We start from the raw sequence: 52,955 nt of genomic DNA on the forward strand, positions 1-52,955 counted from the left end.
AGCACCTATATCGGCCAGGGCGCGGTGCGTTTCTACCTTCCGCTCGACCAGCAGCTGCAGAACCCGTACTACGCGCAACTGGTCATCGTCAGCAAGGGGCTGGAGCAGCGCAACACGTTGATTCCCAAGCTGCAGGAGCGGCTGCGCAATGATTTCGTCGGCATCGGCACCAATGTGCAATCGCTGGAGATGGGCCCGCCAGTGGGGCGTCCGATCCAGTACCGGGTCAGCGGCAAGGATATCGACCAGGTGCGCAAGCACGCCATCGACCTTGCGACCTTGCTCGACCAGAACCCCAACATTGGCGAGATGATGTACGACTGGAACGAGCCCGGCAAAGTCCTGCGGGTCGAGATCGCCCAGGACAAGGCGCGCCAACTGGGCCTGTCGTCCGAAGACGTCGCCAACGTGATGAACAGCATCGTCACCGGTGCACCGGTGACCCAGGTCAACGACCAGATCTACCTGGTGGACGTGGTCGCGCGCGCCAAGGACAGTGAGCGCGGCTCGCCCGATACCCTGCAGAACCTGCAGATCGTCAGCCCCAGCGGCACCTCGATCCCCTTGCTGTCGTTCGCCACGGTGCGCTACGAGCTCGAACAGCCATTGGTTTGGCGGCGTGACCGCAAGCCGACGATCACCATAAAGGCATCGGTCAACGGCGAGATCCAGCCCACCGACCTTGTGGCCCAGCTCAAGCCGAAGATCGAAGAGTTCGCCGCTTCGCTGCCGGCCGGTTACGAAGTAGCCACCGGCGGCACCGTGGAGGAGAGCGGCAAGGCGCAGGGGCCGATTGCTCAGGTGATTCCGCTGATGCTGTTCCTGATGGCGACCTTCCTGATGATCCAGTTGCACAGCGTGCAGAAGCTGTTCCTGGTGGTCAGCGTCGCGCCGCTGGGGCTGATCGGCGTGGTGCTGGCGCTGGTGCCGACGGGAACGCCCATGGGCTTTGTTGCGATCCTCGGGATTCTTGCGCTGATCGGCATCATCATCCGCAACTCGGTGATCCTGGTGACCCAGATCGACGAATTCGAGGCCCAGGGCTACTCACCTTGGGACGCGGTGGTCGAGGCTACCAACCATCGGCGTCGGCCGATCCTGCTCACGGCCGCAGCGGCCAGCCTGGGGATGATCCCCATCGCCCGCGAGGTGTTCTGGGGCCCGATGGCCTACGCCATGATCGGCGGGATCATCAGCGCAACGCTGCTGACCTTGCTGTTCCTGCCGGCGCTGTACGTGGCCTGGTACAAGATCCGCGAGCCGCAGGCGCATAACTGAAGCTTCAACTTCCTGTAGGAGCGGGCTTGCCCGCGAATGCAACAGTGGCCGCACCACAGCATTCGCGGGCAAGCCCGCTCCCACAGTCACCCGCTTACCTGCTCAGCAATTCAGTTATATAAACATTCTTAAACAGTATTTTTAAGAATATCCCGCCCTCACTAAGATTGCCCTCAAGCCAGGCGCAATCCCCTTCTTCTGCCCGGCACCCTTACTCAATGGAGAACGAGCATGAGTGCATCTCTGCGTAGCATCGACGGTCAGGACGAAGCCACCATTCTGCGTGAAATCCAGAGCGCGCTGCGCGACCTGCGCTTCGGTGCAGTGGAGATCACCGTGCACAACGCTCAGGTCGTGCAGATCGAGCGCAAGGAGAAATTCCGCCTGCAGCAGCCCGGCAACAAGTCCGGCTGATCCGACACATCCAACTAGAAAAAATGCCAATCGGGAGCTTCACCATGTCCATCCGCCGTTATGCGCTCGCCGCTCTGGCCAGTGCCGTTTTTGCCGGTTCCGCCATCGCCAAGGATTACGAACTGCTCAACGTGTCCTATGACCCGACCCGTGAGCTGTACCAGCAGTACAACGCCGAATTCATCAAGCACTGGCAGCAGGCGCACCCGGACGACAAGGTGAAGATCCAGCAATCCCACGGTGGCTCGGGCAAGCAGGGCCGCGCGGTGATCGACGGCCTGCGCGCCGACGTGGTGACCCTGGCCCTGGCTGGCGACATCGACGAGATCGCCAAGCTCGGCAAGACCCTGCCGGACAACTGGCAGACCCGTCTGCCGGACGCCAGCACCCCCTACACCTCGACCATCGTGTTCCTGGTGCGCAAGGGCAACCCGAAAGGCATCAAGGACTGGGGTGACCTGGTCAAGAAAGACGTCTCGGTCATCACCCCCAACCCGAAAACCTCCGGCGGCGCCCGCTGGAACTTCCTCGCCGCCTGGGCCTATGGCCTGAAATCCGGTGGCAGCGAAGCCAAGGCCAAAGAGTACGTGCAGGAGCTGTTCAAGCACGTACCGGTGCTGGACACCGGCGCTCGCGGCTCGACCATCACCTTCGTCAACAACGGCCAGGGCGACGTCCTGCTGGCCTGGGAAAACGAAGCCTTCCTGGCGCTGAAGGAAGACGGCGGCAGCGACAAGTTCGAGATCGTCGTGCCTTCGCTGTCGATCCTCGCCGAGCCGCCAGTGGCGGTGGTCGACAAGAACGCCGAGAAGAAGGGCAACACCGAGATCGCCACCGAATACCTGAAATACCTGTACAGCCCTGCTGGCCAGAAGATCGCTGCAGAAAACTTCTACCGTCCGCGTGACGAGAAAGTCGCCGCCGAATTCGCCAAGCAGTTCCCGAAACTTGACCTGGTGACTATCGACAAGGACTTCGGTGGCTGGAAAACTGCGCAGCCGAAGTTCTTCAACGACGGCGGTGTGTTCGACCAGATCTACCAGGCGCAGTAAAGGCCAAGGAAAAAGCGGGGCCGCAAATCAGCCCCAGGATTTCAGAAGTTTGCACCGGCCCGGAATCTGTTCCGGGCCAAGTGCGTTCAACCAGGGATATTTATGTCACGTCGCATCTCCCCCGTCATACCCGGCTTCGGGCTGACGCTGGGCTACACCTTGGTGTATCTCAGCCTGATCGTGCTGATACCGCTGGCGGCCATGTTCATTCATGCCTCGCAGCTGACCTGGGAGCAGTTCTGGAACATCATCAGTGCACCGCGGGTCATCGCGGCGCTCAAGCTGAGTTTCGGTACCGCCCTGTTCGCCGCCATCATCAATGGCGTGATCGGCACCCTGCTGGCCTGGGTCCTGGTGCGTTACACCTTCCCCGGGCGCAAGATCATCGATGCGATGATCGACCTGCCGTTCGCCCTGCCCACCGCCGTCGCCGGTATCGCCCTGACTGCCCTGTACGCACCTGCGGGCTGGGTCGGCCAGTTCGCCACCGACCTGGGCTTCAAGATCGCCTACACCCCGCTGGGCATCACCCTGGCCCTGACCTTCGTCACGCTGCCGTTCGTGGTGCGCACGGTGCAGCCAGTGCTGGCGGACATCCCGCGTGAGGTCGAGGAGGCCGCCGCCTGCCTGGGTGCCAAGCCGTTGCAGGTGTTCCGCCATGTGCTGGCGCCGGCACTGCTGCCGGCCTGGCTGACCGGCTTCGCCCTGGCATTCGCCCGGGGTGTTGGCGAGTACGGTTCGGTGATCTTCATCGCCGGCAACATGCCGATGAAGACCGAGATCCTGCCGCTGCTGATCATGGTCAAGCTCGACCAGTACGACTACACCGGCGCCACCGCCATCGGCGTGCTGATGCTGGTGGTTTCCTTCATTCTGCTGCTGCTGATCAACCTGCTTCAGCGGCGCATCGAAACCCCTTGAAGGAGGCCCGGTCATGTCTTCGTCATCCATAACTGCAAGCTCCGCCGCCAATGCCGCTCGCCGCGGCAGCGCCACCTCGCGCCGCGTACTGATCGGCCTTGGCTGGCTGGTGTTCGCGCTGTTCCTGCTGCTGCCGCTGGTGATCGTGGTGTCCCAGGCGCTGAAGAATGGCTTCGGCACCTTCTTCGAGGCGATCTTCGAGCCTGACGCGCTTTCGGCGCTCAAGTTGACGCTGCTCGCGGTGGTCATCTCGGTGCCGCTGAACCTGGTGTTCGGCGTCAGCGCTGCTTGGTGCGTGAGCAAGTACAGCTTCCGTGGCAAGAGCGTGCTGGTCACCCTGATCGACCTGCCGTTCTCGGTCTCGCCGGTGATTGCCGGTTTGGTCTACGTGCTGATGTTCGGCGCCCAGGGCCTGCTCGGCCCCTGGCTGCAGGACCACGATATCCAGATCGTCTTCGCCCTGCCGGGCATCGTGCTGGCGACCATTTTCGTCACCGTGCCCTTCGTCGCCCGTGAGCTGATCCCGCTGATGCAGGAGCAGGGCACGCAAGAGGAAGAGGCCGCGCGCCTGCTGGGCGCCAACGGCTGGCAGATGTTCTGGCATGTCACCCTGCCGAACATCAAGTGGGGCCTGATCTACGGCGTGGTGCTCTGTACCGCGCGGGCCATGGGCGAGTTCGGTGCGGTGTCGGTGGTCTCCGGCCATATCCGCGGCGTCACCAACACCTTGCCGCTGCACGTGGAGATCCTCTACAACGAGTACAACCATGTCGCGGCCTTCAGCGTGGCCAGCCTGTTGCTGATCCTGGCGCTCTTCATCCTGCTGCTCAAGCAGTGGAGCGAGAACCGTATTAACCGCCTGCGCCATAGCGCAGCGGAGGAATGAGTCATGTCGATCGAAGTTCGTAACGTCAGCAAGCGCTTCAACAGTTTCCAGGCCCTGAACAACATCAACCTGGATATCCACAGCGGTGAGCTGGTCGCGCTGCTCGGCCCCTCCGGCTGCGGCAAGACCACCCTGCTGCGCATCATCGCCGGCCTCGAGACGCCGGATGACGGCAGCATCGTGTTCCACGGCGAGGATGTCTCGGGCCACGATGTGCGTGATCGCAACGTCGGGTTCGTGTTCCAGCACTATGCGCTGTTCCGCCACATGAGCGTGTTCGACAACGTCGCCTTCGGCTTGCGCATGAAGCCCAAGGGCGAACGCCCGAGCGAGAGCAAGATCGCCGAGAAGGTCCATGAGCTGCTGAACATGGTTCAGCTCGACTGGCTCGCCGACCGCTATCCCGAGCAGTTGTCGGGGGGCCAGCGCCAGCGTATCGCCCTGGCCCGTGCCCTGGCGGTGGAGCCGAAGGTGCTGCTGCTCGACGAGCCGTTCGGCGCCCTCGATGCCAAGGTGCGCAAGGAGCTGCGCCGCTGGCTGGCGCGGTTGCACGAGGATATCAACCTGACCTCGGTGTTCGTCACCCACGATCAGGAAGAGGCGATGGAAGTGGCCGACCGCATCGTGGTGATGAACAAGGGCGTGATCGAACAGATCGGCTCGCCGGGCGAGGTGTACGAGAAACCGGCCAACGACTTCGTCTACCACTTCCTCGGCGACTCCAACCGCCTGGCCTTGAGCGAGGGCAACCATGTGCTGTTCCGCCCTCACGAGGTGTCGCTGTCGCGCCACGAGACCGAGGGCCACCACGCTGCCGAAGTCCGCGACATTCGCCCGCTGGGCGCGACCACCCGAGTGACGCTGAAGGTTGAGGGGCAGAGCGAGCTGATCGAGGCCGAAGTGGTCAAGGATCATGACAGCCTGACCGGCCTTGCGCGCGGCGAGACCCTGTTCTTCCGGCCGAAGGTCTGGCAGAAGGTCGCCGATATCTGACGCTTGTGCAGATGTTGAAAAACCCGGGTTCGTAGCCCGGGTTTTTTTATGCCTGGACGAAGGGTGGGGTGGCGATGTGGCCCTTAGCCCGCCGTTTTCCATACCTTGCACGAATATTTTGCATGCCGACCGTGCATTAATTTCCGCCCTCACCGCTACAGCCCTTGCGCCACGCGGCTTTGCGGGAACCCTGAAAATCTTATATTCGATAACGATATAGCTTTAATTTTAAACATTACTTTCAGAGATAAGCCTCTAAAACGGATGATTCAGCCACGAGGACCGGCCAAGGTCCGAAGACCTGCATCACGTTTCCAGGAGTCGATTCAATGGGTAATGTCCAGACGGCCGCGAGGCCCTACGACCAGCCATGGCGCCCGGCCCCGGGCGACCTGGTCGAGCTTGGACGCACGCTTCGCCTGCCGCTGGCGCAGCTGCGCCTGCAGCGCACGCCGGTCAGTGGTCTCAAGCGTCGCGACAAGCTGGCGCTGGGGTTGCTGGTGCTGGTGCTGCATGGCGCTGCGGCCTACTGGGTCAGCCAACGACCAACCCCCGAGCTGCCGGTGATTGCGCCAGAGATTCCGCCGATGACCATCGAGTTCGCCGCTCCGGCGCCGCCGGTCGTCGAGCCGCCACCGCCTGTGCCTGTGGTCGAGCCACCACCGCCACCACCACCGGTGGTCGATGAGCTGGCCGCCAAGCCTGCGCCGAAACCTGTGCCCAAACCAAAACCTGTGCCCAAGCCCGTACCCAAGCCGCAGCCCAAGCCGGTCGAGGCGCCGCCACCGGTGCCGACGCCCGCGCCTGCACCGCCTGCTCCGGCACCTGCACCACCAGCACCAGCACCGGTCACGCCCGCTTCGGCCAATGCCGCGTACCTGAAGAACCCGGCGCCGGAATATCCGCAACTGGCCCAGCGCCGTGGATGGGAAGGCACCGTGCTGTTGCGGGTCGAGGTACTGCCCAGCGGCAAGCCGGGGCAGATCCAGATCCAGAAGACCAGCGGCCGCGATGCCCTGGACGCCGCCGCGCTGGCTGCGGTTAAGCGCTGGAGCTTCGTGCCGGCCAAGCAGGGAGACGTGGCCCAGGTGGGCTGGGTCAGTGTCCCGATCGATTTCAAGCTTCGTTAACTCGCGCCATCGAACCGAACATAGGAAGACTTCATCATGAGCCTGTTGGCATCCCCTCTCGAATCCGTTGAAAGCGCCGTCATCTGGCTGCTGGTTGGTTTTTCCGTGGTCACCTGGGCGTTGGCCCTGGTCAAGGTCGTGCAGTTCGTGCGGCTGAAGAACCATGACAAGCGCTTCCATGCCCAGTTCTGGGCCGCTTCTAGCCTCGACTCGGCAGCCGGGATCAGCCACGAGCAGCCAGGCCCTGCGGCCCGCGTCGCCCAGGCCGGTTATGCCGCCATCGCCGTGGGCGAGCCGGGCCAGGCAGCCGACCTGAGCCATGCGATCAACCATCAGGATCGCCTCGAGCGCGCCTTGCGCCAGCAGATCGTGCGTGAGCGCCGTTCGCTGGAAACCGGCCTGGCGGTTGTCGCCAGTATTGGCAGCACCTCGCCGTTCATCGGTCTGTTCGGCACCGTGTGGGGCATCATGGAAGCGCTCAAGGGCATCAGCGCTGCCGGCTCCGCCAGCCTGGAAACCGTGGCCGGCCCGATCGGTGCGGCACTGGTCGCCACGGGCGTCGGTATCGCCGTCGCGGTCCCGGCGGTGCTGGTCTACAACTACTTCCTGCGCCGCCTCAAGCTGACCGCGGCCGACCTCGACGACTTCGCCCACGACTTCTACAGCCTGGCGCAGAAGAGTGCCTTCCGCGTCCTGGTTCACCCGACCCTGCAAAAAGCCCAGGCCGGTTTCGGCCAGCCGGTGAAGGAGGCTTCCTGACATGGCGTTCTCGACCCAGGACAGCGACGAAGTCCTCAGTGAAATCAACGTCACACCGCTGGTGGACGTCATGCTGGTGCTGCTGGTGGTGTTCATCGTCACCGCGCCCTTGCTGACCAACGCCATCCCGATCAACTTGCCCAAGACCGAAGCCGTGGCCCCAGTGGAGCAGAAAGACCCGCTGGTGGTGAGCATCGATGGCGGCGGCAAGCTGTTCATCAACAAGGACGAGATCCAGCCGGACCTGCTGGAAACCAACCTCAAGGCGGCCAAGGAAAAGGATACGTATGTGCGTGTACAGCTGCAGGCTGACGATGGCGTCAACTACGGCGAAGTGGCGCGGGCGATGGCTGCCATCGAACGTGCCGGGATCAGCAAGCTGGCGGTGATCACCGCGCGTTGATCGGCAATACCCTCTTCAGGCAAGTGCTTCAGGGCCATTTCTCTTGGCAGGGGATGGCCCTTTTTTTATGCCCGCCCCGGGGCGCACAAACCCTGTAGGAGCGGGCTTGCCCGCGAAAAGGCCAGCCCAGACAACCAATAATTATGGTTATTAATAAATAGCTTCTTATTCCTTTACGAATATAACTGCCTCCCTATACTTGGTTCCCAAGCACGCAAACTTCCAAGGAGGCGTCCCCATGCGCAATGAGTCGATTCGTTACCTGATTGTGCCGGGCTGGCAAGGATCGCCAGACAATCATTGGCAAAGCCACTGGCAGCGCAGCCTGCCCAACAGCGCCCGGGTCGAGCAGCACGATTGGCTCACCCCGCAGCGGCGCGACTGGATACAGGCACTCGAGCAGGCGATTGCCGCCGAACGCTCGCCGGTGATCCTCATCGCCCACAGCCTGGGTTGCATCACCATCGCCCACTGGGCCGCGCAGGCCAGCCCTGCGCTGCTGCGCCAGGTGCGAGGGGCGCTGCTGGTGGCGCCAGCGGATGTCGAACGGCCGACCTGCGCGCCGGCCTTGCGCAATTTCGCGCCCATTCCCCTGCACGCGCTGCCGTTTCCCACCCAGGTGGTCAGCTCGGACAACGATCCGGCCGTCAGCGTGCCGCGTGCACTGTACCTGGCCAAGGCCTGGGGGGCGGAAGCGGGGCTGTTGAGCAATGCCGGGCACATCAACGTCAAGTCCGGTCACGAGCGCTGGGAACAGGGCTTCGCCTACCTGTACCGCCTGCAAGGCCGGATCGAGCAGCGCTCCCTGCGCCGCGCCTGACCTGGCCTTTCAACCGATTTCGCTGAACCCCTGGTCGCCTGCGTCTGGGGCGGGAGTTTTCCATGAGTTTCAACAATCCCTTCGGCCAGCCACTGCTGACGTTTCCCGAGCTGGACAAGAGCCCGCTGAGCATCCGTGCCAAGGCGCTGGTATTCGTCGATGCACGTTCGCAGCAACTGCGCGAAGCGCTCGAACGCCTGGCGCCGCAACCGCTGCCGGTGCTGATCCGTGGTGAGACCGGCACCGGCAAGGAGCTGCTGGCAAGGCAGATCCACCGTGCCAGCGATCGCGCGGGGTTGTTCGTCTCGGTCAACTGCGCGGGCATCAGCCACACCTACGCCGATGCCGAGCTGTTTGGCTACAGCGCCGGTACCCATGGCGGCACGGCCAGCAGTCGCGCAGGCTGGTTCGGTTCGGCCAATGGCGGCACCTTGTACCTGGACGAGATCGCCGACCTGCCGCTGGCCATCCAGGGCAAGCTGCTGGCGGCCCTGGAGAACCGTGAGGTCACTCGGGTCGGCGCCCAGCAGGCGCAGGCCGTGGATGTGCGTCTGGTGGCCGCCTCCAGCATCGACCTGGCCCAGGCGGTGCGTGCCGGGCGCTTCAATGAACGGCTGTACCTCTATCTGCACGAGGGCGAACTGGAATTGCCGGCACTGCGCCAGAGGGTGGGGGACATCCTGCCGCTGGCCGAATACTTCGTCGGCATCTACAGCGTGCGCCTGGAGCGCAGCGTGCCGCTGATCAGCGAAGCGGCGCAGCAAGCGCTGGAAGCCCATGCCTGGCCCGGCAACACCCGCGAGCTGGAGAACGTCATCCACTTTGCCTTGCTGGTGGCCGAGGGGGATGAAATTCTCCCGCAGCACCTGGACTTGCCTGAGCGTGCACCCCTTGCCAGCCTGGCCAGCCAGCTTGCGCAACTGGGGCGCAGCCGCGAGCCAGGCACGCTTGCCGCCTTGCGTGAGCTGCTGGAGCAAAGCCTGGCCGAGCTCAATGCATCCGTGAGCTAGAGCGGTTGTCGGTCGCTCATAAGCAAAACAGCTGATGGCTTTTTGTTTTTGGAATAAGCAGCGAATCAAAAGATATTGTTAGGGCATAAAAAATCCCGGTATTGTCCGCTCCACGCCCACTGTCGAGACGGTGTGGCACCTGACTTCGCCATCGTCGATGGCCCCAGCTTGATAACAAGGATCACCATGAAAAAGACCCTGCTGACGACTGCCCTCGCCGCTGCCCTGTCGCTGTCCGGCCTGGCTCACGCCGCCGAAAAACTGGTGGTAGCCGCCACGCCGGTGCCGCACGCCGAAATCCTCGAGCTGATCAAGCCGACCCTGGCCAAGGAAGGTGTGGACCTGCAGATCAAGGTCTTCACTGACTACGTGCAGCCGAACGTGCAGGTCGACCAGAAGCGCCTGGACGCCAACTACTTCCAGACCCTGCCGTACCTGAAGAACTTCAACGAAGGCAAGGGCACCCACCTGGAAACCGTGATCGGCGTTCACGTCGAGCCGTTCGGTGGCTACTCCAAGAAGGTCAAGAGCCTGTCGGAGCTCAAGGAAGGCGCCACCGTGGCTATCCCGAACGAGGGCAGCAACAGTGGTCGCGCCCTGCTGCTGTTGCAGAAGGCCGGCCTGATCACCCTGAAGGATCCGAAGAACGCCCTGGCGACGCCGAAAGACATCGCCGAGAACCCGAAGAAACTGAAATTCCGCGAGCTCGAGTCGGCCATGCTGCCGCGCGTGCTGGACCAGGTCGACCTGGACATGATCAACACCAATTACGCGCTGGAGGCTGGCCTGAACCCGGCCAAGGATGCGCTGGTGATCGAAGGCAGCGACTCGCCATACGTGAACTTCCTGGTCGCGCGTCCTGACAACAAGAACAGCGACGCCATCCAGAAGCTGGCCAAGGCCCTGACCAGCCCTGAAGTGAAAGCCTTCATCGAGCAGAAGTACCAGGGCGCGGTACTGCCGGCGTTCTGATTTGCCAGGTTAGCGCTTCACATGAAAACGCCGACACTGTTGTGTCGGCGTTTTTGTTTTGGCGCTGCGGTGTTCTTTTCGCGGCCCCAATCCCGAGACCGTCACCGGCTCTTGTAGGAGCGGGCTTGCCCGCGAAGAAAGCACCGCAATCCCGAGCCCCGTCAACGCTGCTCGGCAAGCGCCTTGCGCAAGGCCAGCAACCACTGAAGTTGTTCGTTCGAAACAGGTGTGCTTGGGCTGTTCATCGTTGTCGTCCCTGTGGGCCTGGCAGGCCGATCAGTCTGAAGTCCTTTTGAGAGGTATTTCGAGGGAAAGATCCCAGGCGGATGTATGAAATTTCCGGTTAGCCCGTCGGGTGATATCAATATGCAATAAGGGTATTTAGAGAAAGCTTTTTATGCCTTTATAGTCTACCCATCGTGCTTACCGGCACATCCCTTTCATCGTCCACGACGCCGAGCCATCCTCGCGTCGGGCCCGGAACCTTGCCCATGTCGTACCTCCGTGACCTTGTGTCGAGGCGTTATCCATGACCTTCGACACTGCCTTCATGCTTAGCACACTCCCGGCATTCCTCAAGGCCGTCGGCGTCACCCTGCAGGTCGGGCTGATCGCCATCGCCACCTCGCTGCTGGTCGCCGTGTCCAATGCCGCCGTCCTGGTGTTTCGCACCCCCTACCTGTGGCGGCTGGTCAAAGGCTATGTGGAGCTGGCACGCAACACGCCGTTGCTGATCCAGTTGTTCTTCGTCTATTTCGCACTGCCGACCCTGGGTTTGAAAGTATCCGGCTTCGCTGCCGCGATCATCACCATGACCTTCATGGGCGGCGCCTACCTCACCGAGGTGCTGCGAGCGGGTGTCGAAGCGGTGCCGCGCGCGCAGCTTGAGTCGGGGCGTTCCATCGGCTTGTCCGAGGGCCAGTTGCTGCGCCACGTGATCCTGCCCCAGGCCGGCATCCTCAGCCTGCCGGCGCTGTTCGCCAACTTCATCTTCCTGCTCAAGGAAACCACCGTGGTCTCGGCGGTAGCCGTGCCGGAAATCCTCTACACCACCAAGAACTACATCGCCCTGTACTACAAGACCTACGAGATGCTCGCGGTGCTGACGTTGCTCTGCGTGCTGCTGTTCCTGCCTTTGTCGCTGCTGCTGCGCCACCTCGAAAGGAGGCTGCAACATGGCCAGTTCGGCAATTGAGCTGCTGCTGGTGTCCTTGCCGCAACTGGCCAAGGGCGCCGGACAGACCCTGGCGATCTCGGCCTTGGGCATCGTCTTCGCCACCCTGGGTGGTGTGCTCTATGGCGTGCTGGCCACGCTGGGCAAGCGTGCGGTGAACATCGCCTTGCAGATCTATCTGGAGCTGTTTCGGGCGATACCGGTGCTGGTCTGGCTGTACCTGGTGTTCTTCGGGTTGCCGATCTTCTTTTCGCTGAGTATCCCCAGCTTCTGGTGCGCGGTGCTGGTGCTGGGGCTGTGGGGTGCCAGCGAGGTTGGCGAGGTGGTGCGCGGGGCCTTGGCTTCGCTGCCGCGCGGCCAGCGTGAGGCGGGGTTGTCGATCGGCCTGTCGGGCCTGCAGTTGTATGGGCACGTGCTGTTGCCGCAGGCCCTCAAGCGCATGACGCCGCCCACCATCAACATCTACACGCGCATCGTCAAGACCAGCTCGCTAGCCGTGCTGATCGGCGTCGTCGATGTGATCAAGGCCGGCCAGCAGATCATCGAGCGTACCTACGAGTCGGTGCTGATCTACGGCGTACTGTTCCTGTTCTTCTTCTTCATCTGCTACCCGCTTTCCGCCGCTTCGCGCGCGCTGGAACGCCGCTGGGCCCACTCATGAGCGCATTGATCGAATTCCAGGGTTTCAACAAGTTCTTCGGCGAGCACCAGGTGCTCAAGGGGGTCGACCTGCAAGTACAGGCCGGCGAAGTGGTGGTGATCCTCGGCCCCAGCGGTTGCGGCAAGAGCACCCTGCTGCGTTGCCTGAACGGCCTGGAGGAGGCCCATGGCGGTAGCCTGCGCCTCGATGGCCAGGACTTGCTCGGCACCGGCACCGACTGGCGCCAGGTACGCCAGCGGGTGGGCATGGTGTTCCAGAGCTATCACCTGTTCGGCCACATGAGCGTGATCGACAACCTGCTGCTCGGCCCACTCAAGGTGCAGAAGCGCGAGCGCGCCGAAGCCCAGGCGCAGGCCGAGGCGTTGCTGGCGCGGGTGGGGTTGCTGGACAAGCGGGACGCCTTCCCCCGGCAGTTGTCAGGCGGCCAGCAGCAGCGCATCGCCATTGTTCGTTCGCTGTGCATGAACCCGCAGGTGATGCTGTTCGACGAGGTCACCGCAGCCCTGGATCCCGAGATGGTCAAGGAGGTGCTGCAGGTGATCCAGGGCCTGGCCCGGGACGGCATGACCCTGCTCATCGTCACCCACGAAATGGCCTTCGCCCGGGCGGTGGCCGACCGTATCGTGTTCATGGAGGCCGGCAGGATCCTTGAACAGAGCGACCCCGAGAGCTTCTTCAGCCAACCGCGGACCGCACGCGCGCAGCAGTTCCTGGACAAATTCTCCTTCGTCGAAAGCCTGCCGAAGACACTACACAAGGAACTGTCATGAAAACTGCCCACTTCACCAAACTGCTGGCGCCGCTGTTCGGCCTGGCCTTGCTGGCCGGTTGCGACCAACCCGCGGAGCCGGGCAAGTCGGCTGCGGCGACGTCCGCGCCGTCCACCAGCTACCTGGAAACCATCAAGGCCCGCGATAAGTTGATCGTCGGCGTGTTCACCGACAAGCCGCCGTTCGGCTTCGTCGACGAGAGCGGTCGCTATGTGGGCTTCGACACCGATATCGGTCGTCGCTTCGCCAAGGACCTGCTCGGCGACGAGAACAAGGTCGAGTTCGTGGCCGTGGAGCCGGCCAGCCGCATCCCGTTCCTGCAGAGCGACAAGGTCGACCTGATCCTCGCCAACATGACCGTCACCCCGGAGCGCAAGGAAGCGGTCGACTTCACCAACCCCAACCTGCGTGTGGCGGTGCAAGCCATCGTGGCCGATGGCAGCCCGGTGAAAGCCCTCGATGACCTGGCCGACAAGACCATCATCGTCACCACCGGCACCACCGCCGATATCTGGCTGACCAAGAACCACCCGGACTGGAAGCTGCTCAAGTTCGAGAAGAACAGCGAATCGCTGCAGGCCCTGGCCAATGGTCGTGGCGATGCCTATGCCCAGGACAACCTGATCCTGTTCAGCTGGGCCAAGCAGAACCCGGGTTACCGCGTGTTGCCAGAGTTGCTGGGTGACGAGGCGCCGATTGCCCCGGCGGTGAAGAAGGGCAATACCGAGCTGCGCGACTGGGTCAATGCCGAGCTGGCCAAGCTGGGCGAGGAGAAGTTCCTGCTCAAACTGTATGACCAGTACGTGCGCAAGGAGCTGAGCGACGACACCAAGCCTGAGAGCGTGATCGTCGAAGGCGGCAAGTGGCAGGGGTGAGTCAGGGTCCAATCGCGGGGGGGGGGGGGCGCCCTCCCCCCCCGGCGATATCAGTGGTTACGCGGCAACCAGTTCAACAGGAACTCATTCACCACCTTCGGGTTCTCCAGGCTGGAGATATGCCCTGCGAACGGAATCTGCGCCGCCAGGCAGCCGATGATCCGTGCCATTTCGTTGCTTTCGGCAGGCGGACGCGGAATATCCTGGTCGCCGCAGACCACGATGGTCCGCTCTGCCGGCAACTCGCCCAGTCGGCCCAGCAGGTCAGGGCGTCCGAAAATCACCCGCCCCATCGGGTCGAGGCTCTGGCGAATGGTCTCGGCGCTGCTGGCCTTGAGGTCGGCGCGGAACTGCTCGCGCACGTCTGGCACCGTCTGGCCGCCGGCATGGAAGAAGATCGGCACCACGATGTCGAGCAGTGGGTCAGGGAAGAACCCTGCGCCGCTGGCGGCATCCAGCAGGCCGAAGTACTTCAGGCGCGTGGCTTCAGGTTCGGCGCCGAGGTAGGTGTCCATCAGCACGATGCGGTCAACCCGTTCCGGGTGTTCGATCGCCAGCTCAGCACCCCACATGCCACCGACCGACAGGCCGACCAGATGGCATTTGTCGATGCCCAGCGCGTCGAGAAACGCCAGGTGCTGGCGTGCCAGCGCGCTCATGTCGGTGGTGGTGGCTGGTGGTGCCTCGGAGTCGCCATGGCCCCAGAGCTCGGGCACCAGCACGCGGAAGTGTTTCGACAGCGCATCGATCTGCGGTTGCCACATTGCGGCAGACCACAGGTAGCTATGGCCCAGCAGCACCGGGAAGCCCTGGCCCTGGTCGACGTAGCTCATGCGGGCGCCGTCGATTTCGATGAAGTGCTTTTGCATGAGGAAGGCTCTTGGAAGAAAGGGGCGAACAGGTTACCTGTTCGCAGTGTGAAGGGTTGTGAAACTGGTCATGTTCGGGCTGCTCTGGTGGTGAGCTTTTCGACAGCAGCGCGCTCACTGCCCCGGTGGCACCAGGCGCAAGGTACTGCGCGCCGGAATCACCCCCATCTGCGCCTTGTGATACCGCCCCTGTACATAATCTTCGGCCTGGTCCGAGTAATGGCGGTCGAACGGCACGCCACTCTGGCCTACAGGGTTGATGGTCAGCGCTTGCCCGGCGTCGGCGAAGTCGATCAGGCGTCGGGTCGAAGGCCCGTAGTTCACCGGCCAGGGCGCCGGGCCGATCTTCGCCGACAGGTTGTTCGGCACCTCATGGGTGCCCGGTGCGGCGAAGGGGCCGACATTGAACAGCAGGTTCAACGGTTTCTGCTGACCCAGCGGGTGGTTATGGGTGAGGGTGTGGGCCTTGCCCCATTGCCAGTCGGCCGGGTCGCTGCCGTACAGCTCGCGCAGATGCGCCAGGCTGCGTTGCCAGGCCTGGCGGACGATGGCGGTGCGGTCGGTGCGGTCGTGGCCGCCGCGCAGGTTCCACCAGGGTGAGTCGGCATCGGCGGCCAGGCGCGGTAGCGCGGCGTCGATGGCGCGGGTGCTGATCAGCACCTGGAACCAGGTGTCGCCCAGTTCGTCATGCAGGGCCGCGAACGCCAGCTCGTAGAGGAACTGGTTGAACAGCGTGGCGCTGGTCGAATCCAGTGGATAGTCGCCGCGCCATGCGGCCAGTTGTTCGACCAGTTCCTTCTGTTCGTCACCCTCGGCGATCGCACGCAAGGTATTGAGCAGCGGCGCCAAGGTGCGGGGGCCGTAGTCGGTGCTGGTGTCCAGCTGCAGCGCCTGGCTGTTCTGCACATCCCATTTGACTTGCGGGTCGGCCAGTCGACGATCCAGCTGGCGGCCACGGTCGGGCAGGTTGTAATAGCCGGGGATCGGCATGGCGGCCGGGGGCTGGTAGTTGGCCGAGACGATGTAGCCGCTGGGCGGATTCTCCTGCTGGGGATTGGCGCTGAAGGGGTAGAAGCCGAGCTTGTCGGCCTGGTGGGTGCTGCCGTCGAGAATGAACGCCGGGTTGACCCCGTCCGGACGAATCGGCAATTGCGCCGAGGCCCACCAGCCGATGTCACCGCGAGCGTTGGCCCAGACCAGGTTCAGCCCCGGTGCCTGGATCTTCGCCGCGGCCTCGCGCATCTTGCCCAGGGTGTCGGCGCGGTTGACCTGGTAGAAGGCATCAAGGATGGGGTTTTCGGTTTCGAGGAAGGCCCACCACATGGCGACAGGGGTTTGCCCTGCGGTTTCGCCGAGCACATCGTTGACGATCGGCCCGTGGGGCGAGCGACGCAGGGTGATGGTCACCGGAGCTTCGCCCTTGACCGCGATCTGCTGCTCGGTTGTCTCCAGCGCGCGCCATTGGCCATCGACCATGACCTGGTTGGTGTCGGCGGGGTTGGTCTTCTCGGCGATCAGATCGACGTCGTCGTTCTGGAACATGGTCAGGCTCCAGCCGAAGTCGCGATTGTGACCGAGCAGGGCGAAGGGGTTCAGCGCCTGGAAATAGCCGTAGAGGTTGAAGCCGGGCGCCGACAGTTCAGCCTCGTACCACACTGCCGGTACTGCGAAGCCGATATGCGGATCGCCCGCCAGCAGCGGGCGGCCACTGCGGGTATGGCTGCCGGCGACAGCCCAGGCGTTGCTGCCTTCGAACTGCGGGATACCCGCGTCGCCAAGCGCCTGGTGGCTGAGCCGGGCCAGGCCTTCGAGTGCGCGCCAGTCGTTGGCGGCAAGGGCCGGGTGCAGAGCTCCGTCAGGTTGCCAGTCGAGGTCGAAGATCTTCAGGTAGTCGGGGCCGAGCTGATCGCGGATATAGGTCAGCGCAGGTTCGGTGCGAAAGGCGGCGGCGAAACTGTAGGCCAGGTAGCCGGCGATGCTCAGGGTGTCTTCGGCGGTGAAGGGGCGTTCAGGGATACCGAGGACGTCGAACTCCACCGGCTTGGGATGGCTGGCCTGCCAGCTGTTCACGCCGTCCAGGTAGGCCTGCAGTGCGAGCCAGGACGGTGACTGGTGATCCAGGCGCTCGACCATCCGCGCCGCCTGCTCGCGGATGCGCAGGCTGCGAAACAGGGTGTCGGTGGGCACCAGTTTGCTGCCCAGCACTTCGGCCAGCTCACCACGTGCCAGGCGGCGCACCAGTTCCATCTGGAACAGCCGGTCCTGGGCGTGCACATAGCCCAGGGCGCGGTACAGGTCAGGCTCGTTCTGCGCCTGTAGATGCGGTACACCGCGTTCGTCGTAGCGCACGCTGACCGGTGCGCTCAAGCCGGTGATAGCCACTTCGCCCTCGCGCTGCGGCAGCTTGCCGTGCACGTACCAGTAACCGGCACCCGCGGCTACGGCCACGACGATGGCAAGCAGAGTGAGGCTGCGCTTCATAGAATTCCTTGTGCCGTTAACGAGGGGGCGAGCGGCTGCTGAACACCGCAAAACGCGTTGAGAATAGCCTTCCCGGCGTGACAGGTCTGCCCTTTACTGCGCTTCTTTCTGCCACGGGCAATAGCAGCCGCTGGCCAGGGCATTGGAGGCCTGTACCTGACGGCCTTGCAGCAGCGCCTGGATCACCGGCTCGATGAAACTGTTGCTCGAGTTGCACACTGCGCCTTCGCTGTAAGGGCCGAAATAGGCGAGCTGACCCTTGCGATCCCAGATCGCCACAGCCGGTGACGCAGGCAGGTATTCGCTGCCGGGCAGGTCGCCGACGGGTTGCAAGGCGCCAAGGTTGGCGGGTAGTTGGCCGTGACTGCCAGGCTTTTGCAGTACATGGAAGGTCACACCCTGTGCGGCGAAGTGCTCGATCAGCTCGGCCAAGTGTTGCTGGTTACCGACGTTGCAAGGGCAGGCCGGGTCCCAGAAGTGCACGACGCGGATCGGGCCGGGGCCTGCGAGCTCGGCGGGCAGTTGCAACTGGCTGCCGTCGAACAGCGTGGCCTGGTTGTCGAAGGTGCGCAGGTAGCGGGACTGGAAACTGTCGTAGGCCCACCACAGCAGGGCGGCGCAGACCAGGGTGGTGAGCAGCGTGGTAAAAATTCGCATGGTGATTCCGTAGAAAACGACACGACCGCTTCTGCAGGGGACGCCAGCTTGCCATGACCGGGCTCAGAGCTGAATATCGCAGATCAATACTCGCGCCATTGTGGATGTCTCCATGCCGTCACCCTTTGACCCCGACCTGCTGCGTACCAGCCTTGCCCCGCTGGCGGCGCGCCAGCCACTGTCGGCCCAGGCCCTCGACTACCAGCGCTTCTATGGCCTCGACCTGCCGGCGCAAAGCTGGCTGGGCGCCTTCAGTGTGGCGGGTTTCGACCTGGTGGGGCAGGTGTGGCTGCCGGATGCGCCGGTGGCGACATTGTTCCTGCTGCATGGTTACTACGACCATATGGGGCTGTATCGTCATGTGATTGGCTGGGCGCTGCAGCAGGGCTTCGCGGTGATCGGCTGCGACCTGCCAGGTCACGGGCTGTCCAGCGGCGAGCGGGCCAGCATCGCCGACTTCGCGGTCTACCAGCAGGTGCTCGATGCGCTCTTCGAGCAAGCGCGCAGGCTCGACCTGCCACGGCCCTGGCACCTGTGCGGGCAGAGCACGGGTGGGGCCATCGTGGTCGATCATCTGCTGCACTGCGGCGAGCAGAGCCCGGCCGACGGCCAGGTGATCCTGCTGGCGCCGTTGGTGCGGCCGCGGGCCTGGCACTGGTCGAAGTTGAGTTATCGGGTGCTGCGTCATTTCGTCGATGGTATCGAGCGACGCTTCAGCGCCAATACCAATGACCCGGCGTTTCTCGCGTTCCTCGAGGCCGACCCGCTGCAGCCGCGGCGCCTGCCGACGGCATGGGTGGGCGCGCTGATGGCCTGGATCAAGCGCATCGAGGCGGCGCCGCACAGTCGGCGTCGGCCGCTGATCGTCCAGGGCGAGGCGGACGGCACGGTGGACTGGCCATACAACCTCAGGGTGCTGAAGGAGAAGTTCGACGAGCCGCAGATTCTCCTGCTGCCCGAGGCGCGGCATCACCTGGCCAACGAGCTGCCGGATATTCGCCAGCGCTACTTCAACTTTCTCGACCAGCGCCTGCTCACTTGAGGTTGGCGCTGCTCTGGCCGACGGCCAGCCCCGCACGCACTGCAGCCAGCGCGGCGCTGTAGTAGGCCTTGCCCTCTGCGGATTCGGCGAAGGTGGCGAACGCTTCCAGCTCGTCGTCGGACAGTTCGCGGTAGACATACAACAAGGTGTTGTTCAGGTCTTCGCCAATCTCGTTCATCAAGCGTTGGCGCTGACCATCGAGCAGGCCCTGGGCCTGGCCGCTGCCGAACAGGCCGGGGATCATCGAGCTGAGGCTGTCGGCGGCAACTCCGGCGATCGCCAGGCTGACCTCGGCCCCCGCTTCGCGGGCGGGCAGGGCCTGGGCCAGGTGACCGATGGCCAGCAGACGGTTGTCGCTGGCCTGGATGCGGGGAAGGCCCTTGGCGTTCTTGGCCAATTGGTCCTTGCGCGTGGCCAGCAGCTCGGCGGCAACCACCTTGCGCCCCAGTGGCGATTGGAAGAACGCCAGCGCCGGCGCCGGGTTCTTCAGGTTGGCGCGCAGTTGGGCCTGGGCGCGTTGATCCATCGCCTGGGCCTGGAAGCGTTGGTTGCTGTTGTCGACGAGCGCCTGGAAAACCGCGGGCGGCAGGCTGTTGCGGTAGCGCTGCTGGGCGGCCCCGATGGCGTCATTGAAGTGGGCGCGCTGGTCGGGCCAGCCGGCGGCCTTGTACAGTTGGTCGAGGCTGTCTGCCCAGACAGGCATGGTGCAGATCATCAGCACAAGCAGGGAAAACAAACGGCGCATTCAGGACTCCTGTCGGCAGGCCGCTATTGTCCGTGGGGTGGTACGCCTTTGTCGAGATATCAGCGCGCTTCTCGGCCAAGTGGCGCTGTCCGTGCTCATGGCTAATGGATATGATGCGCGCCATGCATACCTCTCCCGAACATCCGCTGCTGTCGATCATCGTCGACGACCTGGCCACCCGTGGCTGGTCGCAGCAGGCACTTTTCCTGCCGCTCGAGCTGGCCCGCGCCTTGGCCACCGAGTGTCGCAGGCGCCATGCCGAGGGCGAACTGAGCCCCGCAGGTGTCGGCAGGGGGGCGGCCCAGGAGGTGCGCGAGGCGATCCGTGGCGACCAGATCCAGTGGATCGACCCCGGCCAGGCCGAGGCCTGCGACCGCTACCTTGAGCTCATGGACAACCTGCGCCAGGCGATCAACCAAGGGCTGTTCCTGGGGTTGGAAGACTTCGAGTGTCATTTCGCCCTGTATCCGCCGGGCGCCTTCTACCGCAGGCATCTTGACCGTTTCCGCGACGACGACCGGCGCATGGTGTCGGTGGTGCTCTATCTCAATGAGCGCTGGCAAGCCGAAGACGGCGGGCAGTTGCGGATGTTCCTTGCCGACGACGTCGAGCATGACGTCCAGCCCGAGGCCGGCAGCCTGGTGGTGTTCCTGTCGGGTGAAGTCCCGCATGAAGTCCTACCGGCCAATCGCGCACGCCTGTCACTGACAGGCTGGTTCCGGCGCCGTGGCAATGATCCCTTCTGAGTCGCCCAAGGTACTGGTCAGTGCCTGTCTGCTGGGGCAGCCGGTGCGCTATGACGGACGCGACAGCGGCCACCCCGATCTGCTCAAGCAATGGCAGGCCGAGGGGCGTGTAGTGCCCTTGTGCCCGGAGGTGGCGGGTGGCTTGCCGACGCCGCGACCGCCGGCGGAGATCCAGGGCGGGCAGGGTGGCCAGGTGCTCGATGGGCAGGTTCAGGTTCTGACCGTGGCTGGCGAGGATGTCAGTGCGGCCTTTCTGGGCGGCGCTCGGCAGGCCCTGGCGCTGGTGCGGCGGCATGGGATTCGGGTTGCGGTGCTCAAGTCCGGTAGCCCGTCGTGCGGTAACCGACTGACCTACGATGGCAGTTTCAGCGGGGTGAAGGTGCCGGGGGAGGGTGTCGTTGCTGCGCTGTTGCGCCGGGAAGGGGTGCTGGTGTTCAGCGAGCTGGAGCTGGATGAGGCGCAACGGGCACTCGGGTAGTTCGGTGTCGTTCCTTTCGCGGGCAAGCCCGCTCCCACAGGGTTGGGCTCACCACAGGCCTTGTGGGAGCGGGCTTGCCCGCGAAGAGAACGCCGCGATATCACTGCTGCGCCGCCGTCTTCTCGAACCACTTCTGCTCGAGCTCCGCCATCCGCCCACTGTCCTTGAGCCGCTGCAGGGCATTGTTCAGCGTGCTCTCGAAGGCCGGATTGTCCTTCTGGAACGGGATCACCAGCTTCTTCTCACCAAACGTCTGGCTGGCATCCAGCGCGCTTTCAGTCGCAGGCTGTTCGCTCGCGGGTGTCAATGCGATGTCGTACTTGCCACTCTCCACGCCTGTCAGCACTTCGTCGGCGGGCGCCTCGATGAATTCCGCGCGCAGGTCCATCTCGCGGGCCAGGTCTTGGCCGAACTCGATGTCGAACCCGGTCAGGTGCTCGTTTTCCTTGAAGGCGTAGGGGGCATTGTTGGCTTGCACGGCGATGCGCAGTTCACCCCGGTCGTTGATTTCGTCGATCAGCTCTGCCTGGGCCAGGGGGCTGATGAGTACTGCCAGCAGTAGGCCAATGGTCAAACGCATGAATATCCCTTTTTATATCTCGGCAGATGAATGTCATTCGCCGTGGCTTTCTCGTTTTGCCGCGGTCGAACGCAGCCTATGACCCCGACATCGTGCTTAGGTTTACGCCGTCGCTGAAATTTTCATGCCGGCATTTTTGAACCTGCGGGGCGGTAACTGGACTATGGTGAAGTACCACCTCGCTTCGTTTAAGTGATAGCGGTCAATTGAAGTGAATGACAGGAGAAGTGAATGAAAAGCCCAGTGTCGCGTGCTGCCCTTGCCGGTCTGCTGATGGGGGCCTCGCTGTTTGCCAGCGCTGCCGATGCCTTGAAAAGCCAGGAGCCACCGAAAGACGCCAAGGTCTTCATCGTCTCCCCGGCCGATGGCGCCACGGTCGACAAGACCTTCACCGTCAAGTTCGGCATCGAGGGTATCGCGCTCAAGCCGGCTGGCGACCAGACCCCGCACTCCGGGCACCATCACCTGCTGGTGGATGTCGACAAGGCGCCTGTAGCTGACCAGCCATTGCCGACCAGCCTGATGCCTGAGGGCAACCAACCCCTGCCAGCCGGGCCGCAGGTGCTGCATTTCGGCAAGGCGCAGACCGAGGCGACCATCACCCTGACCCCGGGCAAGCACACCCTGCAACTGGTGCTGGGCGACCAGTACCATGTGCCGTTCAAGCCAAGCGTCGAGTCGAAGAAGATCACCGTCAATGTGAAGTGACGCCTGGAAGCTTCGCGGCGCTTCGGCGCCCCGATTCGACCGCGAAGCAGAACACTCGGATCGCGCAGGCAAAAAAAGGGAGGCCACCAGGGCCTCCCTTCTTCATGCAGCCATCAGGCTCAGAACAGGACGCGCGAGCGGATGGTGCCCTTGACGTGCTGCAGCTTCTCTTGCGCCAGGTCCGAGTACTCGGCGTCGACGTCGATGACCACGTAACCCACTTTCTCGTCGGTCTGCAGGAACTGACCGGAGATGTTGATGCCGTTCTCGGCGAAGACCTTGTTGATCTCGCTGAGTACGCCCGGGATGTTTTCGTGGATGTGCAGCAGGCGGTGCTTGCCCGGGTGCGCCGGCAGGGCCACTTCAGGGAAGTTGACCGAGGATACGGACGTACCGTTGTCGCTGTACTTGACCAGTTTCTCGGCCACTTCCAGGCCGATGTTGGCCTGGGCTTCGGCGGTCGAACCACCGATGTGCGGGGTCAGGATCACGTTGTCCAGGCCACGCAGCGGGCTTTCGAACTCTTCGTCGTTCGAGCGCGGCTCGACCGGGAACACGTCGATGGCGGCGCCGATCAGGTGCTTGTCCTTGATCGCGGCAGCCAGGTGATCCAGTTCGACCACGGTGCCACGGGCAGCGTTGATCAGGATCGAGCCCTTCTTCATCGCGCGGATTTCCTTCTCGCCGATCATCCACTGGGTGGATGGCAGCTCAGGCACGTGCAGCGAGACGATGTCGGCCAGGCCCAGCAGTTCGTTGAGGCTGGTGACCTGGGTGGCGTTGCCCAGAGGCAGCTTGGTCAGCGGGTCGAAGAAGTAGACCTGCATGCCGACGCTTTCGGCCAGAACCGACAGCTGGGTGCCGATCGAGCCGTAGCCGACGATGCCGAGCTTCTTGCCGCGGATCTCGAAGGAGTTGGCCGCGCTCTTGATCCAGCCACCGCGGTGGCAGGAGGCGTTCTTCTCGGGGATGCCGCGCAGCAGCAGGATGGCTTCGGCCAGCACCAGTTCGGCAACCGAACGGGTGTTGGAGTACGGCGCGTTGAACACCGCGATGCCGCGCTCGCGGGCCGCGTTCAGGTCAACCTGGTTGGTGCCGATGCAGAAGCAGCCGACCGCGACCAGTTTCTTCGCACAGTCAAAGACTTCTTCAGTCAGTTGAGTGCGCGAGCGGATGCCGATGAAGTGGGCGTCCGCGATCTTTTCCTTCAGTTGCGCATCCGGCAGTGAGCCAGTGAGGTACTCGATGTTGGTGTACCCGGCAGCCTTGAGGGTGTCCACAGCATTCTGGTGGACGCCTTCGAGAAGAAGGAACCTGATCTTGCTCTTGTCGAGAGAAGTCTTGCTCATCTGCGTAAACCTGTATCCCGGAGAAAAAATGGCGAGGGGGGCAAAGCGGCGCGGCGACGGGCCTTAGCACGATCGACGGGAGGGCTATGCTAGCATACGCGACACCGTCTGAGCTTATCCCGACAGGTGAAGAGTGCTCAGGGTGACCATGAATCATTCGAGAGTTCTGGCGATGACCCACGCTGCGGTAATTGATGAGCTGAAGACCCTGGTCGACCCTGGCAAGGTCCTGACCGACCCCGCCTCGCTCGAAGCGTACGGCAAGGACTGGACCAAGCACTACCCGCCGGCGCCGACCGCCATCGTCTTGCCCAAGACCACCGAGCAAGTCCAGGCCATCGTGCGCTGGGCCAACCGCCACAAGGTCGCGCTGGTGCCGTCCGGCGGACGCACCGGCCTGTCGGGCGCTGCGGTCGCTGCCAATGGCGAAGTCGTGGTGGCTTTCGACCAGATGAACCAGATTCTCGCCTTCAACGAATTCGACCGCACCGTGGTCTGCCAGCCGGGCGTGATCACCCGCCAGTTGCAGCAGTTCGCCGAGGACCAGGGCCTGTACTACCCGGTCGATTTCGCCTCGAGCGGATCCAGCCAGATTGGCGGCAATATCGGCACCAATGCCGGCGGGATCAAAGTCATTCGCTACGGCATGACCCGCAACTGGGTGGCAGGCCTGAAGGTCGTCACCGGCAAGGGCGAACTGCTGGAGCTCAACCGCGACCTGATCAAGAACGCCACCGGCTACGACCTGCGCCAGCTGTTCATTGGTGCCGAGGGCACCCTGGGCTTCGTGGTCGAGGCGACCATGCGCCTGGACCGCGCGCCGCGCAACCTCACGGCGATGGTGCTCGGCACGCCGGACTTCGACTCGATCATGCCGGTGCTGCACGCCTTTCAGGGCAAACTCGACCTGACCGCCTTCGAGTTCTTCTCCGACAAGGGCCTGGCCAAGATCATGGGTCGCGGCGACGTGCCGGCGCCGTTCGACACGCCATGCCCCTTCTATGCGCTGCTGGAGTTCGAGGCCAGCACCGAGGAAGTGGCCAACGAAGCCCTGGCCACCTTCGAGCACTGCGTCGAGCAGGGCTGGGTGCTCGATGGGGTGATGAGCCAGAGCGAGACGCAGCTGAAGAACCTGTGGAAGCTGCGTGAGTACCTGTCCGAGACCATCTCCCACTGGACGCCCTACAAGAACGATATTTCCGTCACCGTCTCCAAGGTGCCGGCGTTCCTGCGTGATATCGATGCGGTGGTCGGCGAACACTACCCCGACTACGAAGTCGTCTGGTACGGGCATATCGGCGACGGCAATCTGCACCTGAACATCCTCAAGCCCGATCACATGAGCAAGGACGATTTCTTCGCCTCCTGCACCAAGGTCAACAAATGGGTGTTCGAGATCGTCGAGCGCTACAACGGTTCGATCTCTGCCGAACACGGCGTGGGCATGACCAAGCGGGACTACCTCGGCTACAGCCGCTCGGCAGATGAAATCGCCTGCATGAAAGCGATAAAGGCGGTGTTCGACCCGAACGGCATCATGAATCCGGGTAAGATCTTCGCACCTGAATAAGAAAGCAGTATCCAGAGGAGTCGGCCCCATGAGTTACCAGCACCAGTACGTAGACGGCACGCGCATCCACTTCACGCTGGGCAAGGTGGTGTGCATCGGCCGCAACTACGCCGAGCATGCCAAGGAACTGGACAACCCCATCCCCAGCGAGCCGCTGCTGTTCATCAAGCCCGGCAGCTGCGTGGTGCCACTGGAAGGCGGCTTCAAGATCCCGACCGACCGCGGTTCGGTGCACTACGAGGCCGAGATTGCCGTGCTGCTGGGCAAGCCACTGTCGACCAAGCCGACAGTCGAAGAGGTGCTGGATGCCATTTCCGGCTACGCCCCGGCCCTGGACCTGACCCTGCGTGACGTACAGGCCAAGCTGAAGGAGAAGGGCCTGCCGTGGGAGCTGGCCAAGAGCTTCGACGGCGCCTGTGTATTGCCGCCGTTCGTCGCCGCATCCAGCTTCGAGGACGTGACCGACATTCCGGTACGCCTGACCATCAATGGCGAAGTGCGTCAGGATGGCAACAGCGCAATGATGCTCAACCCTATCGTGCCGATCATCCAGCACATCGCTGCGCACTTCTCCCTGCAGGCGGGTGACGTGATTCTCACCGGCACTCCGGCCGGTGTCGGGCCGTTCAATGTCGGTGATGAGCTGGTGCTTGAGCTGCCGGGTGTCAGCCGCTTCGAGAGCCGCGTGCTTTGATCTGACTGCGGGTCGTCCTTTTCGCGGGTAAACCCGCTCCTACAGGGATTTGCGCAGCCTTGTGAGAGCGGTTTTACCCGCGAACGATTTACCGTTTTTTTCACACCGCATCTGGATAATGCGCGGGTCTTCGCCCATTTACCCAGGACCCCCTGCATGCCAGCACCCTCCAGCGCCCCAGCTTCCACCAAGCGTCGTTTCTACCTGCGCTGGCCGTTCGCCCTGGCTGTGGCAGCGGTGATCGGTTATGGGGTGGCCATCGCCATGCACTGGGACGACCGTGGCTTGCTATGGGTCAAGGAGCGTTTCGAGAGCCGTGCCGAGCGCATTGAAAGCGTCTGGCTGCCGGACTACCTGGTAGACATCGACGCCAAGCCGTTGCCGGGCATGGACGACGACGAAGCCTCGGACCTGTCGTTCAATCCGCAGACCCGCACGCTGTTTGCAGTGATGGGCAAGAACCCCTTCCTGGTCGAACTCACGCTCGATGGCGACGTGTTGCGCAAGATTCCGCTGGTGGGTTGGGAAAATCCTGAAGGCCTTGCCGTGCTGGAAAACGGGCTGATCGCGATCGTTGATGAGCGCAACCATGACCTGACGCTGGTAAAGGTGGACGCGAGTACCTCGACGCTCAATCACGACGACTTCCCCAGCTATGACCTGGGCAAGTCGGTCAAGAGCAACAAGGGCTTCGAGGCCATCGCCTGGGACTCGCTGCGCCAGCGCCTGATCATCGGCGAAGAGCGTCCGCCGCGTCTGTTTGCCTGGAGCACCGACGGTCGCGGGCCGCTCAAGGGCGACAAGCAGCTACTGCCCAGTGACGAGCTGGACCTGCGCAACCTGTCGGCGCTGGCGGTCGATCCACGCACGGGCCACCTGCTGGTGCTGTCGGCTGACTCGAACATGCTGCTGGAGCTGGACGAGAAGGGCGAACAGGTCAGCTTCATGACCTTGCTCGGGGCGTTCAACGGCCTGGGCAGCCGTGTGCCTCGGGCCGAAGGTGTGACCATGGACGATCAGGGCAACCTGTACATGGTCAGCGAGCCCGCGCTGTTCTATCGCTTCAAGAAGCACTGACAGGATTATCGGAATTCTCTGATGATGGCCTTAAGCTTTATTTCAGCTATGAATGATTAGATTCGGCATCCTCCGTCGAGTCCTCTTCATGCGCCGTCATCTTCGTTCGTTTCTCTTTCTTCTGGCTTTCTCCGTGCTGGCGGTGCTTGGCGTGGCGGGGCACGAGTTCCGCCTGTTCGAGCGCGGCTGGTTCAACCTCAAGAGCTGGTGGCAGCCGACCGAGCAAGGCATCGGCCTGGATCGCTACCAGGTGGTGATCGAGGCTCAGCCCATCGAGGGGCTGGACGACGATGTCTCGGCGCTCACCTACGATCCTGACCGCAAGACCCTGTTCACCGTCACCAACGCCCGCTCCGAGCTCATCGAGCTTTCGCTGGACGGGCGCATCCTGCGCCGTGTGCCGCTGACCGGTTTCGGTGATCCCGAGGCCGTGGAGTACGTCGGGCCGAACAGCTACGTGATCACCGATGAGCGTCAGCAGCGCCTGATCCGTGTGCGCCTGGACGACGACACGCTGTTTCTCGACGCCAACGACGCCGAACAGCTCACCCTGGGCATCGGCCTGAACGGCAACAAGGGCTTCGAGGGGTTGGCCTACGACTCTGCCGGCAAGCGCCTGTTCGTCGCCAAGGAGCGTGACCCGATGCTGATCTACGAGGTGCACGGCTTCCCCCATGACAATCCGGAGCAGCCCTATGCGGTGCATGTGGTGCAGGACCGCAAGCGCGATTCGCGGTTGTTCGTGCGCGACCTGTCGAGCCTGCAGTTCGATGAACGCAGCGGGCATCTGCTGGCGCTGTCGGACGAATCACGACTGGTGCTGGAGCTGGATGTGAAGGGGCGGCCGCTGAGCACCCTGTCATTGCGCAAGGGGTATCAGGGCCTGAAGAAGACAGTGCCGCAGGCTGAGGGGATCGCCATGGACGATGCCGGGACCATTTACCTGGTGAGTGAGCCGAACCTGTTCTATGTGTTCAGGCAATCGGCTGAATAGGTGTAGTTCAGGGCTCTGTGGGGGCAGTGGTCTTTGTTGTGTCAGTGCTGGCCTATTCGCGGGCAAGCCCGCTCCCACAGGTTTCCCGGTGTCCTCCAGAACAGCGGGGTACTTGTGGGAGCGGCGGTTTACTCGGCCTTCAGGCTCTTCACGCCTTCTGAAGTCCCCAGCAGCAGCAAATCTGCCGGACGCGCCGCGAACAGGCCGTTGGTGACCACGCCCACGATCGCATTGATCTGGCTTTCCAGCTCCACCGGGTTGGTGATCTGCAGGTTGTACACGTCGAGGATGACGTTACCGTTGTCGGTCACCACGCCTTCGCGGTACACCGGGTCGCCGCCCAGCTTGACCAGCTGGCGCGCCACGTGGCTGCGGGCCATCGGGATCACCTCGACCGGCAGCGGGAAGGCGCCGAGCACCGGCACCAGCTTGCTGGCGTCGGCGATGCAGATGAAGGTCTTGGCCACTGCCGCGACGATCTTCTCGCGGGTCAGGGCCGCACCGCCGCCCTTGATCAGGTTCAGGTGCGCATCGCTCTCGTCGGCACCGTCGACGTAGAACTCCAGCTCGCTGACGCTGTTCAGCTCATAGACCGGAATGCCATGACCCTTCAGACGCTGTGCGGTGGCCTCGGAGCTGGCGACGGCGCCGTCGAAGGCGGTCTTGTGCTGGGCCAGGGCGTCGATGAAGAAGTTGGCGGTCGAACCGGTGCCGACGCCGACGACGCTCTTTTCATCCAGCTTTGGCAGAATGAAGTCGACAGCGGCCTGGGCGACGGCCTGTTTGAGTTGGTCCTGGGTCATGCGGGCTCCGAGAGGGGCGGGAGGTTTTCTGAAGTCGCCTAGTATAACGAGTCCGGCGGCTTTGCTGTGGTCGCCCGACAGGGCGCTGGGGTAGACTTCCAGCCCTTGTCCCGCGGCCCAGTGATGTTTCCAAGATGCTCGAACAGTACGTCAAGAAGATCCTCACCTCGCGCGTCTACGACGTCGCTGTCGAAACCCCGCTGCACAACGCCGGGCAACTGAGCAAGCGCCTGGGCAACCAGATCCTGCTCAAGCGCGAGGACCTGCAGCCGGTGTTCTCCTTCAAGATCCGCGGGGCGTACAACAAGCTGGCGCAACTGAGCGCCGAAGAGCTGGCGCGCGGCGTGGTCACCGCTTCTGCCGGCAACCATGCCCAGGGCGTGGCCCTGGCTGCGCGGGAGCTGGGCATCAAGGCGACCATCGTGATGCCCAAGACCACGCCGGAGATCAAGGTCGAGGGTGTGCGCTCGCGTGGCGGCAAGGTGGTGCTGCACGGCGACTCCTTCCCCGAGGCGCTGGCCTATTCGCTGAAGCTGGTCGAGGAGAAGGGCTTCGTCTACATCCATCCCTACGACGATCCCCACACCATCGCCGGGCAGGGCACCGTGGCCATGGAAATTTTGCGCCAGCACCCGGGCCGCCTGGACGCGATCTTCGTGCCGGTCGGCGGTGGCGGGCTGATTGCCGGGATCGCAGCCTATGTGAAGTACCTGCGCCCCGAGATCAAGGTGATCGGTGTCGAGCCCGACGATTCCAATTGCCTGCAGGCCGCCATGGCTGCGGGCGAGCGTGTGGTGTTGCCGCAGGTGGGGCTATTCGCCGACGGTGTCGCTGTGGCGCAGATCGGCCAGCACACCTTCGATATCTGCAAGGATCATGTCGATGAGGTGGTCACTGTCAGCACCGATGAGATCTGCGCAGCAATCAAGGATATCTACGACGATACCCGCTCGATCACCGAGCCTGCCGGCGCTCTTGGCGTGGCGGGCATCAAGAAGTACGTCGAGTTGACCGGTGTCTCGGGGCAGACGCTAGTGGCCATCGACTCCGGTGCCAACGTCAACTTCGATCGCCTGCGTCACGTGGCCGAGCGCGCCGAGCTGGGCGAAAAGCGCGAGGCGATCATCGCCGTGACCATCCCGGAGCGTCCGGGCAGCTTCAAGGCCTTCTGCGAGGCTATCGGCAAGCGCCAGATCACTGAGTTCAACTACCGTTACCACGCCGACAAAGAGGCGCACATCTTCGTCGGCGTGCAGACCCATCCAGAGACCGACCCGCGCGCCGCCCTGGTTCAGCACCTGACCGAGCAGGGCTTCCCGGTAACCGACCTGACCGACAATGAACTGGCCAAGTTGCATATCCGTCACATGGTCGGCGGCCACTCGGCGGCGGCCAGCGATGAGCTGGTGCTGCGTTTCGAGTTCCCTGAGCGGCCGGGGGCGCTGTTCAACTTCCTCAACAAGCTGGGCGGGCGCTGGAACATCTCGATGTTCCACTACCGCAACCACGGCGCGGCGGATGGTCGTGTGGTGGCTGGGCTGCAGGTGCCGGATGACGAGCGTCACCTGGTGCCCGAGGCGCTGGCCAAGATCGGCTATCCCTACTGGGATGAAACCGATAACCCGGCGTACAAGCTGTTCCTGGGTTGAGCGGCTACGCTTGGCATGAAGGCAACGCCTTACCTGTAGGCGCGGGCTTGTCCCGCGATGAGGCCGAAAAAAGTCTTTCAAGGACCCGCACGCGATGGAACACCTGACCACCCTCAAGACCCTGCATATCCTCGCCACCGCACTGTTGATCCTCGGTGCGCTGGGCCTGGCGACCTGGATCTTGCGTGCCCGCCGCCAGGGCGATGCCGAGGCCTACGCCAAACTGCTGCGTCGGCCGCTGGTATTCGTCTGGCTGGTGATGGGGCTGTGCCTGCTGAGCATGCCGTTCACCGGTTGGTGGCTGGTGCACCTGGTCGGCTGGCCGTTGGGCCAGACCTGGGTGCTGGCCTCCAGCATCCTCTATACCCTGGGCGCTTTCGCCGTGTGGTGGCTGCTGGTGCGGCTGAACCGCCTGCGCAAGGCCGAACCTGCCGGGCTGCGTCTGACGCTGGCGCTGGCGGTGTTCAGTGGGGTGTGCTTCCTGTCGATTGCAGGATTGATGGGGGCCAAGCCGGTCTGATGCGTCTGCGGGGCCCTTTTCACGGGTAAACCCATTGAAGAGGGCCCCGCGATCTCAATCGCGTAACGAAATCACCGGCCAGCCGCGCCGCTCGGCCTCTGCACGCAGCTTCGGGTCCGGGTCCACCGCCACCGAGTGCGTCACCTGCTCCAGCAACGGCAGATCATTCAGCGAATCGCTGTAGAAGTAGCTGTCTTCCAGATCGTAGCCGTTCTCCAGCATCCAGCGCTTCAGGCGCGTCACCTTGCCTTCACGGAAACAGGGTATATCGGTGCTACGCCCGGTGTAGCGCTCGCCATCACGCTCGCATTCGGTGGCCAGCAGGGTACGCACGCCCAGGCGGCGGGCGATGGGCGCGGTGACGAAGCGGTTGGTGGCAGTGATGATCACCAGCTTGTCGCCAGCCTCGCGGTGCTGCTGTAGCAGGGCGAGCGCCTTGGGCAGGATGATCGGCTCGATGCAGTCGCGCATGAATTCGCGGTGCCATTGGTCGAGCTGGGCAGGTTCGGTGGCGGCGAAGATCTCCATCGAGAACGCCAGGTAGGCCTGCAGGTCCAGGGTGCCGTTGAGGTAATCCTGATAGAAGGCGTCGTTGCGTTGCTTGTAGGCGATGGGGTCGAGGATGCCCCGCTCACACAGGTAGTCACCCCAGGCGTGATCGCTGTCGCCGCCGAGGAGGGTATTGTCCAGGTCGAATAAAGCCAGGCGCATGGGTTTTCTCGCAGAAGCCTCCGGGAAGAAGTCCCGCAGAATACGGAGTTTTCACCTCGCTGCACATAAGCTATGGCGGGTGCGTTGCTGCGCTCGCAAGCTTTGTGGAACAATGCGGTGACATGCGTTTTCGAGGTTGCTGCCGTGATCGACCCGGATGGTTTTCGCCCCAATGTCGGGATCATTCTCACGAATGATGCCGGGCAGGTGCTATGGGCTCGGCGGATCAACCAGGATGCCTGGCAGTTTCCACAGGGTGGCATCAACCCTGACGAAACCCCAGAAGATGCCCTGTACCGCGAGCTGAACGAAGAAGTTGGCCTGGAACGCGAGGATGTGGAAATTCTTGCCTGCACCCGAGGCTGGTTGCGTTATCGTTTACCCCAGCGCCTGGTCCGCACGCACAGCCAGCCGCTGTGCATCGGCCAGAAGCAGAAGTGGTTCCTGCTGCGGCTGGTAAGCAACGAACAGCGGGTGCGGATGGACCTGACCGGAAAACCGGAATTCGATGGCTGGCGCTGGGTCAGCTACTGGTATCCGCTGGGTCAGGTGGTGACATTCAAGCGCGAGGTGTATCGCCGCGCCCTGAAAGAGCTAGCCCCGCGCCTGTTGACGCGCGACTGACGACGGAGTCCGACCCCGAGCCATGCTCAATACGCTGCGCAAGATCGTCCAGGAAGTGAACTCCGCCAAAGATCTCAAGACGGCGTTGGGTATCATTGTCTTGCGCGTCAAGGAGGCCATGGGCAGCCAGGTATGCTCGGTCTACCTGCTCGACCCGGAGACCAACCGTTTCGTGCTGATGGCCACCGAAGGCCTGAATAAGCGCTCGATCGGCAAGGTCAGCATGGCCCCCAACGAAGGCCTGGTCGGCCTGGTCGGCACCCGCGAGGAGCCGTTGAACCTTGAGAACGCGGCGGATCACCCGCGCTACCGCTACTTCGCCGAAACCGGCGAGGAACGCTTCGCCTCCTTCCTTGGTGCCCCCATCATCCACCACCGTCGCGTAGTCGGGGTACTGGTGATCCAGCAGAAGGAGCGGCGCCAGTTCGATGAAGGCGAAGAAGCCTTCCTGGTGACCATGAGCGCCCAGCTTGCCGGGGTTATCGCCCACGCCGAGGCCACCGGCTCGATACGCGGCCTGGGCCGCCAGGGCAAGGGTATCCAGGAAGCACGTTTCGTCGGTGTACCGGGCTCGCCGGGCGCTGCCGTCGGCCGCGCGGTGGTCATGCTGCCGCCTGCCGACCTCGAAGTGGTCCCGGACAAGATCGTCGAAGACATCGACGGCGAGCTCAAACTCTTCAACAACGCCCTCGAAGGGGTGCGCGCCGACATGCGCAAGCTGTCGGCGAAGCTTGCGACCCAGCTGCGCCCCGAAGAGCGTGCGCTGTTCGATGTGTACCTGATGATGCTCGAAGATGCCGCCCTCGGTGGCGAAGTGGCCGAGGTCATCAAGACCGGCCAGTGGGCCCAGGGCGCGCTGCGCCAGGTGGTCGGCGAGCACGTCAGCCGCTTCGAGCTGATGGATGACGATTACCTGCGCGAGCGCGCCTCGGACGTCAAGGACCTCGGCCGCCGCCTGCTGGCCTACCTGCAGGAGGCCCGCTCGCAGACGCTGGTCTACCCCGACAACACCATCCTGGTCAGCGAGGAGCTGACCCCGGCGATGCTCGGCGAAGTGCCGGAAGGCAAGCTGGTCGGCCTGGTGTCGGTTTTGGGCTCGGGCAACTCCCACGTGGCGATCCTGGCCCGGGCCATGGGCATCCCGACGGTGATGGGCCTGGTCGACCTGCCGTATTCCAAGGTCGATGGCATCGAGATGATTCTCGACGGCTACAAGGGCGAGGCCTACACCAACCCCAGCGATGTGCTGCGCAAGCAGTACAGCGACGTGGTCGAGGAAGAACGCCAGTTGGCCCAGGGGCTCGATGCCCTGCGCGAGCTGCCGTGCATCACCCCCGACGGCCACCGCATGCCGCTGTGGGTCAACACCGGTCTGCTGGCCGACGTGGCCCGGGCCCAGCAGCGTGGCGCCGAGGGCGTGGGCCTGTACCGCACCGAAGTGCCGTTCATGATCAACCAGCGCTTCCCCAGCGAAAAGGAACAGCTGGCGATCTATCGCGAGCAATTGGCGGCCTTCCACCCGCTGCCGGTGACCATGCGCACGCTGGACATCGGCGGTGACAAGGCGCTGTCCTACTTCCCGATCAAGGAAGAAAACCCCTTCCTCGGCTGGCGCGGCATTCGCGTCACCCTCGACCACCCGGAAATCTTCCTGGTACAGACCCGCGCCATGCTCAAGGCCAGCGAGGGGCTGAACAACCTGCGTATCCTGCTGCCGATGATCTCTGGCATCCATGAGCTGGAAGAGGCGCTGCACCTGATCCACCGTGCCTGGGGCGAAGTGCGTGACGAAGGCACCGATGTGCCGATGCCCCCGGTTGGCGTGATGGTGGAGATTCCGGCTGCCGTTTACCAGACCAAGGAACTGGCGCGTCAGGTCGACTTCCTCTCGGTCGGCTCCAACGACCTCACGCAGTACCTGCTGGCGGTCGATCGCAACAACCCGCGGGTCGCCGACCTGTACGACTACCTCCATCCCGCGGTGCTGCAAGCCTTGCAGACCGTGGTGCGCGATGCCCACGCCGAAGGCAAGCCGGTGAGTATCTGCGGCGAGATGGCCGGTGATCCGGCAGCGGCGATCCTGCTCATGGCGATGGGCTTCGACAGCCTGTCGATGAACGCCACCAACCTGCCGAAGGTGAAGTGGATGCTGCGTCAGATCAACATGAGCAAGGCCCGCGAGCTGCTGACCGAAGCCATGACCCATGACAACCCGCAGGTTATCCACAGCTCGTTGCAACTGGCGCTGAAGAACTTGGGGCTGGCGCGGATGATCGGGCCTAACAAGAGCCTCTGATGGTTCACAGGCCCCTTCGCGGGCAAGCCCGCTACCCACAGGGGTGGGCTTGCCCGCGAAGGGGCCTGAGAAGTCACACGAGATTCAGTTCCACTTCCCCTAGATGCCCACCAAAGGGTCCGAAACTGCGCTCGATCATCCGCCTTCTGCCCTGATCATCCACGATCAGCACGGTACTTGCCCGCGTCCCGTAATTCTGGCTGGCAATGAACACACTCGACAGCAACCGCTCGGTCGCCAACCCTACGCCGGTCTCCGGCAACTCACCATCTTGTGCTTGCCCACCATCGGCCAGCAGCGCCAGTAGCTGCTGCGGGTCTGCCGATTCCAGCGCCTGGCCCAGCGCCGAGCGCGCCTTCACCAGTTTTGGCCACGGCGTATCCAGCCCGGCGTTGGACAGCCCGTACACGCCGGGTGACAGCAGCCGTGGCGCCGGGTCGCGGGCGTGCAGATAGCCTAGCCGCTCGCCATCGCCCACCAGCAGGTTGAACCCCGAGTACTGCGCGCTGCGGCTGGCAACCTGGTCCAGATACGCCTCGACGCCCAGGTCTCCCTGCAGGAAGGCCGCCACCAGTTCTCCGCGCGAGCGTGGCCCGAGCGGCTGGCGAGGGTCGCGGATATTGGTCAGCGCCGCGAAACGCCCGGCCGGGCCGATACCCAGCCAGGTGCCGCCGGCTTCGAGGTCGCGCCCGGCATGTACGCCATGGGCATCGTCCCAGGGGGCGAGCGCCTGGGTAGGGCGGGCATAAAATTCGTCGCGGTTGGCCGCGACGATCAGCGGCAGGGCGTGCCCCGGCCGCCAGGCGAATACGATCAGGCACATGGGGTGGCCTCAGTGTTTTGTGCCACTCTACCCACAGCCTGCCTGCACTTCCATCACCTGACACAGAGTTCACTAGAGGCGCGGCCCCGGCTTCCGTTACCATGCCGGATCGTATTCACAGGGTCGGCGAATGGAATTCGTACTCTATCTGCTGTTGGGCGCCTGCGCCGGCGTACTGGCCGGGCTCTTCGGCGTGGGCGGCGGCATCATCATCGTGCCGGTGCTGGTGTTCAGCTTCACCCTGCAGGGCTTCGATGCCTCGATCCTCACGCACCTGGCGGTCGGGACTTCGCTGGCGACCATCGTCTTCACCTCGATCAATGCTGTGCTGGAGCACCACCGCAAGGGGGCCGTACAGTGGCCGGTGTTCCTGTGGATGACTGTCGGCATCCTCATCGGCGCCGGCATTGGCGCCAAGACCGCCTCGTTGATCCAGGGGCCGATGCTGCAGAAGATCATCGGCGTGTTCGCCCTGCTGGTGTCGCTGCAGATGGCTCTCGACCTCAAGCCCAAGGCCAGCCGTGGCATCCCCGGCAAGCCTGGGCTGATCGCGGCGGGTGGGGTGATCGGCTGGGCCTCGGCGATCTTCGGTATCGGTGGTGGCTCGCTCACGGTGCCTTTTCTTACCTGGCGTAGCCTGCCCATGCAGAAGGCCGTGGCCACCTCGTCGGCCTGCGGCTTGCCAATCGCCCTGGCCAGTGCCCTGAGCTTCATGATCCTGGGCTTGAACGAAACGCATCTGCCCGCGCACAGCCTGGGCTACGTCTATCTCCCCGCGCTGGTCGGCATTGCCGTCACCAGCATGTTTTTCGCCCGCTTCGGCGCGCGTCTGGCGCACAAGCTGTCGCCGCGCCTGCTCAAGCGCCTGTTTGCCGCGCTGCTGTTCTGCGTCGGCCTTAGCTTTTTGATCTAGAGGAACCACCATGCTGCCTTACCCGCAGATCGACCCCGTGGCCGTGGCCCTCGGGCCGCTGAAAATCCACTGGTACGGCCTGATGTACCTGATCGGCATCGGCGGTGCCTGGCTGCTCGCCTCGCGCCGGCTGAACCGCTTCGACCCGACCTGGAACCGCGAAAAGCTCTCCGACCTGGTTTTCTGGCTGTCGATGGGCGTGATCGTCGGCGGGCGCTTGGGCTACGTGCTGTTCTACGACCTGCACCAGTACCTGGCCAACCCGACGCTGATTTTCGAAGTGTGGAAAGGCGGCATGTCGTTCCATGGCGGCTTCATCGGCGTGATGCTGGCAGCGCTGTGGTTCGGCAAGCGCAACAACAAGTCGTTCTTCGAGCTGATGGACTTCGTCGCGCCGCTGGTGCCGATCGGCCTGGGTGCCGGGCGTATCGGCAACTTCATCAATGCCGAGCTGTGGGGCAAGCCGACCGACGTGCCATGGGCGATGATCTTCCCGCCGTTCAGCGATCCGGCGCAGTTGCCGCGTCACCCCTCGCAGCTGTACCAGTTCGCACTGGAGGGTGTGGCACTGTTCCTGATCCTCTGGCTGTTCTCGCGCAAACCACGCCCCACCATGGCGGTTTCCGGCATGTTCGCGCTGTTCTACGGGATCTTCCGCTTCATCGTCGAGTTCGTCCGCGTGCCGGACGCACAGCTGGGTTACCTGGCGTGGGGCTGGCTGACCATGGGTCAGATTCTCTGCATACCGATGATCGTCGCTGGCCTCGCCTTGATCTGGTGGGCTTATAATCGCAAACCCACGGCGACACCCGCCCACTGATAATTCCACGGCAGGGGCGATCCCCCTGCCGTGCTTGCTACAGGTAGGCCATGAAACAGTATCTAGACCTGGTTCGCGACGTCATCGAGAACGGCACGCTGCAGGGCAACCGCACCGGTATCCGCACTATCAGCCTGCCGGGCGCCATGTTGCGCTTCGACCTGCAGAAGGGTTTCCCGGCCATCACCACACGCAAGCTGGCGTTCAAGTCGGCGATCGGCGAGATGGTCGGTTTCTTGCGCGGCGTGAAGAACGCCGGCGAGTTTCGCGACCTCGGCTGCAAGGTCTGGGACCAGAACGCCAACGAGAACGCCCAATGGCTGGCCAACCCCTTCCGCCAGGGTCATGACGACCTCGGCGAGATCTACGGCGTGCAATGGCGCCAGTGGCCAGGCTACAAGCGCATCCCGCTGAGCAACCCGGCCGCCATCGAAATGGCGGAAAAGGCCGGTTTCCGCCAGATCGCCAAGGACGAGGAAGATGGCCAGGCATTCGTCATCCTCTACAAGGCCATCGACCAGGTGCGCCAGTGCCTGGACACCATCGCCAACGACCCGGGCAGCCGACGCATCCTGTTCCACGGCTGGAACTGCGCCCAGCTCGACGAGATGGCGCTGCCGCCCTGCCATCTGCTGTACCAGTTCCACCCCAATGTCGAGACGAAGGAAATTTCCCTCACGCTCTACATTCGCTCCAACGACCTGGGCCTGGGCACACCGTTCAACCTCACCGAAGGTGCGGCCCTGCTGTCGCTGTTCGGGCGCCTGACCGGCTATACCCCGCGCTGGTTCACCTACTTCATCGGCGATGCCCATGTGTACGAGAACCACCTGGACATGCTCAACGAGCAGCTCAAGCGCGAGCCGCTGGAGGCGCCGAAGCTGGTGATCAGCGACCGTGTGCCGGCGTTTGCCGAGACCGGTGTGTATGAGCCGGAGTGGCTGGAGAAGATCGAGCCGAGTGATTTCTGGCTGGAAGGGTATGAGCATCATGCGCCGATGACGGCGCCGATGGCGGTCTGATTCGAGGCCGCGTCGCTCTTTTCACGGGCAGAGGCCTTTACCGGCCTCAATGCCCGTGACTACGCCCCACATGCGAATGCTCGGTCTCCGGCACCGACACCGCGCCATTGACCTCCAGCTGCTGCAAAATCGCGCACTCATCCCCCTGCGCATTGCACTGCCTGCGTAACTCCACCAGCTGCGTCTGCAGCGCCATCAGACCGTCGATCCTCGCCTGTACATGCTCGATATGCTCGTCGATCAGCGCATTGACGCTGCCGCACGCACCTTCGGGGGTGTCGCGCAGGCGCAGCAGGCTGCGGATTTCGTCGAGCGTCATGTCCAGGGTTCGGCAGTTGCGGATGAAGGTCAGACGCTCCACATGGGCCTGGGTGTACAGGCGGTAGTTGCCGTCGGTGCGGGCGGGTTCGGGCAGCAATTGCTCGCGCTCGTAGTAGCGGATGGTTTCCACGGCGCAGTCGGTGGCCTTGGCCAGTTCTCCGATCTTCATGACGAAATCTCCATTGGATCGCTTGACCCTATAGTGGCTACAGGGTGTTCACTTGGCAACAACCCCCCGTCAGTGGGCACTCTCCATCAGGGCGAACCTATGAACCAGCCTGTCAGTCACGACCACGACCACGACCACAAGCACGATCATGGCCATGAGCATGGCGCCAAGTCCTCCTGCCACGACACCCAGGCCCACAGCTGCTGTGCCAGCAAAGCGGCGCCGGCCTTCGTGCAACTGACCGAAAAGGCCAGCGACCAGGCGCGCCTCAGCCGTTTTCGCATCGAAGCGATGGACTGCCCGACCGAGCAGACCTTGATCCAGGACAAGCTGGGCAAGCTTGCTGGCATCGAGCAGTTGGAGTTCAACCTGATCAACCGCATCCTCGGCGTGCGCCACACCCTCGACGGCACCGTGCAGATCGAGCGTGCCATCGACAGCCTGGGCATGAAGGCCGAGCCCCTGGCTGCAGACGACGATGGCAGCGCCAGCGCCCCTGTTGCCCACAAGACCCGCTGGTGGCCATTGGCATTGTCGGGTATTGCCGCGATTGGCGCCGAAATCGTGCACTTCTCCGCGCTGGCGCCGGAGTGGGTGGTGGCCTTGCTGGCGCTGGCAGCCATCCTCGGCTGCGGCCTGGGCACCTACAAGAAGGGCTGGATCGCGCTCAAGAACCGCAACCTCAACATCAACGCGCTGATGAGCATCGCCGTGACCGGTGCCGTGCTGATCGGCCAGTGGCCGGAGGCGGCGATGGTCATGGTGCTGTTCACCATCGCCGAACTGATCGAGGCACGCTCGTTGGACCGGGCGCGCAACGCCATCAGCGGCCTGATGCAACTGACGCCAGATATGGCCACCGTGCAACAAGCGGATGGCCAATGGCGTGAGGTCGAGGTGCGTGAGGTGGCCATCGGTGCACGGGTGCGGGTGCGCCCGGGCGAGCGGATCGGCCTGGATGGCGAGGTGGTCAGTGGGCAATCCAGCGTCGATCAGGCACCGATCACCGGCGAAAGCCTGCTTGTCGAGAAGACTGTGGGCGACAAACTCTTCGCTGGCACCATCAACCAGGCAGGTGCCCTTGAGTTCCGCGTCACGGCTGGCGCCGGGCAATCGACCCTGGCACGCATCATCAAGGCGGTGGAAGAGGCGCAAGGCGCGCGGGCGCCGACCCAGCGCTTCGTCGATCAGTTCTCGCGCATCTACACCCCCGCCGTGTTCGCCGTGGCCTTGGCCGTGGCGATCATCCCGCCGCTGTTCATGGCCGGTGCCTGGTTCGACTGGGTCTACCGTGCCCTGGTGCTGCTGGTGGTGGCCTGCCCGTGCGCGCTGGTGATCTCGACCCCGGTGACCATCGTCAGCGGCCTGGCTGCGGCGGCGCGCAAGGGCATCCTGATCAAGGGCGGTGTCTATCTCGAGGGCGGGCGCAAGCTGGACTTCCTGGCCCTGGACAAGACCGGCACCATCACCCACGGCAAGCCAGTGCAGACCGACTTCAAGGCGCTCGACCCGCTGTTCGAGGATCGCGCCCAGGCCTTGGCCGCGAGCTTGGGAGAGCGTTCCGACCACCCGGTGTCGCGCGCTATTGCCCAGCATGCCAAGGCGCAGAACATCGCCCTCAGCGATGTCATGGAGTTCGCCGCGCTGGCCGGGCGCGGTGTGCGTGGCGAGATCGATGGCCAGGCCTATCACCTGGGCAACCATCGACTGGTCGAGGAACTGGGCCTGTGCTCGCCTGCGCTGGAAGCTCAGCTCGACCAGCTCGAGCGCCAAGGCAAGACCGTCGTGCTGCTGCTCGACCGCTCCGGCCCGCTGGCACTGTTCGCCGTGGCCGATACCGTGAAGGACAGCAGCCGCCAGGCCATCGCCGAGTTGCATGAGCTGGGGATCAAGACGGTCATGCTGACCGGCGACAACCCGCACACGGCCCAGGCCATCGCTGCCCAGGTGGGTATCGATCGCGCCGAGGGCAACCTGCTGCCTGCCGACAAGCTCAAGACCATCGAAGACCTCTACGCTCAAGGCCACCGCGTGGGCATGGTCGGCGACGGCATCAACGACGCCCCGGCCCTGGCCCGCGCCGAGATTGGCTTCGCCATGGCGGCGGCCGGCACCGACACCGCCATCGAAACCGCGGATGTGGCGCTGATGGACGACGACTTGCGCAAAATCCCGGCGTTCGTCAGGCTGTCGCGCCAGAGCGCTGCGATCCTCATCCAGAACATTGTCCTGGCACTGGGGGTCAAGGCGATATTCCTGGCAATCACCTTTGCCGGCATGGCCACCCTGTGGATGGCAGTGTTCGCCGACATGGGCGTGAGCCTGCTGGTGGTGTTCAACGGCTTGCGCCTGTTGCGCAAATAACGAGGTGCCATGCTCGCATCGGAGCTCAAAGCCTTCTACATGGTGGCCCGCCTGGGCAGCATCACGCTGGCGGCGAAGAAGCTTGGGCTCAGCCAGCCCACGGTGACCACGCAGATCCGCAACCTGGAGAGCCAGTACGCGGTCGAGCTGTTCTACCGGGGTGGCCGACGCCTGGTGCTGAGCGAGGAGGGCGCCAGGCTCCTGCCGCGGGTCAAGGCCTTGCTGCAGCAAGAGGCGGACATCGAGTTCGAACTGCGCAACAGCGGCCAGGCCCAGGGCAGCTTGCGGGTCGCGGCCACCGCGCCTTACTACATTCTCGACCTGGTGAAGGTGTTCCGCGAACGCCTGCCCCAGGTCGAGGTGGCGGTGGAGATCGGCAACTCGCAACAGGTGCTGGAGATGCTCGAGGAGTACCGCGTGGACATCGCTGCCTCGTCGCAGTTGGTCGAGGATGCGCGCCTGGTGCGCCGGGTGCTGGGCAGCGATCCGCTGGTCGTGGCCGTGCACCGCAGCCATCCGCTGGCGCAGCGTCAGGCGGTGGGCATCGAAGGCCTCGCCGGGCATTGCCTGTTGATGCGCGAACCGGGTTCGACCACGCGCAAGCTGACCGAGCAGATGATGCAGGAGGCCGGGGTGAAGGCCGGTGCGCTGTTGGAAATCGGCAGCCGCGAATCGATTCGCGAAGCGGTGCTGCGCAATATCGGCATCAGCGTCATTGCCCGCCATGAAGTGCCTCTGACCCCGGAGTTGCGGGTGCTGGCACTGGAGGGCGCGCCGCTGATGCACGAGTACCTGTATTGCCTGAAGGAGCGGCGCCAGGCGCGCTTGCCGGCGGCGTTTCTTGGGGTAGCGCAGGAAGTGGCGGGGGCTCGGTTCTAGATTTCCTGTAGCTTGTTCGCGGTGCCATGCCTGTGTTCGCAGGCCCTCAACCAAAATCCGCCAATGCCACTATCACCTGCTTTGCCCTAATCGCCACAGAACCTTCGCACAGCCTTCCTAGCATGGCCCTCATCTCTTCGATGAGGCCCCGCCATGAACCACACCACTCCGGGCGCACACATGCACGTGCGCGGCATCCACAAGCGTTTCGGCGCGTTTACTGCGCTGAACGACGTGTCCCTGGACATTGCCGCCGGCGAGCTGGTCTGCCTGCTCGGCCCCTCCGGCTGCGGCAAGACCACCCTGCTGCGTTGCATCGCCGGCCTCGAACGCCAGGACCGTGGCTCGCTGTACATCGGCGAACGGGATATTTCCGATCTGCCGCCCCAGGCCCGTGACTACGGCATCCTGTTCCAGTCCTACGCGCTGTTCCCCAACCTCACTGTCGAAGCCAATATCGCTTATGGCCTGACGGACTGCAGCCGCGACCAGTCGCGTCAGCGCGTCGCCGAAATGCTCGAGCTGGTCGGCCTGACCGGCAGCGAAAAGAAATACCCCAGCCAGCTCTCCGGTGGCCAGCAGCAGCGTGTGGCCCTGGCCCGTGCGCTGGCGCCAGCGCCGTCGGTGCTGTTGCTCGACGAGCCAATGTCGGCGCTGGATGCGCGGGTGCGCGAGCACTTGTGCACCGAGCTGCGCCAACTGCAGCGCAAGTTGGGCATCACCACCTTGATGGTTACCCACAACCAGGACGAGGCCATGCTGATGGCCGACCGCATCGCCGTGATGAATAACGGGCAGGTCGAGCAGTACGCCTCCCCGCAGGATATCTACGACCGGCCTGCCACACCGTTCGTTGCCGAGTTCGTCGGTCAGGGCAACTGGCTGCCTTTCCAGCGCCATGACGACAGTCACGCCCAGGTGGGCAGCATGAGCATGCGTCTGGCTCCGGGCGCGGCGAGTGCGCGCAGTGGCCGGCTGTTCTGCCGCCCGGAGGCGATCATGGTCAATCCGATGGTACACGAGGAGAACCTGTTTCCGGCCAAGGTGCGTGAGCTCACCTTTCTCGGCAACCGCTGCCGCATGAGCTTCGAGCTCAAGGCCTTGCCGGGGCACGCGTTGCTCGCGGAGCTGGCGCCCGAAGCCATGCCGCGCCTGGGCTCGCAGGATATCTGGGTGGCCCTGCCACCGCAGAGCCTGCAGGTGTTTGCCTGAGATGGCCGCGCCCATGAGCGTATCGCTGGCCGCCGTCAAGGCCGCACCAGGTGGTGGCATCGCCCTAGGTGATCGCCTGTTCGTGGCCGGTGGCAAGAGTCTGCTGTTGCTCCTGCTGCTGCTGGCCGTGCTGATGCCGCTGCTGGCCATCTTCTGGCGTGGTTTCAGCGGCGAGGCGGGCCAGGGCGGTGGCTTGCAGGCGGCCGCCGAGCTATTTGCCAGCGACAACTTTCGCTGGCTGCTCGGCAACAGCCTGGCAGTGGCTTTCAGCGTGGCGCTGATCGTCGTGCCGCTGGCCTACCTGTTCGCCTATGCCCTGCAACGCACGCTGATCCCGGCCAAGGGCTTGTGGCGCGGGATTTCATTGCTGCCGCTGCTGGCGCCGTCGATGCTGCCGGCCATTGCGCTGGTCTACCTGTTCGGCAACCAGGGCCTGCTGCGTGCACTGCTGAGCGACAACATCTATGGCTTCTGGGGGATCGTGCTCGGCGAGGCGATCTACACCTTCCCGCATGCCCTGATGATCCTGCTGTCGGCGCTGTCGCTCGCCGATGCGAGGCTGTTCGACGCGGCCTCGAGCATGGGCGCAGGACCGTGGCGGGCCTTTTGCAGCATCACCTGGCCGGCCACGCGCCAAGCGGTGTTCGCCGCGTTCTGCCTGGTGTTCACCCTGACCATCACCGACTTTGGCGTGCCGGTGGTGGTCGGTGGCGACTATCAGGTGCTGGCACTGGAAGCCTACAAGGCGGTGGTCGGCCAGCAGCAGTTCGGCCGTGGCGCCCTGATCGGCATGGTCCTGCTGGTGCCGGCGCTGCTCAGCTTCAGCGTCGATGCCTGGCTGCGCCGCCGCCAGGGCGAGGCGATGAGCGGGCGCGCGCAGGTAGTCGAGCCCCAGCCTTCGCGTCGTCGCGATGCCTGCTTCCTGACCATCGTGGTGCTGGTCTGCGCAGCGCTGCTGGGGGTGATCGGCATGGCGGTGTATTCGTCGCTGGTCACCTTCTGGCCCTACAACCTGACGCTTTCGTTCAAGCACTACCTGTTCGACGAGACCGCTGGTGGCGGCTGGCTGGCCTACCGCAATAGCGTGACCATGGCCCTGTGCTGCGCCGTGATCGGCAGCGTGGTGATCTTTACCGGCACCTACCTGATGGAGAAAACCCAAGGCCAGCGCCTGCTCAACCAAGCCTTGCGCCTGCTCAGCTTCGTACCGATGGCGGTGCCAGGGCTCGTCCTGGGCCTGGGCTACGTGTTCTTCTTCAACCTCGCCGGCAACCCGCTGCATGTCTTCTACGGCAGCATGGCGTTGCTGGTGGTCTGCACCATCGCTCACTACCTGACCACCGCACAGATGACCGCAAGCACTGCGCTGCGCCAGCTCGATGGTGAGTTCGAAGCGGCTGCGCTGTCGCTCAAGGCGCCGCTGTACCGGCATTACCTGCGCGTCACCGTACCGATCTGCCTGCCTGCACTGCTGGATATCGTGCGCTACCTGTTCGTCTCCGGGATGACCACGGTGTCGGCGGCGATCTTCCTCTACAGCCCCGACACGATCCTGGCCGCCGTCGCCGTATTGAACATGGACGATGCCGGCAACGTTGGCGGCGCTGCGGCGATGTCCACCCTGATCCTGCTCACCAGCGCCACGGCCTCGCTGCTGCTGGCGGGGGCCTCGCGCGGTCTGTTGCGCCGCTCCCAGGCCTGGCGCCAGCGCGCGCCCAAACCCTGATTCGACTGTCCACCTCAAAGGAGCTGCCTCATGTTCAAGCCACTTGCCCTTGTTGCTGCCATATCTGCCGTGTTCAGCCTGCACGCCTCGGCGGCCGCTACCCAACTGACCGTCTACACCGCCCTGGAAGCCGAGCAGCTCAAGAGCTACAAGCAGGCCTTCGAGAAGGCCAACCCGGATATCGAGATCAAATGGGTGCGGGACTCCACCGGCATCATCACCGCCAAGCTGCTGGCCGAGAAAGACCGCCCGCAGGCCGACGCGGTGTGGGGCCTGGCAGCCTCCAGCCTGGCCATCCTCGATCAGAACGGCATGCTCGATGCCTACGCGCCGAAAGACCTGGGCAAGATCGCACCGAATTACCGCGACGCCGCCAACCCGCCAGCCTGGGTGGGGATGGACGTGTGGGCCGCGACGATCTGTTTCAACACCATCGAGGCCGAGAAGCAGGGCCTGAGCAAGCCGGTGAGTTGGCAGGACCTGACCAAGCCCGAGTACAAGGGCAAGATCGTCATGCCCAACCCTGCCTCGTCCGGCACCGGCTTCCTGGATGTCAGTGCCTGGCTGCAGACCTTCGGCGAGCCCCAGGGCTGGGCCTACATGGACGCCCTGCACCAGAACATCGGGCAGTACGTCCATTCTGGTTCCAAGCCCTGCAAGCTGGCGGCGGCGGGCGAGTTCCCGATCGGCATCTCGTTCGAGTACCCGGCCGTGCAGCTCAAGCGCCAGGGTGCGCCGCTGGACATCGTGCTGCCCAAGGAAGGCCTGGGCTGGGAAATCGAGGCCACGGCGGTGATCAAGGGCACGCCTAAGGCTGACGCAGCCAAGCGCCTGGCGGATTTCTCGGCCAGTCCAGCGGCCATGGAGCTGTACAAGGACAACTTCGCCGTGCTGGCCGCGCCGGGCATCGCCAAGCCGCAGACCGAACTGCCGGCCGACTATGAGCAACGCCTGATCAAGAACGACTTTGCCTGGGCGTCGAAGCACCGCGACCAGATCCTGGCCGAATGGCGCAAGCGCTACGACGGCAAGTCGGAGAAGGTGGCACAGTAAGTAGCACTACATTCAACAGGCCTATCCTCACGACGCCAGGACCCTACCGCGATGCCCAGCTCAGCCCAGATCATCGACAACACCTTCGCCTTGTATGAGCGCCACGGCGCCGACGACTACATCGGCGAAGCCATCACCCAGATCGAGCACATGTCCCAGGCCGCGCAACTGGCCATGGCCGAAGGCTTCGACGACGAGGTCGTGCTCGCTGCGTTTTTCCACGACATCGGCCACCTCTGCGGCGGTGACGCCAGCATGGGTGGGTATGGTGTGGTCAGCCATGAGCGTATCGGCGCCGAGTATCTGCGCCGTTGTGGGTTCGGCGAACGCATGGCGCGGCTGGTGGAGTTCCACGTGGAGGCCAAGCGCTACCTGACCTTGCGCAAGCCGGGCTATTACCAGCGGCTGAGCGAGGCGAGCCGGCGCACCTTGGGTTACCAGGGGGGCGTGATGAGCGATGCCGAGGCCGATGCCTTCGAGCGCGACCCGCTGTTTGCGGTGAGCCTGCGCATGCGTGAGTGGGACGAGATGGCCAAGGAGGTCGGGGTGCCGGTGCTGGACATGGCGGTGTTGAAGGAGAAGGCACTGGCCTTGATCTGAGATTGGGTGCACTCGTTAGCGCGTAGGAGCGGCGGTTCGGCGCCCCGACTTGCCCGCGAAAGGAACACCGCGATGCATGGCACCGGCTACGCCGGTGATCGCGGGACAAGCCCGCTCCCACCGGGGTTGGGCAGGCCTCAGATTTTTGAGCAAGACAGTTGCTCCTACAGAGGAGCGCCTCAGATCTGTGACACCAACGCCTCGAGTTGCTCCTGGCGCTCCGCCTGATTCACCCGTGCGCCCGGATTGAGCGTCGACCATTGCGGATGCGCCCGTGCCTTGCTCAACGCTTCCGGTAGCTTGCCTTCGCGCCAGGCTTTCTCATCCAGCTCGCCCAGCCGCACCCTGTCGTGTGCGGCATGGCCACGGCTGTCCAGGGCGAGCATCAGTTGCTGTTGGCGCAGCGCCAGCAAGCGCAGCACGCTGTCATCCACGGTCAGTTCACGCTGACCCTTGAGCCTGCCCAGCAACCGCGATCCGTAATTGCGCGCAGTTTGCAGTGCGCCGCCGGCAATGGCCCCCGCCAGCGCGGCAGCGCCAAGGGTCAGGCCGCCGACCAGCAGATCGACACCAGCCCCGGCCGCCGCGCCAGCGGCCACACCGCTGCCCAGACGTACGCCCAGCAGCTTCAGGGTCTCGGGGTTGAACAGGTCATCGCCCCAGCGACCATCCAGCAATGGCAGGTCGCCGGCATTGGCATCCTCACGGCGGAACGCATAGAGCTTGAGCAGCGCCTCGACACAACGTTGTTCGCGCTGGCGCACATCCTGGCGCAGCGCCTCGATGGCCTTGGCTTCAGCGGCAGGCTCTGCCTCGACGCTGCGTCGGCAGGCGGCACAGTCGAGCAGCAGCTCGGCGATCAGGCGCTTGCCGCTGTGCTGGCGGGCCTGGCGCTGGGCCTGCTGGTCGTCGATCAAGCGCTGCAGGGCGGGGCGGGATTTCTCCAGTAGCAGGGCAAGGCTTTCGTAGAGGCGGCGCTCGCCGTCCTCGGGCGGGGCCACGCTGTCGAACCGCACCAGCGCATGCAGCCCCAGGCGGGCCAGGGCCTCACGCCACTCCGGCTCGCGGTGCTGGCTGCTGGCGACGAAGTTGAGTACCGGTAGCAACGGCTTGCCGCAACTGGCGAGCACCTCCAGTTCATCACGGTACTTGGCCAGCACCGGCTCGCGTGCGTCGATCACGTAAAGACCGGCATTGCTCGCCTGCAACTGGCGCAGCACCTTGGCTTCCTGTTCGAAACGCTGGCGTGCCTCGCTGCCCTGGAGAAAACGTTCCAGGCGGGCTGGGCCGTCGAGACGTTCACCGGGACGCTCCAGGCGCTCCAGATAGTCGAGCAAGGCGATGGCGTCCTCTAGGCCGGGGGTATCGTAGAGCTCGAGCAGGGGCTCGCCCTCCACCGATAGCCGCGCGCCTTCGACATGGCGGGTAGTGCTGGGGCGATGGGAGACCTCACCGAAGCCGACATCACGGGTGAGGGTGCGCAGCAGCGAAGTCTTGCCGACGTTGGTGTGGCCGACCACGGCCAGCTTGAGCGGATCAGTCATGGCCATGCTCCAGCCAGGTCAGGGGCGAGGTGTCGGCGTGGGGCAGGCCGAGGCGATCGAGGGCTTCGTGCCAGTCGCCCAGGCGGGCGGCGTCCAGTGCCTGGCCAGGCAAGGCCTGGAGCAACCAGATGCGTGTGGCGCCTGCGTTGCGCGCGAGTTCGGCGAGCAGCGCCAGGCTGCCACGATCAGGCGAGCGGCGCGGATCGCAGGCGATGGCCAGGCGCGCCGGAGGAAAGCGGCTGAGCTGCTCGAGCAGTTTGTTGCGCGATTCGCGGCTGTCGAGCACACCGGCGTTAGTCACCGTGGGCGGCAGCTTGGGCGGCCAGTTGCGCTGGTCGTCCAGCTCCAGGCCCACCAGCAGGGCGCCGCTGCTGCCGGTTTCCAGCTGGCCGGCCTCGAACTGCGGCAGGTGCTCGGGGGCGGCGTCCTGGACACCGATGCGCTCGCTGCGTGGCATCAGCGCTTCACGCAGCTGGGCATGGCCTGGCAGGCTGAGGTCCAGGGCGAGTTGCCTGCGGCCCTGGCGCCAGCGCCACAGGCACAGGATGGCCAGCAGCAGACGTGGCAGCAGGCCGTACACCAGCACCACGCCGAGCAGCCAGCTGGCCCAGGCCTGACGGGCGATGTCCAGGCTCGGCAAAGTCGCGCCGCTGGCGCGGATCATGCTTTCGTCGGGAATGCTGAAACCCAGCAGCGAGGGCAGGGCGCCGAGGGCGTTGGTCAGGGCGATGAAGGGTTCGGCGGCGAGCAGGGTGGTCTCCCAGACGAAGCCGTAACGTCGGGTCGCCAGCAGCGCCAGCAGCATGCCCAGCGCCGCGCTCATCGCCAGCAGCCACAGGCCATGCACCAGCAGGCCGAGCAGCCAGCGATTGAGGCGCTTGCGCTGCAGCAGCACCAGCAGGGCGGGGGCCAGGTGCGCGGCCTTGGCATCACGGGCGAAGCGTTCGCTGAGCCATAGCCAGAGCCGGCCCAAGGCCGCGCCCTGCTCGCCAGCGAAGAAGAAGCCCAGGGCCCAGCCGATCAGCAACACCAGGTTCAGGCCCAGCAGGCTGCCCAGCGCCCAGAACACATTCACCGGGCGTTGGCCGTCACCCAGCGCCGCGAGACCGAGGCCCGCGCCGCTGAGTACGGCGATGATCATCAGGGCCAGCAGGGCCAGGCGTGCCCCCTGCTTCCAGTGGCGCAGGGCCTGGGTCATGCCGTCGCGCTCGGCCAGCCACAGTGCGCGATGCTCGATGCGTGCCGCCAGGTCGCCGCCTTGCTGGCGCGCGCGGCGGTTGGCTTCCTGGTCTTCCAGGGGCCCGGCGTGTTCTTCGCGCAGGCGCACCGCTTCGGTGAGCCAGCGTTTGTCCAGTTCGGTCGGTGCAGTCACAAGGTCTTCCATTGCACGGGTCGAGGCCCAAGCATAACCCACGTGCCGGGTGCTATCCTCGCTGGCATGAACACATCACTCCCCCTCAGCCTGATCGCGGCGCTCGCCGAGAACCGCGTGATCGGCATCGACAACTCCATGCCCTGGCACCTGCCGGGGGACTTCAAGTACTTCAAGGCCACCACCCTGGGCAAGCCGATCATCATGGGGCGCAAGACCTGGGATTCGCTCGGGCGACCGCTGCCTGGGCGCCTGAACATCGTCGTCAGCCGCCAGCCCGGGTTGACGCTGGCAGGCGCCGAGGTATTCGCCTCGCTGGAAGCGGCAGTGGCGCGTGCCGAGCAGTGGGCGCGCGAGCAAGGGGTTGATGAGCTGATGCTGATCGGCGGGGCGCAGCTCTACGGGCAGGCGCTGGAGAAGGGGCTGGTGAGCCGGATGTACCTGACGCGGGTGGAGCTGGCGCCTGAAGGGGATGCCTGGTTCCCGGCGTTCGACGCGGCGCAGTGGGCGCTGGTATCGACCGAACGGCAGGTCGAGGAAGGCAAGCCGGTGTATCACTTCGAGGTGTGGGACAAGCGATAGAGCCTGTCCTGTGGGAGCGGGTGAGCCCGCCCCCACGAATGCCCGGCAAGTGTCGGTCAGGAGTGACTCAGCTCGGCATGCTCGTCCCCGGCCAGTACTTGCTGGTCGGTCTGCTTGAGCAGTTGACTGGTCACCACGCCTGCGGTCATCGAGCCATTCACGTTCAACGCGGTGCGGCCCATGTCGATCAGCGGCTCGACCGAGATCAGCAGCGCCACCAGCTCGACCGGCAGGCCCATGGCCGGCAGCACGATCAGCGCGGCGAAGGTCGCGCCGCCTCCGACCCCGGCAACCCCTGCCGAGCTCAGGGTGACGATGGCTACCAGGGTCGCGATCCACAGTGGATCGAAGGTGTCGATGCCCACGGCCGGCGCCACCATCACCGCCAGCATTGCCGGATACAGGCCGGCGCAGCCGTTCTGGCCGATGGTCGCGCCGAACGATGCGCTGAAGCTGGCGATCGACTGTGGCACGCCCAGGCGGCGCGTCTGTGCCTCGATGTTCAGCGGGATGCTGGCGGCGCTGGAGCGGCTGGTGAAGGCAAAGGTCAGCACCGGCCAGACTTTGCGGAAGAAGCGCAGCGGGCTGACGCCAGTGAACGCCAGGATCACCCCGTGCACCACGAACATCAGCCCCAGGCCGATGTACGACACCACCACGAAGCTGCCCAGCTTGAGGATGTCATCGAGGTTCGAGCTGGCCACCACCTTGGTCATCAGCGCCAGGACGCCATAAGGCGTGAGCTTCATCACCAGGCGCACCAGGCGCATGACCCAGGCCTGCAGCACGTCGATGGCCGACAGGGCGCGCTCGCCCTTGTCCTTGTCGTCTTTGATCAGTTGCAGGGCAGCAAGGCCGAGGAACACGGCGAAGATCACCACGCTGATGATCGAGGTCGGCTTGGCCCGGGCCAGGTCGCCCACCGGGTTGCTGGGGATGAACGACAGCAGTAGTTGCGGGATGTTGAGGTCGGCGACTTTGCCTGCGTAGTCGCTGTTGATGGCCTGCAGGCGCGCGGTTTCCTGGACGCCTGCGACCAGGCCCTCGGCACTGAGGCCGAACAGGTTGGTCAGGGCGATGCCGATCAGTGCGGCGATGGCTGTGGTCAGCAGCAGGGTGCCGATGCTCAGCACGCTGATCCGGCCAAGGGCCGAGGCGTTGTGCAGACGTGCCACCGCGCTGAGGATCGAGGCGAAGATCAGCGGCATGACGATCATCTGCAGCAAGCCGACATAGCCGTTGCCGACCAGGTCGAGCCAGGCGATGGTCGCCTTGAGCACCGGATGACCTGCGCCGTACAGGCTGTGCAGCACCAGGCCGAACAGGACGCCCAGCACCAGGCCAAGCAGCACTTTTTTCGCCAGGCTCCAGTCGGTGCGACGGGTTTGCGCCAGGCCCAGCAGCAGGGCCAGGAACGCCAGCAGGTTGAGGGAAAGCGGCAGGTTCATTGAAGCTCCGTGAAGCAAAAGTAGGAATCGCCTCTGTGAGCGATTGCGAACGGAAATGCTAACAGTCTGAAAACAAACGAATTTATATCTAAATGTAATTTAGATAGTCGTTTATGGAATAACGGGATGTCGCGGTTGGCAATGAACATGCCGTTTCGGGGTCTTTCGAGGTCGGTGCCAGACGTCTGCCTGTCATGCAGGCGGTCTAGGCTTGAGCGGCCATGTCTCTGGAGAACGCACATGATGTCTGCTCCGAAACTCCTCGCGGGCGGTCTCGCCCTACTGCTCAGTGCCAGCACCTGGGCGGCTACCGAACTCAAGCACTGGCCCGCCGAGGCCGCAAAACAGCTCGACACGATGATCGCTGCCAATGCCCACAAGGGTAACTACGCGGTCTTCGACATGGACAACACCAGCTATCGCTACGACCTCGAGGAAGCGCTGCTGCCGTTCATGGAGAACAAGGGCCTGCTGACCCGCGACAAGCTCGATCCTTCGCTGAAGCTGATCCCGTTCAAGGATACCGCCGAGCACAAGGAGAGCCTGTTCAGCTACTACTATCGCCTGTGCGAAATCGATGACATGGTCTGCTACCCCTGGGTGGCGCAGGTGTTCTCGGGCTTCACGCTCAAGGAACTGAAGGTTCAGGTCGATGAGCTGATGGCCTCGAACAAGCCGGTTCCCAGCACCTACTTCGAAGGCGATCAGGTCAAGAGTATCGAGGTGCAGCCGCCGAAGGTCTTCACCGGCCAGGCCGAGCTGTACAACAAGCTGATGGAGAACGGCATCGAGGTCTACGTGATCTCGGCCGCGTCCGAGGAGCTGGTGCGCATGGTCGCGTCCGATCCCAAGTATGGCTACAACGTCAAGCCGCAGAACGTGATCGGCGTCAGCCTGCTGCTCAAGGACCGCGCCAGCGGCGCGCTGACCACGGCGCGCAAGCAGATCAGCGAAGGCCACTATGATGCCAAGGCCAACGAGGGCCTGGAGTTGACGCCCTATCTGTGGACCCCCGCCACCTGGATGGCTGGCAAGCAGGCAGCCATCCTGACCTACATCGATGAGTGGAAGCGACCGGTGCTGGTAGGCGGCGATACGCCAACCAGCGACGGCTACATGCAGTTTCACGGGGTCGACGTGGGCAAGGGCGGCATCCACCTGTGGATAAACCGCAAGGCCAAGTACATGGACCAACTGAACGGAATGATCGCCAAGCATGCGGCGGCGCAGGCGAAGGAAGGGTTGCCGGTGACGGCGGACAAGAACTGGGTGATCGTGACGCCGGAGCAGATTCAGTAAGCGTTGTAGCGCCTATGCCGGCCTCTTCGCGGGCAAGTCGGGGCGCCGAACCGCCGCTCCTACAGGGTGACCACCCCTCCTGTGGGAGTGGCGGTTC

General features: G+C 64.1%; 52 protein-coding genes (1 of these 52 only partly in view). 39 read left to right on the plus strand and 13 right to left on the minus strand.

All coding sequences use genetic code 11. The annotated features are described in order from the left end of the window. From HU748_RS21880 to HU748_RS21955, 16 genes are all read left to right on the plus strand, one after another. Positions 1-1,278 carry the end of an efflux RND transporter permease subunit gene (locus HU748_RS21880; protein WP_186711039.1) on the plus strand. 1,773 nt of this gene lie to the left of the window's left edge, so only the last 1,278 of its 3,051 coding nucleotides appear in the window; its start codon lies off the left edge, out of view; its stop codon occupies positions 1,276-1,278. A 231-nt stretch (positions 1,279-1,509) separates the two neighbouring features. Then, a complete protein-coding gene (gene oscA, locus HU748_RS21885; RefSeq protein ID WP_016489716.1) occupies positions 1,510-1,692 on the plus strand; it encodes a sulfur starvation response protein OscA in 183 nt (60 codons plus the stop codon). Between the two features lie 44 nt (positions 1,693-1,736). Continuing rightward, positions 1,737-2,744 carry a sulfate ABC transporter substrate-binding protein gene (locus HU748_RS21890; RefSeq protein WP_186665490.1) on the plus strand — a complete coding sequence of 336 codons (1,008 nt, stop codon included), beginning with the start codon at positions 1,737-1,739 and terminating at the stop codon, positions 2,742-2,744. 102 nt (positions 2,745-2,846) lie between these two features. Then, a complete protein-coding gene (gene cysT / locus HU748_RS21895; protein ID WP_186665492.1) occupies positions 2,847-3,665 on the plus strand; it encodes a sulfate ABC transporter permease subunit CysT in 819 nt (272 codons plus the stop codon). 13 nt (positions 3,666-3,678) lie between these two features. Beyond that, complete coding sequence (cysW, locus tag HU748_RS21900) at positions 3,679-4,551, plus strand: sulfate ABC transporter permease subunit CysW (protein WP_112899462.1); 873 nt, start codon at positions 3,679-3,681, stop codon at positions 4,549-4,551. A 3-nt stretch (positions 4,552-4,554) separates the two neighbouring features. Continuing rightward, on the plus strand, positions 4,555-5,544 hold the full coding sequence (locus HU748_RS21905; protein ID WP_054891101.1) for a sulfate ABC transporter ATP-binding protein: 990 nt from the start codon (positions 4,555-4,557) through the stop codon (positions 5,542-5,544). Between the two features lie 329 nt (positions 5,545-5,873). Continuing rightward, a complete protein-coding gene (locus HU748_RS21910) occupies positions 5,874-6,674 on the plus strand; it encodes an energy transducer TonB (RefSeq protein WP_186721919.1) in 801 nt (266 codons plus the stop codon). 36 nt (positions 6,675-6,710) lie between these two features. Beyond that, the gene (locus tag HU748_RS21915; protein WP_186721920.1) at positions 6,711-7,433 is read left to right on the plus strand and encodes a MotA/TolQ/ExbB proton channel family protein; all 723 of its coding nucleotides are present in this window, start codon (positions 6,711-6,713) and stop codon (positions 7,431-7,433) included. Position 7,434: 1 nt separating this feature from the next. Then, positions 7,435-7,836, plus strand: coding sequence for a biopolymer transporter ExbD (locus HU748_RS21920; RefSeq protein WP_186721921.1), 402 nt, complete (start codon positions 7,435-7,437; stop codon positions 7,834-7,836). A 238-nt stretch (positions 7,837-8,074) separates the two neighbouring features. Continuing rightward, positions 8,075-8,656: an alpha/beta hydrolase gene (locus HU748_RS21925; protein WP_186721922.1), complete on the plus strand. Its 582-nt coding sequence runs from the start codon at positions 8,075-8,077 to the stop codon at positions 8,654-8,656. 62 nt (positions 8,657-8,718) lie between these two features. Next, a complete protein-coding gene (locus tag HU748_RS21930; protein ID WP_186721923.1) occupies positions 8,719-9,666 on the plus strand; it encodes a sigma 54-interacting transcriptional regulator in 948 nt (315 codons plus the stop codon). Positions 9,667-9,852: 186 nt separating this feature from the next. Continuing rightward, positions 9,853-10,638 carry a MetQ/NlpA family ABC transporter substrate-binding protein gene (locus HU748_RS21935; protein ID WP_186665505.1) on the plus strand — a complete coding sequence of 262 codons (786 nt, stop codon included), beginning with the start codon at positions 9,853-9,855 and terminating at the stop codon, positions 10,636-10,638. 529 nt (positions 10,639-11,167) lie between these two features. Beyond that, positions 11,168-11,833 carry an amino acid ABC transporter permease gene (locus tag HU748_RS21940; protein WP_186721925.1) on the plus strand — a complete coding sequence of 222 codons (666 nt, stop codon included), beginning with the start codon at positions 11,168-11,170 and terminating at the stop codon, positions 11,831-11,833. After that, complete coding sequence (locus HU748_RS21945) at positions 11,814-12,473, plus strand: amino acid ABC transporter permease (RefSeq protein ID WP_186665506.1); 660 nt, start codon at positions 11,814-11,816, stop codon at positions 12,471-12,473. The genes HU748_RS21940 and HU748_RS21945 overlap by 20 nt, the downstream gene beginning before the upstream one ends. After that, entirely contained in the window at positions 12,470-13,243 is a 774-nt protein-coding gene (locus HU748_RS21950) for an amino acid ABC transporter ATP-binding protein (RefSeq protein WP_186721927.1), read from the plus strand. Before HU748_RS21945 ends, HU748_RS21950 begins: the two co-directional genes overlap by 4 nt. Continuing rightward, complete coding sequence (locus HU748_RS21955) at positions 13,240-14,118, plus strand: transporter substrate-binding domain-containing protein (RefSeq protein ID WP_186665508.1); 879 nt, start codon at positions 13,240-13,242, stop codon at positions 14,116-14,118. The genes HU748_RS21950 and HU748_RS21955 overlap by 4 nt, the downstream gene beginning before the upstream one ends. 50 nt (positions 14,119-14,168) lie before the next feature. On the opposite strand, the gene HU748_RS21960 is transcribed toward HU748_RS21955, so the two are convergent. From HU748_RS21960 to HU748_RS21970, 3 genes are all read right to left on the minus strand, one after another. Further along, positions 14,169-14,987, minus strand: coding sequence for an alpha/beta fold hydrolase (locus HU748_RS21960; RefSeq protein WP_186711712.1), 819 nt, complete (start codon positions 14,985-14,987; stop codon positions 14,169-14,171). 114 nt (positions 14,988-15,101) lie between these two features. Further along, a complete protein-coding gene (locus HU748_RS21965; protein WP_186711711.1) occupies positions 15,102-17,468 on the minus strand; it encodes a penicillin acylase family protein in 2,367 nt (788 codons plus the stop codon). Between the two features lie 93 nt (positions 17,469-17,561). Further along, complete coding sequence (locus tag HU748_RS21970) at positions 17,562-18,125, minus strand: DUF6436 domain-containing protein (RefSeq protein ID WP_186665511.1); 564 nt, start codon at positions 18,123-18,125, stop codon at positions 17,562-17,564. 112 nt (positions 18,126-18,237) lie between these two features. Here HU748_RS21970 and HU748_RS21975 point away from each other — a divergent pair, with 112 nt between their 5' ends. After that, positions 18,238-19,167, plus strand: coding sequence for an alpha/beta hydrolase (locus HU748_RS21975; RefSeq protein ID WP_186721929.1), 930 nt, complete (start codon positions 18,238-18,240; stop codon positions 19,165-19,167). Here HU748_RS21975 and HU748_RS21980 read toward each other — a convergent pair. Then, positions 19,160-19,912 carry a DUF2059 domain-containing protein gene (locus HU748_RS21980; RefSeq protein WP_186665515.1) on the minus strand — a complete coding sequence of 251 codons (753 nt, stop codon included), beginning with the start codon at positions 19,910-19,912 and terminating at the stop codon, positions 19,160-19,162. The two genes, HU748_RS21975 and HU748_RS21980, sit on opposite strands and share 8 nt — an antisense overlap. Before the next feature lie 113 nt (positions 19,913-20,025). Between HU748_RS21980 and HU748_RS21985 the strand changes: the two genes are divergently transcribed. After that, positions 20,026-20,658: a 2OG-Fe(II) oxygenase gene (locus tag HU748_RS21985; protein WP_186666093.1), complete on the plus strand. Its 633-nt coding sequence runs from the start codon at positions 20,026-20,028 to the stop codon at positions 20,656-20,658. Beyond that, a complete protein-coding gene (locus tag HU748_RS21990; protein ID WP_186665517.1) occupies positions 20,645-21,136 on the plus strand; it encodes a DUF523 domain-containing protein in 492 nt (163 codons plus the stop codon). Before HU748_RS21985 ends, HU748_RS21990 begins: the two co-directional genes overlap by 14 nt. Positions 21,137-21,236: 100 nt before the next feature. Here the strand turns inward: HU748_RS21990 and HU748_RS21995 are convergent, their stop codons facing one another. Beyond that, on the minus strand, positions 21,237-21,716 hold the full coding sequence (locus tag HU748_RS21995) for a transporter substrate-binding domain-containing protein (RefSeq protein ID WP_186665519.1): 480 nt from the start codon (positions 21,714-21,716) through the stop codon (positions 21,237-21,239). 231 nt (positions 21,717-21,947) lie between these two features. Between HU748_RS21995 and HU748_RS22000 the strand changes: the two genes are divergently transcribed. Beyond that, a complete protein-coding gene (locus HU748_RS22000; RefSeq protein ID WP_186710663.1) occupies positions 21,948-22,424 on the plus strand; it encodes a DUF4399 domain-containing protein in 477 nt (158 codons plus the stop codon). 119 nt (positions 22,425-22,543) lie between these two features. On the opposite strand, the gene serA is transcribed toward HU748_RS22000, so the two are convergent. Beyond that, positions 22,544-23,773 (minus strand): phosphoglycerate dehydrogenase, encoded by a 1,230-nt coding sequence (gene serA / locus HU748_RS22005; RefSeq protein ID WP_054891120.1) that lies wholly within the window; start codon positions 23,771-23,773, stop codon positions 22,544-22,546. 172 nt (positions 23,774-23,945) lie between these two features. Here serA and HU748_RS26260 point away from each other — a divergent pair, with 172 nt between their 5' ends. From HU748_RS26260 to HU748_RS22030, 4 genes are all read left to right on the plus strand, one after another. After that, positions 23,946-25,343, plus strand: coding sequence for an FAD-binding oxidoreductase (locus tag HU748_RS26260; RefSeq protein WP_186666094.1), 1,398 nt, complete (start codon positions 23,946-23,948; stop codon positions 25,341-25,343). Between the two features lie 28 nt (positions 25,344-25,371). Beyond that, a complete protein-coding gene (locus HU748_RS22020) occupies positions 25,372-26,037 on the plus strand; it encodes a fumarylacetoacetate hydrolase family protein (RefSeq protein ID WP_186710664.1) in 666 nt (221 codons plus the stop codon). Positions 26,038-26,193: 156 nt separating this feature from the next. Beyond that, positions 26,194-27,114 carry an SdiA-regulated domain-containing protein gene (locus HU748_RS22025; protein WP_186665524.1) on the plus strand — a complete coding sequence of 307 codons (921 nt, stop codon included), beginning with the start codon at positions 26,194-26,196 and terminating at the stop codon, positions 27,112-27,114. 88 nt (positions 27,115-27,202) lie between these two features. Continuing rightward, positions 27,203-28,108: an SdiA-regulated domain-containing protein gene (locus HU748_RS22030; protein ID WP_186710665.1), complete on the plus strand. Its 906-nt coding sequence runs from the start codon at positions 27,203-27,205 to the stop codon at positions 28,106-28,108. Between the two features lie 128 nt (positions 28,109-28,236). On the opposite strand, the gene rpiA is transcribed toward HU748_RS22030, so the two are convergent. Beyond that, positions 28,237-28,911 (minus strand): ribose-5-phosphate isomerase RpiA, encoded by a 675-nt coding sequence (gene rpiA, locus HU748_RS22035; protein ID WP_054891125.1) that lies wholly within the window; start codon positions 28,909-28,911, stop codon positions 28,237-28,239. Positions 28,912-29,045: 134 nt separating this feature from the next. Between rpiA and ilvA the strand changes: the two genes are divergently transcribed. Beyond that, positions 29,046-30,560 carry a threonine ammonia-lyase, biosynthetic gene (gene ilvA / locus HU748_RS22040; protein WP_186665527.1) on the plus strand — a complete coding sequence of 505 codons (1,515 nt, stop codon included), beginning with the start codon at positions 29,046-29,048 and terminating at the stop codon, positions 30,558-30,560. Between the two features lie 94 nt (positions 30,561-30,654). Beyond that, positions 30,655-31,080 (plus strand): DUF2269 domain-containing protein, encoded by a 426-nt coding sequence (locus HU748_RS22045; RefSeq protein WP_186665528.1) that lies wholly within the window; start codon positions 30,655-30,657, stop codon positions 31,078-31,080. Positions 31,081-31,134: 54 nt separating this feature from the next. On the opposite strand, the gene HU748_RS22050 is transcribed toward HU748_RS22045, so the two are convergent. Then, positions 31,135-31,791, minus strand: a complete 657-nt coding sequence (locus HU748_RS22050; protein WP_186665529.1) for an HAD family hydrolase — start codon at positions 31,789-31,791, stop codon at positions 31,135-31,137. A 144-nt stretch (positions 31,792-31,935) separates the two neighbouring features. Here HU748_RS22050 and HU748_RS22055 point away from each other — a divergent pair, with 144 nt between their 5' ends. Together HU748_RS22055 and ptsP are read left to right on the plus strand one after the other, a co-directional pair. Beyond that, the gene (locus HU748_RS22055; protein ID WP_029614755.1) at positions 31,936-32,415 is read left to right on the plus strand and encodes an RNA pyrophosphohydrolase; all 480 of its coding nucleotides are present in this window, start codon (positions 31,936-31,938) and stop codon (positions 32,413-32,415) included. Between the two features lie 22 nt (positions 32,416-32,437). After that, positions 32,438-34,711 carry a phosphoenolpyruvate--protein phosphotransferase gene (ptsP, locus tag HU748_RS22060; protein ID WP_186721930.1) on the plus strand — a complete coding sequence of 758 codons (2,274 nt, stop codon included), beginning with the start codon at positions 32,438-32,440 and terminating at the stop codon, positions 34,709-34,711. 73 nt (positions 34,712-34,784) lie between these two features. Here ptsP and HU748_RS22065 read toward each other — a convergent pair whose 3' ends face one another. Further along, a complete protein-coding gene (locus HU748_RS22065) occupies positions 34,785-35,534 on the minus strand; it encodes an NRDE family protein (protein ID WP_186665531.1) in 750 nt (249 codons plus the stop codon). Positions 35,535-35,664: 130 nt separating this feature from the next. On the opposite strand from HU748_RS22065, the gene HU748_RS22070 reads away from it, so the two are divergent. The 3 genes from HU748_RS22070 to HU748_RS22080 are packed head-to-tail and all read left to right on the plus strand — an operon-like array spanning position 35,665 to position 38,289. Further along, a complete protein-coding gene (locus tag HU748_RS22070; RefSeq protein ID WP_186721932.1) occupies positions 35,665-36,447 on the plus strand; it encodes a sulfite exporter TauE/SafE family protein in 783 nt (260 codons plus the stop codon). Positions 36,448-36,457: 10 nt separating this feature from the next. Then, a complete protein-coding gene (gene lgt / locus HU748_RS22075) occupies positions 36,458-37,267 on the plus strand; it encodes a prolipoprotein diacylglyceryl transferase (protein ID WP_054891132.1) in 810 nt (269 codons plus the stop codon). Positions 37,268-37,317: 50 nt separating this feature from the next. After that, entirely contained in the window at positions 37,318-38,289 is a 972-nt protein-coding gene (locus HU748_RS22080; RefSeq protein WP_153774841.1) for a thymidylate synthase, read from the plus strand. A 46-nt stretch (positions 38,290-38,335) separates the two neighbouring features. Here the strand turns inward: HU748_RS22080 and cadR are convergent, their stop codons facing one another. Beyond that, the gene (gene cadR / locus HU748_RS22085; protein WP_054891134.1) at positions 38,336-38,779 is read right to left on the minus strand and encodes a cadmium resistance transcriptional regulator CadR; all 444 of its coding nucleotides are present in this window, start codon (positions 38,777-38,779) and stop codon (positions 38,336-38,338) included. A gap of 99 nt (positions 38,780-38,878) precedes the next feature. Between cadR and HU748_RS22090 the strand changes: the two genes are divergently transcribed. From HU748_RS22090 to HU748_RS22115, 6 genes are all read left to right on the plus strand, one after another. Continuing rightward, positions 38,879-41,143 (plus strand): heavy metal translocating P-type ATPase, encoded by a 2,265-nt coding sequence (locus HU748_RS22090; RefSeq protein ID WP_186721934.1) that lies wholly within the window; start codon positions 38,879-38,881, stop codon positions 41,141-41,143. Positions 41,144-41,152: 9 nt separating this feature from the next. Beyond that, complete coding sequence (locus HU748_RS22095) at positions 41,153-42,022, plus strand: LysR family transcriptional regulator (RefSeq protein WP_186710672.1); 870 nt, start codon at positions 41,153-41,155, stop codon at positions 42,020-42,022. A gap of 153 nt (positions 42,023-42,175) precedes the next feature. Continuing rightward, the gene (locus tag HU748_RS22100; RefSeq protein WP_186721936.1) at positions 42,176-43,234 is read left to right on the plus strand and encodes a putative 2-aminoethylphosphonate ABC transporter ATP-binding protein; all 1,059 of its coding nucleotides are present in this window, start codon (positions 42,176-42,178) and stop codon (positions 43,232-43,234) included. A 1-nt stretch (position 43,235) separates the two neighbouring features. Further along, positions 43,236-44,960: a putative 2-aminoethylphosphonate ABC transporter permease subunit gene (locus HU748_RS22105; RefSeq protein ID WP_186721938.1), complete on the plus strand. Its 1,725-nt coding sequence runs from the start codon at positions 43,236-43,238 to the stop codon at positions 44,958-44,960. A 30-nt stretch (positions 44,961-44,990) separates the two neighbouring features. Further along, a complete protein-coding gene (locus HU748_RS22110) occupies positions 44,991-46,013 on the plus strand; it encodes a putative 2-aminoethylphosphonate ABC transporter substrate-binding protein (protein WP_186721940.1) in 1,023 nt (340 codons plus the stop codon). A 51-nt stretch (positions 46,014-46,064) separates the two neighbouring features. Further along, positions 46,065-46,613: a phosphonate degradation HD-domain oxygenase gene (locus tag HU748_RS22115; protein ID WP_186721941.1), complete on the plus strand. Its 549-nt coding sequence runs from the start codon at positions 46,065-46,067 to the stop codon at positions 46,611-46,613. Between the two features lie 179 nt (positions 46,614-46,792). Here HU748_RS22115 and HU748_RS22120 read toward each other — a convergent pair whose 3' ends face one another. Both HU748_RS22120 and HU748_RS22125 read right to left on the minus strand, forming a co-directional pair. Continuing rightward, the gene (locus HU748_RS22120) at positions 46,793-48,157 is read right to left on the minus strand and encodes a GTPase/DUF3482 domain-containing protein (protein ID WP_186721942.1); all 1,365 of its coding nucleotides are present in this window, start codon (positions 48,155-48,157) and stop codon (positions 46,793-46,795) included. Then, positions 48,150-49,541 carry a DUF2868 domain-containing protein gene (locus HU748_RS22125; protein ID WP_186721943.1) on the minus strand — a complete coding sequence of 464 codons (1,392 nt, stop codon included), beginning with the start codon at positions 49,539-49,541 and terminating at the stop codon, positions 48,150-48,152. The genes HU748_RS22120 and HU748_RS22125 overlap by 8 nt, the downstream gene beginning before the upstream one ends. A gap of 54 nt (positions 49,542-49,595) precedes the next feature. Between HU748_RS22125 and HU748_RS22130 the strand changes: the two genes are divergently transcribed. Further along, positions 49,596-50,111 (plus strand): dihydrofolate reductase, encoded by a 516-nt coding sequence (locus tag HU748_RS22130; RefSeq protein ID WP_186721944.1) that lies wholly within the window; start codon positions 49,596-49,598, stop codon positions 50,109-50,111. 56 nt (positions 50,112-50,167) lie between these two features. Here the strand turns inward: HU748_RS22130 and HU748_RS22135 are convergent, their stop codons facing one another. After that, complete coding sequence (locus HU748_RS22135; RefSeq protein ID WP_186665552.1) at positions 50,168-51,559, minus strand: L-cystine transporter; 1,392 nt, start codon at positions 51,557-51,559, stop codon at positions 50,168-50,170. A gap of 240 nt (positions 51,560-51,799) precedes the next feature. Between HU748_RS22135 and HU748_RS22140 the strand changes: the two genes are divergently transcribed. Continuing rightward, on the plus strand, positions 51,800-52,858 hold the full coding sequence (locus HU748_RS22140) for a haloacid dehalogenase-like hydrolase (protein WP_186665554.1): 1,059 nt from the start codon (positions 51,800-51,802) through the stop codon (positions 52,856-52,858). The last annotated feature ends 97 nt before the right edge of the window (positions 52,859-52,955 follow it).

Origin of the sequence: Pseudomonas sp. RW3S2 (assembly GCF_014268955.1) — a bacterium.
GTDB classification, from domain to species: Bacteria; Pseudomonadota; Gammaproteobacteria; order Pseudomonadales; family Pseudomonadaceae; genus Aquipseudomonas; species Aquipseudomonas wayambapalatensis.

Excerpts from the sequence above, each read along its gene's own strand:
- oscA (WP_016489716.1), top strand. The coding sequence starts at position 1,510 with ATGAGTGCATCTCTGCGTAGCATCGACGGTCAGGACGAAGCCACCATT.
- HU748_RS21890 (WP_186665490.1), top strand. The coding sequence starts at position 1,737 with ATGTCCATCCGCCGTTATGCGCTCGCCGCTCTGGCCAGTGCCGTTTTT.
- cysT (WP_186665492.1), top strand. The coding sequence starts at position 2,847 with ATGTCACGTCGCATCTCCCCCGTCATACCCGGCTTCGGGCTGACGCTG.
- cysW (WP_112899462.1), top strand. The coding sequence starts at position 3,679 with ATGTCTTCGTCATCCATAACTGCAAGCTCCGCCGCCAATGCCGCTCGC.
- HU748_RS21905 (WP_054891101.1), top strand. The coding sequence starts at position 4,555 with ATGTCGATCGAAGTTCGTAACGTCAGCAAGCGCTTCAACAGTTTCCAG.
- HU748_RS21910 (WP_186721919.1), top strand. The coding sequence starts at position 5,874 with ATGGGTAATGTCCAGACGGCCGCGAGGCCCTACGACCAGCCATGGCGC.
- HU748_RS21915 (WP_186721920.1), top strand. The coding sequence starts at position 6,711 with ATGAGCCTGTTGGCATCCCCTCTCGAATCCGTTGAAAGCGCCGTCATC.
- HU748_RS21920 (WP_186721921.1), top strand. The coding sequence starts at position 7,435 with ATGGCGTTCTCGACCCAGGACAGCGACGAAGTCCTCAGTGAAATCAAC.
- HU748_RS21925 (WP_186721922.1), top strand. The coding sequence starts at position 8,075 with ATGCGCAATGAGTCGATTCGTTACCTGATTGTGCCGGGCTGGCAAGGA.
- HU748_RS21930 (WP_186721923.1), top strand. The coding sequence starts at position 8,719 with ATGAGTTTCAACAATCCCTTCGGCCAGCCACTGCTGACGTTTCCCGAG.
- HU748_RS21935 (WP_186665505.1), top strand. The coding sequence starts at position 9,853 with ATGAAAAAGACCCTGCTGACGACTGCCCTCGCCGCTGCCCTGTCGCTG.
- HU748_RS21940 (WP_186721925.1), top strand. The coding sequence starts at position 11,168 with ATGACCTTCGACACTGCCTTCATGCTTAGCACACTCCCGGCATTCCTC.
- HU748_RS21945 (WP_186665506.1), top strand. The coding sequence starts at position 11,814 with ATGGCCAGTTCGGCAATTGAGCTGCTGCTGGTGTCCTTGCCGCAACTG.
- HU748_RS21950 (WP_186721927.1), top strand. The coding sequence starts at position 12,470 with ATGAGCGCATTGATCGAATTCCAGGGTTTCAACAAGTTCTTCGGCGAG.
- HU748_RS21955 (WP_186665508.1), top strand. The coding sequence starts at position 13,240 with ATGAAAACTGCCCACTTCACCAAACTGCTGGCGCCGCTGTTCGGCCTG.
- HU748_RS21960 (WP_186711712.1), bottom strand. The coding sequence starts at position 14,987 with ATGCAAAAGCACTTCATCGAAATCGACGGCGCCCGCATGAGCTACGTC.
- HU748_RS21965 (WP_186711711.1), bottom strand. The coding sequence starts at position 17,468 with ATGAAGCGCAGCCTCACTCTGCTTGCCATCGTCGTGGCCGTAGCCGCG.
- HU748_RS21970 (WP_186665511.1), bottom strand. The coding sequence starts at position 18,125 with ATGCGAATTTTTACCACGCTGCTCACCACCCTGGTCTGCGCCGCCCTG.
- HU748_RS21975 (WP_186721929.1), top strand. The coding sequence starts at position 18,238 with ATGCCGTCACCCTTTGACCCCGACCTGCTGCGTACCAGCCTTGCCCCG.
- HU748_RS21980 (WP_186665515.1), bottom strand. The coding sequence starts at position 19,912 with ATGCGCCGTTTGTTTTCCCTGCTTGTGCTGATGATCTGCACCATGCCT.
- HU748_RS21985 (WP_186666093.1), top strand. The coding sequence starts at position 20,026 with ATGCGCGCCATGCATACCTCTCCCGAACATCCGCTGCTGTCGATCATC.
- HU748_RS21990 (WP_186665517.1), top strand. The coding sequence starts at position 20,645 with ATGATCCCTTCTGAGTCGCCCAAGGTACTGGTCAGTGCCTGTCTGCTG.
- HU748_RS21995 (WP_186665519.1), bottom strand. The coding sequence starts at position 21,716 with ATGCGTTTGACCATTGGCCTACTGCTGGCAGTACTCATCAGCCCCCTG.
- HU748_RS22000 (WP_186710663.1), top strand. The coding sequence starts at position 21,948 with ATGAAAAGCCCAGTGTCGCGTGCTGCCCTTGCCGGTCTGCTGATGGGG.
- serA (WP_054891120.1), bottom strand. The coding sequence starts at position 23,773 with ATGAGCAAGACTTCTCTCGACAAGAGCAAGATCAGGTTCCTTCTTCTC.
- HU748_RS26260 (WP_186666094.1), top strand. The coding sequence starts at position 23,946 with ATGACCCACGCTGCGGTAATTGATGAGCTGAAGACCCTGGTCGACCCT.
- HU748_RS22020 (WP_186710664.1), top strand. The coding sequence starts at position 25,372 with ATGAGTTACCAGCACCAGTACGTAGACGGCACGCGCATCCACTTCACG.
- HU748_RS22025 (WP_186665524.1), top strand. The coding sequence starts at position 26,194 with ATGCCAGCACCCTCCAGCGCCCCAGCTTCCACCAAGCGTCGTTTCTAC.
- HU748_RS22030 (WP_186710665.1), top strand. The coding sequence starts at position 27,203 with ATGCGCCGTCATCTTCGTTCGTTTCTCTTTCTTCTGGCTTTCTCCGTG.
- rpiA (WP_054891125.1), bottom strand. The coding sequence starts at position 28,911 with ATGACCCAGGACCAACTCAAACAGGCCGTCGCCCAGGCCGCTGTCGAC.
- ilvA (WP_186665527.1), top strand. The coding sequence starts at position 29,046 with ATGCTCGAACAGTACGTCAAGAAGATCCTCACCTCGCGCGTCTACGAC.
- HU748_RS22045 (WP_186665528.1), top strand. The coding sequence starts at position 30,655 with ATGGAACACCTGACCACCCTCAAGACCCTGCATATCCTCGCCACCGCA.
- HU748_RS22050 (WP_186665529.1), bottom strand. The coding sequence starts at position 31,791 with ATGCGCCTGGCTTTATTCGACCTGGACAATACCCTCCTCGGCGGCGAC.
- ptsP (WP_186721930.1), top strand. The coding sequence starts at position 32,438 with ATGCTCAATACGCTGCGCAAGATCGTCCAGGAAGTGAACTCCGCCAAA.
- HU748_RS22065 (WP_186665531.1), bottom strand. The coding sequence starts at position 35,534 with ATGTGCCTGATCGTATTCGCCTGGCGGCCGGGGCACGCCCTGCCGCTG.
- HU748_RS22070 (WP_186721932.1), top strand. The coding sequence starts at position 35,665 with ATGGAATTCGTACTCTATCTGCTGTTGGGCGCCTGCGCCGGCGTACTG.
- lgt (WP_054891132.1), top strand. The coding sequence starts at position 36,458 with ATGCTGCCTTACCCGCAGATCGACCCCGTGGCCGTGGCCCTCGGGCCG.
- HU748_RS22080 (WP_153774841.1), top strand. The coding sequence starts at position 37,318 with ATGAAACAGTATCTAGACCTGGTTCGCGACGTCATCGAGAACGGCACG.
- cadR (WP_054891134.1), bottom strand. The coding sequence starts at position 38,779 with ATGAAGATCGGAGAACTGGCCAAGGCCACCGACTGCGCCGTGGAAACC.
- HU748_RS22090 (WP_186721934.1), top strand. The coding sequence starts at position 38,879 with ATGAACCAGCCTGTCAGTCACGACCACGACCACGACCACAAGCACGAT.
- HU748_RS22095 (WP_186710672.1), top strand. The coding sequence starts at position 41,153 with ATGCTCGCATCGGAGCTCAAAGCCTTCTACATGGTGGCCCGCCTGGGC.
- HU748_RS22100 (WP_186721936.1), top strand. The coding sequence starts at position 42,176 with ATGAACCACACCACTCCGGGCGCACACATGCACGTGCGCGGCATCCAC.
- HU748_RS22105 (WP_186721938.1), top strand. The coding sequence starts at position 43,236 with ATGGCCGCGCCCATGAGCGTATCGCTGGCCGCCGTCAAGGCCGCACCA.
- HU748_RS22110 (WP_186721940.1), top strand. The coding sequence starts at position 44,991 with ATGTTCAAGCCACTTGCCCTTGTTGCTGCCATATCTGCCGTGTTCAGC.
- HU748_RS22115 (WP_186721941.1), top strand. The coding sequence starts at position 46,065 with ATGCCCAGCTCAGCCCAGATCATCGACAACACCTTCGCCTTGTATGAG.
- HU748_RS22120 (WP_186721942.1), bottom strand. The coding sequence starts at position 48,157 with ATGACTGATCCGCTCAAGCTGGCCGTGGTCGGCCACACCAACGTCGGC.
- HU748_RS22125 (WP_186721943.1), bottom strand. The coding sequence starts at position 49,541 with ATGGAAGACCTTGTGACTGCACCGACCGAACTGGACAAACGCTGGCTC.
- HU748_RS22130 (WP_186721944.1), top strand. The coding sequence starts at position 49,596 with ATGAACACATCACTCCCCCTCAGCCTGATCGCGGCGCTCGCCGAGAAC.
- HU748_RS22135 (WP_186665552.1), bottom strand. The coding sequence starts at position 51,559 with ATGAACCTGCCGCTTTCCCTCAACCTGCTGGCGTTCCTGGCCCTGCTG.
- HU748_RS22140 (WP_186665554.1), top strand. The coding sequence starts at position 51,800 with ATGATGTCTGCTCCGAAACTCCTCGCGGGCGGTCTCGCCCTACTGCTC.